The sequence below is a fragment of the Actinoplanes philippinensis genome (assembly GCF_900113015.1).
Taxonomy (GTDB): domain Bacteria; phylum Actinomycetota; class Actinomycetes; order Mycobacteriales; family Micromonosporaceae; genus Actinoplanes; species Actinoplanes philippinensis.
The window spans coordinates 1-57,671 of the sequence record NZ_FONV01000011.1 but is presented as its reverse complement, the minus strand read 5'-3'; the positions used below and the strand labels follow the sequence as shown (position 1 = coordinate 57,671).

Sequence of the window (57,671 nt, the reverse complement as noted above, 5' to 3'; positions counted from 1 at the left end):
AACCCGTCCGGCGAACTGAACACGTCCGGCGCTGTCGGATACGACTCCGATTACCGCACGCTGGACTTCGACGTCACCGAGACGGGCCGGCACACCGTCGAGGTCAACCCGGACACTGACGGCACCGGCACCCTGACCGTGCAGCTGACCGGGTCCGTCACCGCCGTCCTGACTCCCGGCAAGCCGGCCCGGATCACGTTCACCCAGCCCGGCGAGCGCGCGTTCGTCACCTTCCGCGCCGCCGAATCCGAGCAGTTCCGCCTGACGGCACACCCCGGAACCCTGACCACCGCCGAGAACATCCAGCTGAAGGTACGCACCCCGGCCGGCCTCGACGTCGTGGACGCCACCCTGACCACCGCGGAACCCACCGCCACGCTGAGTTTCAGCTCGTCGGCCGGCACGTACACCATCGAGATCGACCCGGAGGGCCTGGACACCGGCACCCTGACCCTCGACCTCAGCCGCCTCCCTTGACCCCACCGTCGATGTAGGCCCGGCGGATACGGCGCTGGGTTGAGGATTGGGTGATGTCGGCGCCGAGAAAGTGGGTCAGCTGGGGGACGTGGAGGGCGTCGGGGTGGGGGTGGGCTCCTTCTCGAGGCCGATCACGTTGCGCTGCATCTCCACGTTGGACTCGCCGGTGCCGCCCAGCTGGATGTCGTCGTAGGCCTTCAGCTCGCGGTTCTCGTCGAAGTAGAGGACCGACAGGCTCAGGGGAGTGGGGTCTTCGTGTTCCAGGCCGCGCAGGCCGGCGCCGCCGGTGGAGCCCTCCACCATGAGACGGGTCGGGACGGCGGGCTGGATGGCGGCGAGCGCCGACGCGGACGGGGCGGGTGAGGCCGGCGCCGACGGGTCGGGTGTGGGCGGGGCGGGCGCCGGGAGCATGGCGACCGAGCGGGCGTGCTGGTGGCCGGCGAGGACCAGCGGGACCAGGCCGGACAGCGGCTGGGCCATGGCCGGGTCGTGGACGAGGGCGATGTCGACCTGTTTGCCGGAGCCGCGGATGGTCTGGGCGAGGTTCTCCCCGGCGGTGGTCAGCAACTCGGGGGCGGCGTCGTCGCCGGCCTCGTTCGTCTCGCTCTTGTCCGGGGTGAACTGGGGGTCGCCGATGCCGGCGATGGTCAGGCCGTCGATCTCGGTGATGCCGTTGTCGAGGACGATCGCGTTGCTCTGAGCGTCCACCGCGTTCTGGATGGCGGTCGAGTCGTGGTTGCCGCGGACGTAGATGTACGGCACCTGGATCGACGGGATCGACGACACATAGCCGGTCTCGGCGCTGCTGCCCCAGTCGACGATGTCGCCGGTGTCGATCACCGCGTCGATCTCGAAGGCCTCCACCACGGTGCGGATCAGGCCCCACGACGCCGGGTTCAGATGGAGGTCGGAGACGTGCAGCAGGCGGGTGGTGTTGCCGGCCGGCTCGTAGACCGGTAGCGCCGAGATCGTCGAGTAGACCCGGCTGACGTTGCCCAGGATGGTTTGCAGTTGCTCCGCATACCGTCCGTAGTTGTCGGCGATCCGCCGGGCGTCACCGACCACCGCGGGCGCGTTGATCAGCAGTCCCTCGTAGCGCGGCTCGCTGATCGAATCCGGTCGTAGGGTGCCGGCGGCCAGACCCAGGCTGCCGCTGGTGACCACCAGCGCGGTCACGCCGGCCGCCGCGGTCCGACGGACGTCGCGGAAGGTCAGCGCGGCCAGCAGCAGGGCGCCGAGCACGGCCAGGCCCATGGTGCGCAGCCCGAGCCGGGACACCCCGGCGACCACCTCCTCGACGGCCCGGTCGCCGGCCGAGCTGATCGCCGACGGGTTGTCGATCAGCGCCTCGGTCCGGCTCTGGTCCAGCGAGCCGAGATCGACCCGCAGGTGGACCGGGCCGCGGTGACTGTCCAGATGGAGCGACCCGAGCGGCGGAATGTTGATCTCGGTGCCGCCGGTGACCGACGGCTCCACCGACATCTGGGCGCTGAACGGGCCCACGTTGAGGTCGGCGCGGGCGAACAGCATCACCCCGACGAGCGCGCCGGCGACCCCGGTCAGCCCGACGGCGGTGGCCACCCGGACCCGGCGCGCCCAGCGATGCCCGAGCACCCTGCGGGTGAGGCCGGTCGTCCGACGGAGCGCCCGGCCGGTCAGATCAGCCGCCCGCCGGGCCGCCCGGACGGTGGACTCGGCCGCAGGCCGCCATCGGTGCCGCCACGAGGGCCGTTCTCGCATCATCGGGGCCTCACCTGCCCTGTCGGGCTCGGGACGAAACAGTCATGGCCGTCAACTCCGGCCGGCGCCGCCATCGGAGAAGACCAGCCGGAGCAGACGATCGTCCTCGGGGCCGGGCCGGCCCGCGTCCTCCTGGTTGGAGGTCCCCACCCAGAACGAGCCGTCCGGCGCGGCGACCACGGCACGCAGCCGGCCGAACTCGCCGGCCAGCAGCTCCTGCGGGCTGCCCAGCACCGTCCCGTTGCCGGTGACGTCGAGGATCGTCAGCCGCTGGCCGAGCAGGCAGGCGGTGGCGATCGTGGTCTCCAGCACGGCCACCCCGGCGCACGACGACGTCTCGGTGGGCCAGGCGGCCAGCGGGCCGGTGAACTTGGCGTCGGTGCTCTTGCCGTCGGCTTTCGGCCAGCCGTAGTTCTTGCCCTTCACCACCACGTTCAGCTCGGCGCTGATCGGCTGGCCGCGCTCGGTCGCATACATCCTCTTGGTCTTGTCCCAGGTGAGGCCCTGCACGTTGCGATGGCCGGAGGTCCAGACCGGGGAGTTCTTGACCGGGTTGCCCGGCGCGGGCCGGCCGGCCGTGGTGATCCGCAGGATCTTGCCGCCGAGGCTCTTGGGATCCTGTGCCTGGGTCCCCTCCGCTGTGCCGTCGCCGGTGCCGGCGTAGAGGAACCCGTCGGGCCCGAAGGCGAGGGCGCCGCCGTTCAGCTCGGGTGAGCGCGGGATGCCGGTGAGGATGGGCTCCAGCTTGCCGTCGCCGGCCAGCTTGCCGATCCGGTTGTCCTGATCGGTGGAGTAGTAGACGAACAGCGTCTTGTCGGTCGCATACGCGGGGGAGACGGCGATGCCGAGCAGGCCGCCGTCGCCGGCGGCGCGGACCTCGTTGAGCCGCCGCAGCTCGGTGACCTCGAGACCGCCGGCCGTCGACTCGGGACCGACCTTGAGGATGCGGGCGGTGTCGCGCTCGGTGACCACCGCCCCGCCGTCGGGCAGGAACGCGAGGCCCCACGGCACCTCGAGGTTTTTCGCCAGCACCGAGATCGCCACCTCGCGTGAGGCGTCGTCGCCACCGGCGGTCGGCGCGGCCGACGGGCGGGGCAGGTTGGGCGGGGAACCGGCCTGGTCCGGCCCGGGTGGCCCGAAGCTGCAGCCCGCGGTCAGCGCCAGCAGAGCCACGGAACTCGCGGCCATCGCACGGCTCCGGCGGAATCGCACGACCCAACCACCCCCTCCGGTCATGCCGACCAGGGTAGCCGCGCGGCCTGACAGAACCGGCTCATTGATCCACGACGGGATGGCCGCTCGCCTCCAGCACCCGGGGCAGATTGTCCCGCGTCACCCCGGTGAGCCGGATGACGTCGCCGTTGTCGAGCAGTGCCGACACCCGGCCGCGCTCGTCCGGCGCGAGCTGGGTGATCCGGGTGAACGGCACCCGGCTGCCGCCGAAGAGGGCACGAACCCGCAGCTCCTCGGGGTAGACGTCGGTGCCGGCCCGCCACGCCCACACCAGGATCGCGATCGGGACCAGGAACAGCGGGCTCAGGGCCCAGGACGAGCCGGCCAGCGGGACCGTGCCGACCAGCGCGATCAACGCGGCGACCAGCACGGCGCCGGACATGCGGACGCGGAGGACGGGACGACTGCTCACGTCTCCCATCCTCGCACCCGTCGCGCCCGGCGGTGGGGCCGGACCCGGCGGACCACCGTCTGTTGACCGTCATCGCTGGATGACCGACGATCCGTTCGTGGGACGACGACACGCCGTGCCGTAACCCGATCCGGGGACCGTCGTTGACCCGGTGCAGTTCCCTGAAGCAGAGGACTCGTCGATGATCGCCGTGCTTCTCGCGGGGGCGATCGGCGCCGCCGGTCTGTGTGCGGGCGCCGTCCTCATCCGCGCCGCGCTCGCCCTGCACCGTGCCGAAAAGGCGTTCGTCTCCTGCCGGGGCGCCGGCCTGGTCGGCATGGGCGCCCTCGTCACCGGGCTCACCGGGCTGGTCCCGTGGTGGGCGCCGGCCAACCCGTCGGCCTGGATCACCGCCGGCCTGGCCGCTGCCGCGGCCTGCTTCGTGGCGGGCACGTCGCTGCTGCCGGGGGCGGCGAGCAATTGGGTGGTACGGCTCCGGCGCGCGTACGACGGGGTCGGGCTCGGTGTGAGCCTGGCCTTCGCGGTCTATCTGATCCCGGCCGCGTCCCGGCGTCCGGAGGCGGTGCCGGCGCTGCTGATCGCGGCCGGCGGTATCGCCGTCATCACCGTGATCGTGCTGCGGGCCAGGCCACGACCGCGGGCCGCGGCCTGGTGCGGGGCCGGCACCTCGCTGGTCATGCTCTGCCTCGCCGTGCTGGCGTTCGGCGCGGAAGGCCCGCCGGCGGCGACGGCCGGGCTGGGCGTGGTGGCGGGGCTGAGCGCCTCGGCGTGGGGCGGCTCGCGCCGTGACCTGCCGCGCCCGCCGCTGGAGCCCCGTCACCCGGACCAGTATCTGGCCAGCTATCCGCTGCTGGCGGTGCCGGCCGCGGTCGGTGTGATCGCCGCGATCTGGCATCTGCTGGCCGTCGAGGAGTTCGGCGCCGAGGCGATCGTTTTCGGTCTCGTCATGGTCAGTGTGCTGGTCGTCCGGGAGCTGCTCGTGGTCCGGGACATCCGCCGGTACGCGGGGCGGCTCCGGGTCACCGAGGCGCACTTCCGGTCGCTGGTGACCGGCGCCACCGACCTGACCCTGGTGCTGGACGAGCGGTTGACAGTGCAGTGGCAGTCACCGGCCGCTGCCCGGCTCTTCGGCCTCCGTGACCAGGAGGTGATCGGCCGCGGGTTCCGCGAGCTGATCCATCCCGAGGACGTGGCGGACGCTCTCGCGGTGATCGGATCGGTGCTCGCCGGCGAACCGGAGGGCGGCCCGCCGGTGCTGGTCAGCGCCCGGATGCGGGACGGCACGGCGATGTGGCGGGAGACCGAGTCGACCATCTCCGACCTGCGCCGTGTCCCGGAGGTGGCGGCGCTCGTCGTACACGTACGCGATGTGGGTGAACGCCGTCATCTGGAACGCACCCTGCACCGCCTCTCCTACCTGGACCAGCTGACCGGCCTCGCGAACCGGCAGGCCTTGATGCGGGACCTGCTCGCCCTGCGCCGGCAACCGGGCCGGCTCGGCACCCTGCTCGTGATCGACCTGCACGGGCTCGCCGAGATCAACGACTCCCGGGGGCGGGAGGTCGGCGACGCCGTGCTGATCGAGGTGGCCCGGCGGCTGCGGGCGCTGATCGGCGGCGAGGACGTCGCGGCCCGGCTCGGCGGCGACGAGTTCGCGGTGCTCACCCCGGACTCGTCGGTTCCGGCGTACGCCCTGGCCACGCGCATCGTCACGAAGCTGGCCGAGCCGTATCCGCTGCCCGGCGCGACAGTGGATCTGCACACCAGCGTGGGTCTGGCCGAGCTGGCCGGCGGCGCCGACTCCGACGAGGTGCTGCGGCACGCCGACCTGGCCCGGCAGCGCGCCTGCCAGATGGGCCGGGACCGGGTCGAGTGGTACGACCCGGACGTCGAGATCCAGCTGCACCGCCGGATGGAGCTGGAGCAGCAGCTGCTCGGCGCCGCCGCCCGCGGTGAGCTGGACCTGGTGTTCCAGCCGGTCGCCGGGCTCGTCGACGGCCGTCCGGCCGGAGTGGAGGCGCTGCTGCGCTGGCGGCATCCGGAGCTGGGCCCGATCCCGCCGAAGGAGGTGCTGCCGATCGCGGCGGCGCTGGGGATGACCGCCGAGCTGGACGAGTGGGTGCTCGAGGAGGCGTGCCGCCGGCTGGCCGGCTGGTCGGTGGGCGAGGAGTTCTGGCTGTCGGTCAACGTCGGCCCGCGGGAGCTGCTGACCGCCCGGTTCCCCGAGCAGGTCGGCGCCACCCTGCGCCGGTACGGCCTGGCCCCGGACCGTCTGGTGGTCGAGGTGGCCGAGAACTGGATCGACGAGGACGTGCCGGCCATCGTCGCGGCCCTGGCCGGGCTGCGGAAACTCGGCGTACGGGCGGCGCTCGACGACTTCGGGTCGGGGCAGACGTCGCTGTCGCACCTGCGGCGGCTGCCGGTGGACATGCTGAAGCTGAGCCCCACCCTGATGTCCGACCGCTCGGTGGTAGACGTGGTGGTCAGTCTCGGCCGGCGGCTGGGCCTCGACATCGTCGCCAAGGGACTGGAGTCGGAGCGTGACATCGCCCGCGCCACCGAGGCGGGCTGCCGTTACGGCCAGGGGTTCGCGCTGGGCCACCCCGGGCCGGCCGAACGCGTCGAGGCCTACCTGGACAGCCACCGCGGCGGCTGATCAGCGGGGCGGGGCGGTGCTCCCGCGCGGCGTGAGGTGCACCCGGCCGGCCTCGACGTTGCCGACGGTCCGGCCGTCGATCGCGTTCAGCAGCTCCAGGGCGGCCTGCGCCCCATACGCCGAGATGTCGCGGCTGAGCGCGGTCAGCGGCGGGTGCACGAGGCTGCACAGCGGCGAGTCGTCCCAGGCGACGATGGACAGGTCACCGGGAACGGAGAGCCCCATCTCCTGGGCGACGGCGAGGCCGGCGACCGCCATCACGTCGTTGTCGTAGATGATCGCGGTGGGCCGGTCGCCGCCGATCAGGAGCCGCCGGGTCGCCCGGCTGCCCTCCTCGCCCGTGTAGTCGGCCGGGATGGTGATCGCGTTGTCCAGCCCGAGAGCGGCGCAGACGTTCTCGAAGGCCTTCGTCCGGTTTTGCGTGTGCAGCAGGTCGGCGACGCCGCTGACCCGGGCGATCTTGTGGTGGCCGAGGGCGACCAGGTAGCGGACCGCCTCGGTGATGGCGCCCGCGTCGTCGGACCAGATCTGCGCGATCGGGCCGGTGTCGCCGGGGCCGCCGATCACCACGGCCGGCAGCTGGAGCTGCTGGAGGACAGGTATGCGGATGTCGTCCTCGCGGATGTCGGTGACGATCACGCCGTCGATGCGGCGCTCGCCCCACCAGCGGCGGTAGACCTCGACCTCCTGCTCGGGCGTCGCCACCACCTGCAGCGTCAACGCATACGAGCGGGCGCCGAGCTCGGCCTCGAAACCGCTGATCAAGCCCATGAACCAGGGCTCGATGCCGAGGATCCGGGCGGGACGGCACAGGGTCAGGCCGACGGCCCGGGCGCGTGCCCCGGAGAGGGCCCGGGCCGCGCTGTTGGCGTTGAACCCGATCTCCTCGGCGATCGACAGGATGCGCTTGCGAGTCGCCTCGGAGACGCCGGGCTGGCCGTTGAGGGCATACGACACGGCGCCCTTGGACACGCCGGCCCGCCGTGCGATGTCGGCGATGGTGGGCCGCTTCACTCAGTCTCCTCTGTCCCCACTGCTGCCGAGCTTATCGGGCGCGGGGCAGTGGCCGCCGGACTCCCTCGACGTTGGACGCTCGCTTGATCGGTTAAGTGTTACGGCACACGGCCAACGATGTAAACCGTCGATTTCCGCCCGTCCGAAAAATCCGGCTTGATACGTACTGGGAGCGCGCCCGTAACCGCCTATTGACACCGTTGAAAGCCGGGCTTACGGTCTCCACAACTTACCCGGTTCAGTGATGCGGATCTCCTTGCGGAGGAAATGACATGGAACAGTTCGGACGCCGCGCTCTGCGTCTGGGCGCCGCCGGCCTCGTGGCCGCGCTGGCGATCACCGGCTGCAGCGGCAAATCGACGGAGAACAGCGGGGGCGGTGACTCGACGATCACCCTGAAGGTCAACTTCTGGGGCGACATGGGTCTGGACCAGCTGAAGACGAAGTACGAGGCGGCCCACCCCAACGTCAAGATCTCGCTGAACACCGGCGAGTATCAGGCGCAGCACCAGGATCTGCAGAAGAAGCTGGTCGCGGGCTCCGGCGCCCCGGACATCTCGGCCGTCGACGAGGGCTTCATCGTCCAGTTCCGCGAGCAGGCCGACCAGTTCGTCAACCTGACCGACAAGGGCGCCGGTGCGCTCGAGTCGAAGTACCTGCCGTGGAAGTGGCAGGCCTCGAAGTCGGCCGCCGGGCAGCAGATCGGCCTCGGCACCGACGTCGGCGGCCTGGCCATGTGCTACCGCACCGACCTGTTCAAGGCGGCCGGCCTGCCCACCGACCGTGCTGAGGTCTCCAAGCTCTGGCCGACGTGGGACGCGTTCCTGCAGACCGGCAAGACCTACACCGACAAGACGAAGAAGAAGTTCATCGACTCGGCCACCAACCTGTTCAACCCGATCCTGTCGCAGCAGCCGGTCGGCTTCTACAGCGAGCAGGAGCAGCTCCAGATGGAAGGCGGGCCCAAGGTCGCCTTCGACGTCGCGATGAAGGCGCTCGACTCCGGCATCTCGGCGAACCTCGCCAGCTTCCAGCCGAACTGGGACCAGGGTTTCAAGCAGGACCAGTTCGCGGTTCTCGCCTGCCCGGCCTGGATGCTCGGGCACATCCAGAAGACCGCGCCCGACCAGGCCGGCAAGTGGGACATCGCCGCGATCCCGGGCGGCGGCGGCAACTGGGGCGGCTCCTGGTGGACCATCCCCAAGCAGGGCAAGAACGTCGACGAGGCGTACAAGTTCGTCGAGTGGCTGATCCAGCCGGAGCAGCAGATCGAGGTCTTCAAGACGGTCGGCAACCTGCCGTCGCAGCCGGCGCTCTACAAGGACCCGGCCGTCCTCGACTACAAGAAGGAATTCTTCACCAACGCGCCGACCGGGCAGATCTTCGCCTCCACCGCGGAGAACCTGAAGCCGCAGTACCTCGGCAAGAAGAACGGCCCGACCCGTCTGGCCGTGGAGAACGTGATCAACCGGGTCGGACAGGGCACGCTCAAGTCCGCTGACGCCTGGGCCGAGGCGGTCAAGGAAGCCGAGAAGGCCGCGAACTCCTGACCCATCCCGAAAAGAACGGCGGGGCGGCCACAGCCGTCCCGCCGTCCGGCCCTGAGGAGTTACCCGTGGCCCTCACCGACGTACGCGTCGCACACACCGAGGAGCCGAAGCACGCGCCGCCGAAGCGGCCGAAGTTCTGGCTCCACCGTTTCGACACCAAGACCTTCCCTTACCTGATGGTCGCGCCGTTCTTCGTGCTCTTCGCGATCTTCGGGCTGTTCCCGCTCCTCTTCAACGCGGTCGTGTCGCTGCGGCACTGGCACCTCATCGACAAGGAGAAGAACGGCTGGGTCGGCCTCGACAACTTCACCAAGCTGGCGAGCGACACCGACTTCTGGGATGCCCTCGTCAACACGTTCGGCATCTTCATCCTCTCCACCGTGCCGCAGCTGCTCATCGCCCTGATGATCGCGAACGTGCTGAACCGCAAGCTGCGGGGCGCGACCTTCTGGCGCATCGGGATCCTTCTGCCGTACGTCACGCCGGTGGCCGCGTCGTCGCTGGTCTTCGCGGTGTTCTTCAGCCGTGACAACGGCCTGGCCAACTGGTTCCTGTCCCTGGTCGGCTTCGGCCAGGAGCAGCCTCTCGACTGGCGCGCGGGCACCTGGAGCAGCTGGATCGCCATCGCCGTCATGGTCAACTGGAAGTGGATCGGCTACAACGCGTTGCTCTACCTGTCGGCGATGCAGGCGATCCCCAAGGACGTCTACGAGGCTGCCGCGGTCGACGGCGCGAGCCCGTGGCGCCAGCTGTGGAAGATCACCGTACCGATGATCCAGCCGGTGGTCCTCTTCACCGTCATCCTCTCCACCATCGGCGGCCTCCAGCTCTTCACCGAGCCGATGCTGTTCGACGAGAACCCGGCGCAGGCCAACGGTGGCTACGACCACCAGTGGCGGACCATCGCGCAGCTGATCTACCGGGTCGGCTGGAGTGACCTCAACCTCGGCTACGCCGCGGCGATGAGCTGGGCACTGTTCCTGATCATCCTGATCGTGGCCGGCATCAACGCCCTGGCCACCCGGCGCCTGGGAGGCGGAAAGTGAGCAGCCGCCTGTTGAGCCGGGCGCCCCAGGACACCCCGGGCACCTGGAAGTCGTACCTCGGGCTGACCGCGATCCTCCTGGTCTCGGCCTTCCCCGTGTACTGGATGTTCGTCATCGCGACCAGCAGCGACGAGGCGGTGATGTCGTCGCCGCCGGCGCTGATCCCGGGCGATCAGCTGATGGTGAACCTGCGTGAGGTCTTCACCATGCAGGACGTCTACTTCACCGCATCGCTGATCAACAGCTTGATCGTGGCCCTCGCGGTGACCGCGTCGACGCTGTTCTTCTGCTCTCTTGCTGGCTTCGCCTTCGCCAAGCTGCGTTTCAAGGGCAACAACGTGCTGATGTTCATCGTCATCCTGACCCTGACGGTGCCCAACCAGCTCGGCGTGGTCGCGCTCTTCATTGTGATGAACGAGCTCGGATGGAACGGCACCCTCCTCGCGGTCATCGCGCCCGGCCTGGTTACCGCGTTCGGCGTCTTCTACATGCGCCAGTTCATCGGGCACGCGATCCCGGACGAACTGGTCGAGGCGGCCCGTATCGACGGCGCCCTGACGCTGCGCATCTACTGGACGGTCGTCGTCCCGGCGATCCGGCCCGCTCTCGCCGTCCTTGGCCTGCTCACCTTCGTGGCGACCTGGAACGACTTCCAGTGGCCATTGATCACGCTGAACGGCACCGACTACCCGACGTCGATGGTGGCCCTCTCCGACCTGGCGAGCGGCAACTACGTCGTCTATCGACGGGTGCTGGCCGGCGCGTTCGTCGCCACCGTCCCGCTGGTCATCCTGTTGCTCGCCGGCGGTCGCCAGCTGGTCCGCGGCATCATGGAGGGCGCGCTCAAGTAGCGACGTCCGATCAACACGATCAAGACGTCAACTCAACGCACCCGATCAACATGCGCAACAGAATCAACACCGTCAACACGTCAATTCAAGATGTGGCGACAACGTGAGGCCCGTCCACCAGCTCACGGTGGGCGGGCCTCACGCTTTCAACCTCGCATGCGGTACGAGCCCGCGGTACGAGCCCGCGGTACGAGCCCGCGGTTCGAGCCCGCGGCACGAAATCGCAGTGCGAGCCACGCAGTCCACCGAAACCATGCGCCTGTTTGCCGGCCCCGGCGGCCCGCACCGGTGGACTCACACCACTCTTTCAGCGAAAACTAAGCCTGCGCGCAGGTGAACTCAGGCGGACCACTGGTCGGCCGGGCAGGGTCCACGGCCGAGCCGCCCCGGCGGCGTCCGGAGAACCCTGAGGAGTTCGATGAAGAAGAAACTGCGCCGTCTCGCGGTCACCGCGGGGGTGACCGTGGCGGTGATCGCGCCGCTGGCCGGGACCGCGGCCGCCGTCGTCGTCACCACCGCCACCAGGCAGGGCAGCCTCACCCAGGCGGGCCCGCTGGCCGAGCACGGGTTCCCGGCCTGGTACCGGGACAGCAACGGGGTGCGGCTGGAGGCCTGCACGACCCTGGACGACCCGCTCTGCTCGACCCTGCCGGACGAGGTGCCGAACCCGGACGCGCCGGTCTCGTACCCGGACAACTTCCCGGGCGAGTTCTTCTACCAGCTCGCCGGCGCCCAGATGACCCTGGCGAACGGCGTGGACTTCGGGCTCGGCATGGACCTGGAGGGCGCCTGGGCGGCCGAGGAGGTCCGCGACGGCGACCAGATGGTGTTCGGCCGGATCCGGATCCGGTTCGACGCGGTGGAGGGCACCCGGTACCGGATCACCCACCCGTACGGCGTGGACGACCTGACCGCCACCGACCGGGGCGTCAACATGACCGAGGACATCGGGACCACGCCCGGCGCGTTCGGGCAGGCCCTGAGCAGCCGGGTCGGCCCGTTCCTGAAGTGGGACCCGTCGATCGCCCCGGCCGCGCCGGCCGGTTACATCGGTGACCCGGGTGTCGAGCACCGGGTGGTCGGCAGCCCGTACGGCACGAACTTCGTGCACGTCGAGCAGCTCGACACGGCCAGCGGCGCGGTCGTCGCCGACCTGGGCACCACCGACCTGTTCAGCGTGCAGGGCCGGTACGCCACCAACTCGGGCGTCGACATCGACCAGGCCACCTACACGGTCGGCTCGGACGGCACCGGCGTGATCGAGGTGTACGCGAGCAGCGAGCCCGGCCAGTCGATCGAGGTGTCGGCGAACGCCGCGCTCGGATTCCGGGCCACCAAGCTGCGCGGCAGCAACGGCCACTACTACGGCCGGTTCCCGGTGACCGGCTCGGTGCCGCCCGGCGCCGAGATCGAGGTGGTCAACTCCAGTGACCGCCCGGTCGCGAAGAAGAAGCGCAAACTCGTCGACGTCGTCCGGGTCACCGACGCCCGGTACGACGCGGACAACGGCACCCTGACCGTCGCCGCCACGTCGAGCGACGCCGACGCCACCCCGCCGCAGCTGTCGGTGACCGGGCTCGGCCCGATCAACGGCCCGTTCACCGGGGTTCTCGCGCCGCCCGCCGCGGTCACCGTCACCTCGTCGAGCGGCGGGTCGACGACCGTCCCGCTGACCGGCTCCGGCCGGGCGTTCGTGCCGGATCTGCCGGTCGCCAACGCGGTCGCGGTCGCCGGCGCGGTGGCCGGGCAGCGGGTCACCCTGGACGGGGCCGGCTCGACCGGCGCGATCGACGCCTACTCGTGGACCCAGACGGGCGGCCCCGCGGTCATCCTGACCGGCGCGGCCACCCCGACCGCCTCGTTCGTCGCCACGCAGGCCGGCACCTACGACTTCCGGCTGATCGTGTCCGGCCCCGGCGGCGCGAGCCTGCCGGTCACCGTGCACATCACGGTCACGGGGGCCGCCCCGGCGGTCGCCAGGGCCGGCGCCGACCAGTCCGTCGTCCGTGGCCGCACGGTCGCCCTGGACGGTTCCGCGTCGACCGGCGCCGAGACCTACCAGTGGCGCCAGGTGTCCGGCCCGGCGGTGACCCTGACCGGCGCGACGAGCGCGAAGCCGACGTTCGCCTACCCGGCCCTGACGTTGCCGGCCGCCCCCGGCCCGAACGCCACCTACGTCTACAACAACGACCCGGTGGTGCTGGAGCTGACCGCGACGAACCCGGCCGGTGCGAGCACCTCACGGGTGACGGTCCGGCCGGTGGCGGAGACGTTCACCGGGCTGACCGTCCGGTACCGCACCGGCAACAACGAGTGGCGCATCTCCGGCACCAGCAACCTGCTGGCCGGGCAGCGGATCACCGCGGTCCTCGGCGGCACTCTGGCCGGCCGGGTCGTCGGCACCCCGGCGACCGTCGACGCGGCGGGCGCGTTCAGCATCCGGGTGACCGGGCCGAACCCGGGCACGATCCGGACGCTGAGCCTGGTCAGCACGACCGGCGGGCAGGTGCTCGGCTTCCCGGTGACCGTGACCAACTGAGAACGGTGCAGCGGGCGACGGGAATCGTTCCCGGGTGGACGCCTCTTGCGCGACGGCGGCACACGTAGCCGTACCGAATGAAGATCAGTAACCCGGCGGCGGGTCTCCCAGCGGAGGCCCGCCGCCTGGTTTTGTCAGTTGTCCGCCGACAGGCGGCGGCGCAGATAGCGGGCGGACGCCGCGGAGACCTGCCCGCAGACCGCCGTGCTGATCAGCGAGCTGCGGTGCCGGACGCGGCCGTCCTCGTTCTCGGTGAGCAGGTGGGCGTGGACCAGGTGGTCGACGCAGGCCAGCAGCTCGGGCATCGGGTATCCGGTGAGCGTCGACAGCTCGCCGACGCTGAGCGGCCCGAGGACCGCGCAGAGCCGCAGGATCTCCCACGACGGGTCCGGCATCCAGCGGGTGCGCTGGCGGGCGATCTGCATGGCCACCGCATGGGACACCTCGGTCGGCTTGAGAGCCACGCTGACCAGGGCGGGGATGCCGCCGGTGAGGTCCGCGAGGTCCGTGACGCCGAGCACGCCGAGATCCTCGTCGGTGAGCGGCTCGAGGCGCAGCACGACGGGCGAGCCGAGGCCGGAGAGCGGGCGTTCGGCGATCTCCGACGGATAGCAGTAGGTGAGCACGATCCGCAGCGCCGGGCAGTGCCGGCCGAGCCAGGACAGCTCGGCGACGCTGGCGGCGTCCAGGTCGGCGGCGTCGTCGATGGCGACGAAAATCGGTTCCGGGCCGTCCAGCGCGGTGCCGATCCGTTCCAGGTCGGGGCGCAGCAGCGGCTGCTCCGGGCCGGCCGCGTCGACCACCGCGAGCACCTCGGCGGGTGCGGCCAGGTCGGTGAGGGCGGTACGCAGCCAGGCGTGCCGCAGCACCCCGACCGACGACGCGCCGTGCCCGATGCCGACCCGGCCGGGCGCGTGCCGTTCCAGCTCGGCGAGGAAGGCGGACTTGCCGGAACCGGACGGGCCGACGATGTGCACGACCGGCGGCGGGTCCGGCTCGACGAGCAGCCGCAGTTCGGTGATCCGGCCCAGGAAACGCTCCCGGGGTGGCTCGGGCAGCGGAAGCGGCGGCGCGGCGGCGGGCGCCGGCAGCTCGACCGGGGTGGTACGGGCCGCGAGCACCTCCCGCTGCAGGCGGACCAGCTCGGCCGACGGCGCCACGCCGAGTTCCTCGTCGAGCAGCTGCCGGCAGCGCTCGAAGATCCGCAGCGCGTCGTCCTGCCGTTCCATCGCGATCGCCGCGGTCATCGCCGCCCGGTATCCCGACTCCAGGAACGGGTTGAGCTCGATCGCCTCCTGGGCCAGCCGCAACGACCGTGCCGGGTCCCCGGCCAGCGTCGCCGCGGCGTGCTGCAGCAGCGCGTTCACGGCCGCGACCTGCACCTCGGTGCGGACCGGCTCGGCCCATTCGGCGTACGGGTCCTCCGGGAACGGCAGCTGCCGGGCCAGGGCGAGGATGTCGGCGTGCACGGCCAGGCGTTCGGGGGAGCCCGGCGTGGGCGCATCCAGCCGCCGGATCAGCGTCCGCAGGTCGGCCAGGTCGAGCGCGGCCCGGCTGGTGTCGAAAAGGTAGCCGCCGCTGCGGGTGACGATGAACCAGTTCGCCGAGGAGCCGTCCGGCTGCAGCCGTCGCCGGATCACCGAGACGTAGTGCTCCAGCGCGGCCACGTGGTTGCCGGGCAGGTCGTCGCCCCACACCGAGTCGGCGAGCGCGTCCTTCGACTGGATCCGGTCGTGCCGCGCGGCCAGCACCGCCAGCACCTGACGGGCGCGGCGGGGCAGCTCTCCGGCGGGCAACGGCTCACCGGAATCGCCGATGACGGTCAGCTGCCCGAGCACGCTGACGCGCATGTGGCCTCCTCGTGGGTTCTTCCGAGGACGTTTCGGCGTACGGCGGCATCGGGTTGAGGCTTTCCACAGGATTACCAAAGCCCCTGCTCCTAGCTTCGCTGCCGACCGATGGACGCGACGTACTAGGGAGTTCGATGACACGGGGAAGCCTGAGCCGACGGGACCTGCTCAAAGGCGCGATCGCCCTCGGCGGTGGCGGCCTGGTCATCGCGGCCGGCGGTGGTGCGGTGATCGCCCAGTCGAGCAGCCTGGCCTCGAAGAACACGCCCACGCCGTACACCAACATGTTCCGCCGGCCGCCGGTGCTGATGCCGTACGAGGAGGGCGTCGACGACCAGGGGCCGTTCCAGAAGTACCGGCTCACCCAGAAGTTCGGGCAGGCCAGCCTGGTGCCCGGCCTGACCACCACGATCGCCGGTTACAACGGGATCTTCCCCGGGCCGACCATCCGGGTCCCCCGGGGCACCCGCTCCGAGGTGCGGATCAAGAACTCGCTGACCGTCAACCGGATCAACGGCCAGCCGTTCAGCACGGTCACCCACCTGCACGGGTCGGCGTCGCTGCCGCAGTACGACGGGTACGCCAACGACCACACCCTCCCGGGCCAGTGCAAGACGTACAAGTACCCGAACTGGCAGCCGGCCCGGACCCTCTGGTACCACGACCACAACCACCGGACCACGGCCGTGAACGCCTACTCCGGGCTGGCCGCGCAGTATCACCTGACCGACCGGTACGAGGCCGCGCAGCTGCCGCAGGGCCAGTACGACGTGCCGATCGTGGTCAGCGACATCGCGTTCAAGTCGGACGGCTCGGTCGCGTTCAGCGACGACGCCAACTCCGGCTTCATGGGTGACGTGATCATGGTGAACGGCGTGCCGTGGCCGAAGATGCGGGTCAAGCCGCGGGTCTACCGGTTCCGGTTCCTGGTGTCGTCGATCTCCCGTTCGTACCGGTTCCGGCTCAGCACCGGCGACCCGTTCTACGTCGTCGGCACCGACGGCGGCATGGTGCCCAAGGTGAACGCGGTCGAGTCGTGGCGGCAGGGCGCCGCCGAGCGGTACGAGGTGCTGATCGACTTCCGGAAGTACAAGGTCGGCCAGAAGATCGAACTGCGGAACCTCAGCAACAAGAACAACGAGGACTTCGGCAACACCGACAAGGTGATGCAGTTCGAGGTGGTCGCCGACTCGGGGGCGCCGGACACGTACGTGATCCCGACGACCCTGGACATCGGGCCGGTACCGTGGACGAACCGGGGCGCGCTCGACCCGATGAAGCTGAAGCCGGAGATGGCGGTGGCCCGCCGGACCGTACGGGTGCAGCGCAAGCACGGCATCTGGACCGTCAACGGGGAGACCTGGGACGACGTCGAGAAGAGCGACTTCAAGCGGGTGCTCGGCAACCCGAAGCCGTACGACGTGGAGATCTGGGATCTGGTGAACGAGTCGGGCGGCTGGTTCCACCCGGTGCACATCCACCTGATCGACGGTCAGCTGTTCTCCCGCAACAACACGTCGGGCAACAAGCCGTACGCCTGGGAGGGCGGTCCGAAGGACGTCTTCTACCTGGGCGAAAACGAGACGGCGTCGGTGCTCATGCAGTTCACCACCGGTGACGGCAACGACGGCGGCCGCTACATGCTGCACTGCCACAACCTGGTGCACGAGGACAGCGACATGATGATCCAGTTCGCGGTCGGCGACATGATGAACAACGACCCGATCCACGCCGACCCGGCGTACCCCGACGACTCGCCCGAGATGCCGGTCGTGTACGCGCCGAGCTACCCGCTGGGCAGCTGATGCGGAGGGTTCTCGCCGGACTGCTGGTGGCCGCCGTGGGTGTCGCGTGGTACGCGTATCCCGCGGCGGAGCCGCCCACCCCGGTCGCGCACGTCGTCACCGGGGACAAGGGTGACGCCCTGGCCAGCACCTCCTTCGACGGCCCGATGGTCCGCCGGCGGGTGGCCATCGCGATCCACCCGGCGCCCGGCGCGGACCGGGCCGCGGTCGCCGCGGAGCTGCGGGCGCTGGCCGCCGACGCGAAGCTCGGCTCGCTGACCGACGCCTCGTTCGCGGTCTTCTCCGAGGACATGCTGCAGTATCTGGTCCCGGAGATGACGTTCGTGCTGGACGAGGGCGCGCGGGTCTACGACGCCGAGGCGTTCATGCGCGACCACCAGCCGGCCAGTGTCGCGTTCTACCTGGTCCAGCCGGTGCTCGTGCACGACCTGACGTTCTGCGTGATCCCGCCCGCCGGGGTGGCGCCGGAGCAGGTGGCGCAGCGGCAGGACGCCGAGGGCGTGCTCGGCGACTCGTTGAACCGCTACGTCACCGACGTGCAGCCGGACGGGGTGACGGTCCACTACTTCGGGGCGGTGCTCGGCGACGATCTGATCACCGCGGTACGGGACTCGATGGGCCGGGCCGCCGGGGTGCCACCCGACCAGGTGCACGTCACGGCGACGCTGACCGGTCCCGGAGTCGACCTGTCGCACGGCGCACCGGATCTGTCGGACGGACCGCACGGACACTGATCTCACGGCAAGGCCCCCCTCTCCGGAGGGGGGCTTTCTGCTTTTCAGGATCTCTTCAGCTCGACCACTGGTGGCTGCCACAACATATGCCGAAATAGCCCACCTAAACGGGCATTCGCACTCTTCGGATGAGGTCCCCCCTTGCGTAGAGTCTGGTCCGCCGCCGCGCTCGGTGCGCTGCTCGCCACCACTGTCATGGTCGTTCCCGCCCAGGCCGCCCCGATCGGCCAGGGCTTCACGATCACCGAGGCCGATCTGTCGTACATCCTCCAGCAGATCAAGATCGCTGAGGCGCACGTCGCCGGCACCACCAGCGAGACCGGTCCCTGCGGAGCCCTCCTGGACCAGCTCGGCAGCCCGCTGCTGTCGATGGGCCTGCGCACGGTCGACGGAACCTGCAACCACCTCACGCCCGGGCAGGAGAGCCACGGCGCGGCCGACCGGGAGTTCCCGCGACTCGTGCCCGCCCAGTACACCGGCGTCTACCAGGGCGCCCGTCCGGTCGACGCGACACCGCGGCAGATCAGCAACATCATCGCCGACCAGACCGCGGCCAACCCCGCGGCGGTCGCGGTCTCCGGCGGCAACACCGACGGCGTCACCCTGTTCATCCCGAACGTCACCACCGACTTCGGGCTGTCCGCGCCGTACAACTCGTGGTTCACGCTCTTCGGGCAGTTCTTCGACCACGGCGTCGACCAGACGGTCAAGGGCAACGACATCGTCATGGTGCCGCTGCGCGCCGACGACCCGCTGGTCGCCGGACCGGACCGGCTCACCGGCACCGCCGACGACCCCCGGCCGGGCGACCCGAAATACGTCCCGCCGGCCATGCGGTTCATGATGCTCACCCGGGCGAAGAACCCGTCGAAGAACACCGACACGCCGTACGTCGACAACTCGCAGACCTACACGTCGCATGCCGCCCACCAGGTGTTCCTCCGCGAGTACGCACCGAACGCCGAAGCCACCGGCAACCTGCTCTCCGGGGCGGCCGGCGGTCTGCCCACCTGGGCCGACGTCAAGCGGCAGGCACGTGAGGCGCTCGGCCTGGAGCTGGGCGACCTGGACGCGCTGAACGTGCCGATGATCCTCGCCGACGCGTACGGCAACTTCGTCCCCGGCCCGGCCCGTGGCCTCCCGCAGTACGTCACCGCGACCGGCCTGGTCGAGGGCGACCTGGTGAATCCGGTGAAGGTGCCCGCGAACGTGGTGTACTTCGACACCCCGTTCCTCACCGACATCGCCCACAACGCCACGCCGTCCAAAACCCTCGTCCCGGACGCCGACACGGTCGCCAGCGCGGACTTCGCGGCGCAGCCGGCCGGCACCTACGACGACGAGATGCTGGCCGCCCACTACATCGCCGGTGACGGCCGGGCCAACGAGAACATCGGGCTCACCGCCGTGCACCAGATCTTCCACTCCGAGCACAACCGGCTGGTCAGCGACATCACGCGGATCATCGGGGGCAACACCGAGTGGACCGGCGAGCGGATCTTCCAGGCCGCCAAGTTCATCAACGAGATGGAGTACCAGCACCTCGTCTTCGAGGAGTTCGCCCGCAAGATCCAGCCAGCGATCAACCCGTTCCAGCCGGCCGCCTTCACCCAGGCCGAGCTCGACCCGGCGATCTACGCCGAGTTCGCGCACGCCGTCTACCGGTTCGGCCACTCGATGCTCGACGAGACCATCCAGCGGCCCAACGCCGGCAACCTCTCGCTGCTCGACGGTTTCCTCAACCCGCCCGCCTTCACCAACGGCGGCACCCTGTCCCCGGAGGCGGCGGCCGGCGAGATCGTCATGGGCATGACCGAGCAGGTCGGCAACGACCTCGACGAGTTCATGACCGACACGCTGCGCAACAACCTGCTGGGGCTCCCGATGGACCTCGGCGCGATCAACATCGCCCGCGGCCGTTCCGAGGGCGTCCCGACGCTGAACAACCTGCGCCGGGCGCTGTACACCAGGAGCAACGACGGCCGGCTGCGGCCATACGTCAGCTGGGTCGACTTCGGTGAGAACCTCAAGCACCCGGAGTCGCTGGTCAACTTCGTGGCGGCGTACGGCAAGCACCCGTCCGTGGCCGGCGCCACCACCGTGGACGCCAAGCGGGCCGCGGCACGCGCCCTGCTCGAGACCCCGGCCGGCGCCGACTTCCTCAACGCCACCGGCGCCTGGACCACGGCCAACTCCGGGCTCGACGACATCGACCTGTGGATCGGCGGGCTCGCCGAGACCACCGAGCCGTTCGGCGGGCTCCTCGGCAGCACCTTCGACTACGTCTTCGAGAGCCAGCTCACCGCCCTGCAGAACGGCGACCGGCTGTACTACCTGGCCCGTACGCCCGGCATGAACCTGCGCAGCCAGCTCGAGGGCAACACGTTCGCCGAGCTGATCAGCCGCAACACCACGGCCGGCGGACTGCGCGCCGACGTCTTCGCCACCGCCGACTGCAAATTCGACATGGCCACGCTCAACGGCACCGCCGAGGGGTACGGCCGGCAGGGCAACCTGGTCGACGACGACCCGGCCAGCGAGTGCGACGAGCGCGCCCTGCTGCTGCGCCTGCCCGACGGGACCATCGCGTACCGGGCTCGCAACAGTGTCGACAAGGCCGGCATGAACGCGCAGTCCGTCTACACCGGAACCGAGAACCGCGACCGGATCCGCGCCGGCAACGACAACGACACCATCTGGGGCGCCGAGGGCGACGACGTGCTCGAAGGCGGCGCCGGCGACGACGTCACGGTCGGCGGCGAGGGCGACGACATCCTCACCGACTCCGGCGGCGCCGACTTCTCGATGGGCGGCCCCGGCAACGACGCCATCGACGCCGGCCCCGGCCTCGACATCATCCTCGGCGGTGACGGCCGCGACTTCACCAACGGCGGCGCCAACGCCAACGAGACCTTCGGCGGCGAGGGCGACGACATGATCATCGCCGGCGACGGCGAGGACAGCGCGCTCGGCGACTCCGGCGACGACTGGATGGAGGGCGGCGACTCACCCGACCTGCTCTCCGGCGACAGCGGCAACCTGTTCTTCCGCGACGACTCCAACAAACCCGGCCACGACGTGCTGATCGGCCAGGGCGGCGACGACGACTACGACATGGAGGGCGGCGACGACATCGGGGTCCAGGGCCCCGGCATCGAGAAGAACGCCGGCGGCTCCGGCTGGGACTGGTCCATCGCCGGCGCCGAGACCGTCGACTCCGACCTCCAACTGCCGCTCCTCGGCCTCGACGGCCTGCAGACCGGCGTCCGCGACCGCTACGACGAGGTGGAATCCCTCTCCGGCGGCAACGGCAACGACATCCTGCGCGGCGACGACACGGTCCCGGCCACCGACGGCGCGATCGGCTGCGACGCCCTCGACGCCACCGGCATCGCCCGCATCCACGGCCTCGACCAGGTGGTCACCGAGCTGCCGATGCCGGCGAGCGGCGTGGTCAACCGGACCGGCCGGCCCTGCGACCTCACCGGCAACGTCTGGGGCGAGGGCAACATCCTGCTCGGCGGCGCCGGCGACGACCTCATCGAGGGCCGTCTCGGCAACGACATCATCGACGGTGATCGCTACCTGACGGTCCGGCTCGCGGTCCGGGGCACCTCGATCACCGCGTCGTCGCTCACCGAGCTCCGCGCCGACGTCTTCGCCGGCAAGATCAACCCCAATGACATCATCGTGGTACGGGAGATCGCGTCCGCACCCACGCCGGGCCGGGACACGGCCGTCTTCGCCGGAGCCCGCGCCGAGTACGCGGTCACCCCGATCTCCGGTGGCGTGCTCGTCTCCGGCCCCGACGGCAACGACATCGTCCGTAACGTCGAGCTGCTGCACTTCGACGACCAGACCGTGGACATCAGCGGGATGTCGGCGTTCCTCGGCGTCAGCGCGTTCGCCGGCGACGGCCGGGCCACCGTCCTGATCACCGTGCCCGACGCCACCGGGGCCGACCCGGTCACCGCCCTCACCCTGGAGCGCACCGGCGCCGGCGAGACCGTCGTGACCACCCTCGACCCGAACACCCGCAGCCTCGTCGTCACCGGCCTCACCAACGGCGCCGGCTACACGTTCCGGCTCCGCGCCGACACCGCCGCCGGTCCGGGCGTCTTCACCGCCCCGTTCGGCCCGGTCACCCCCGCCGCGGCCGTACCGGGCGACGACGGCCCCGCCGAGCCCGGCGACGGCGGCCCGGCCGAGCCCGGCGAGAACGAGGAACCCGCCCCGAACCCCGTCCCCACGACCACCCCTCCGGTCGTCACCCCGACCACTCCGCCGGTGGTCACGCCGACCACTCCGCCGGTGGTCACGCCGACCACTCCGCCGGTGGTCACGCCGACCACTCCGCCGGTGGTCACGCCGACCACGGCCCCGCCCGTCACGCCACCGCGGCCGGTGACTCCGGTCGCCCCGGACGCGCCCGGCATCGGCGCCGCCACCGCCGGCGATGAAAGCGCCCTGGTCCGCTGGACGACCCCGCTCCACGACGGCGGAACCCCGATCTACGGGTACGAGATCCAGGCGCTCGACGCGGAGACCGGCATCGTCGTCGGTGTCGACGTGGCCGACGCCGGAACCACCGAGCTGACCCTGACCGGTCTGACCAACGGTGTGGGCTACGCCTTCTGGGTCCGGGCCGTGAACGCGGCCGGCGCCAGCGCCTTCTCCGGCATCTCCAACACGGTCACGCCGGCTGTCCCGGCCGGCCCTGGTACAGGTAACCCCGGCACCGGCCCGGGAACCGGTAACCCCGGGACCGATCCTGGTACGGGTAACCCTGGTACCGATCCTGGTACCGGCAATCCCGGTACCGGCCCCGGAACCGGTAACCCTGGTACCGGTAACCCCGGCAGCACCGTGCCCGCCACGCCGACCCCGACCGTCTCGGTCACGCCGACCGGATCGCCTGCGCCGACCGGTTCGGTGACACCCCGTCCGACGGGCTCGCCGACCGCGACGCCCAGCCCGACCGGCAGCACCTCGCCCACCCCCGGCGACCCCGGTTCCACACCGGACGCCCGGACCGTGCCCGGCGCCGCCCGCATCGGAACCCCGGCCCCCGCGGCCGCCGCCGTGGTGGTCCGCTGGACGGCTCCCGCCGACAACGGGGGCAGCCCGATCCAGCGCTACGAGATCCAGGTGCTGACCGGCAACGGACGCCAGGTGGGCGACCTGCGGACCGCCCCGGCCGGAGCCGCCGTGCAGACGGTGAACGGGCTGGCCGACGGCACTCTATACCGCTTCCGGGTTCGGGCGGTCAACGCCCTCGGCGCCGGCTCGTGGTCCGCCACCAGCACGACGGTGACGCCCCGGACCGTACCGGGCAAGGTCCGCACCCTGACCGCCAAGCCCGGCGCCAAGGGTGGCAAGCTCACCACGACCGTCCGCTGGACCGCTCCCGCCACCACCGGCGGCTCGAAGATCACCGGCTACCGGATCACCTGGCAGCGCCTGAACGCCAAGGGAACCGCCCGCGGCACGGCCCTCGTGACAACCGTCGCCGCCGGCGCCAGGACGGCAAGCTTCACCGCCCCCGGTGACGTCCCGGCCAACACCCGCTACCGGGTGACGGTCCAGGCCGTCAACGGGGCAGGCGCCGCCCCCGGATCAGCGGTGACCACAACGATCCGCTGACCCCGAAACCGCTGACCCACTGATGCGCTGACCCACGGAAATCAGGTGCCGCCGCCCCGCACGGGACGGCGGCACCTGCTGTTGGGCCTTACGCCTACGCTGACGGCGGGACATGGCTCACGAGAGGCTGGGCGGCGATGGCTAATCCCCGGAAACGTTCCCGTATCCATCCATATCGTCCACCTGTCGAATCTGTCCGGAAATCCTCACCGGCTCCACGCCGAGCGGCCACCGACCCGATCCCGGCCGGCTCCGAAACGGGGATGACAACGCCCGGCCCCCAAGCGGGGAGTACGGCGGCCGGCGTCGATGCGGGCAGAACAGCGCTGGGCTCCGAAGCGGGGAGTGCGGCGGCCGAGATGAGCCTGGAGTGGACGCGGCCGGAAGCGAAGATCACCGCGCGCGAACTGCTGGCCGTCGGATCCGGGCTGCTCCTGCTGCTGTTCCTGATCAAGATCTACGGGGTGGGCCGGTATTCGCTGACCACCACGACGGCCCTGCTCGCCGCGACCCCGGTGCAGGTGGCGCTGGGCACGGTGACGATCTACGCCTACTTCGTGCTTCCCGCGATCGCCCTCGGCACGCTGTGGTTCGGCATCCGGTACCGTGCCCGGCTCCAGCCCGCCCTGTGGCCACTGATCCTGATCATCTCGACCGTGACGGCGCTGGCCTCGCCGTACAAGTATCTGCTGAACGGCCTGGCCGTGGTGCTGGCCGCCCTGTGCGTGGAGTTCGCCCTCGCGCGCCTGCGCCGCCGGTGGTCGGGCTCTGCCGACGAGCGTCTGAGCCGCCGCCATCACACGCTGGCCTCCTGGCAGGGCCTGTCGGTCGTCTATCTGGGCGCCGCCGCGCTGGCCTTCCAGTTCATGCACAGTCTGGACGCCCCGTGGGTGTCGGCTCAGGCGTTCCTGCTGAACGGCTCCGCGGTGACCACCACCCAGAACCTTCAGGACGGCGTCAACCGGCTGGAGGTGGGAACGGAGAGCCGTTTCGTGGGCTATCCGATCGCCGAGACCGACGAGTGGCTGACCGTCCTGCACGCCGACACCCGGTACGTGATGCGGATCCCGCAGTCCGCCGTGGACACCCGCCTGACCTGCCACAACGAGGATGACCAGCTGGCCGGCGACCAGCCTCTGCTGGAGTACCTGAAGGGCAACACCTACAGCTCGCCGAACCTGGACTGCCGTGAGGTCCTGCGCTACCTGGCGGGCAGAGCCCCGCGCAACTGACGGTCCGGCGGGGGCGGTAGGCGGACCACCGCATACGCCCGGCGGCCGCTGTGGAGGCCGGGACTGCCGCCCGCGTCGCGCGGTGGGCCCGGGGCGGTCACGATTTTCGGGGAGTTGCGGACCGTACGAGAAAAGGGCCGGAAGAAAAGGATCTCCCGGCCCTGATCGCGTGGTTTTCTACTCGGGGACGCGGCGGTAGGCGCCGTCACTGGCCGCGGTGGCCATCGAGGCGTAGGCGCGCAGCGCCGCCGACACCGGACGCTGACGGTTGACCGGCGTGTACGGCTTGGGCCGCCGCTCCTGCTCGTGCCGGCGCTGGGCCAGGACGTCGTCGTGCACGTTGAGGGTGATGCTGCGCCCCGGGATGTCGATGGTGATCTCGTCACCGGTCTCGACCAGGGCGATGAGCCCGCCGCCGGCCGCCTCGGGCGAGACGTGGCCGATGGAGAGGCCGGAGGTGCCGCCGGAGAACCGGCCGTCGGTGATCAGCGCGCAGGCTTTGCCCAGGCCGCGGCCCTTGAGGAACGACGTGGGGTAGAGCATCTCCTGCATGCCGGGGCCGCCGCGGGGACCCTCGTAGCGGATGATCACGACGTCGCCCTCGACGACCTCCTTGCCGAGGATGCCGGTGACCGCGTCGTCCTGCGACTCGTAGACGCGGGCCGGGCCGGTGAATTTCCAGATCGACTCGTCGACGCCGGCGGTCTTGACGACGCAGCCGTCGGGCGCGAGGTTGCCGAAGAGGATGGCCAGGCCGCCGTCGACCGTGTACGCGTGCTCGACCGACCGGATGCAGCCCTCGACGGCGTCGGTGTCGAGTTTCGCCCACCTGTTCTGCGTGCTGAACGGCTCGGTGGTGCGGACCCCGCCGGGCGCGGCGTGGAACAGCTCGAGAGCCTCGGGCGACGGCGAGGCGCCCCGGATGTCCCACCTGTCCAGCCAGGAGGACAGGTCGGGGGAGTGCACCGCGCGGACGTTCGTCTTGAGGACGCCGCCCCGGTGCAGCTCACCGAGCAGCGCCGGGATGCCGCCGGCCCGGTGCACGTCCTCCATGTGGTATTTCGGGCTGTTCGGCGCGACCTTCGACAGGCAGGGCACCCGGCGGGAGATCGCGTCGATGTCCGAGACGCTGAAGTCGAGCTCGGCCTCGCGGGCGGCGGCCAGCAGGTGCAGGATCGTGTTGGTCGACCCGCCCATCGCCACGTCCAGCGCGACCGCGTTCTCGAAGGCGTCCCGGCCGGCGATCGCGCGGGGCAGCACCGACTCGTCGTTGTTCTCGTAATACTCCTTGGCGATCTCCACGATCAGCCGGCCGGCCTCGGTGAAGAGCGCCTTGCGGGAGGCGTGGGTGGCGAGCGTCGAGCCGTTGCCGGGCAGCGACAGGCCGATCGCCTCGGTCAGGCAGTTCATCGAGTTGGCGGTGAACATGCCGGAGCACGAGCCGCAGGTCGGGCAGGCGGACCGCTCGATGGTCTCCAACTGGGCGTCGGTCACCTTGTCGTTGGCGGCGGCGCTCATCGCGTCGACCAGGTCGAGCTTCTCGTGGACGATGCCCTCGATGGCGATCGTCTTGCCGGCCTCCATCGGGCCGCCGGAGACGAAGACCGTCGGGATGTTGAGCCGCAGCGCGGCGAGCAGCATGCCCGGCGTGATCTTGTCGCAGTTCGAGATGCAGACCAGCGCGTCGGCGCAGTGCGCGTTCACCATGTACTCGACGGCGTCGGCGATCAGCTCGCGGCTGGGCAGCGAGTAGAGCATGCCGCCGTGGCCCATCGCGATGCCGTCGTCGACGGCGATCGTGTTGAACTCGCGGCCGACGCCACCGGCCTCGGCGATCGACTCGGCGACGAGGCCGCCGAGATCCTTGAGATGCACATGCCCGGGTACGAACTGGGTGTAGCTGTTGGCGATGGCGACGATCGGCTTGCCGAAGTCGTCGTCTGTCATGCCGGTGGCGCGCCACAGGGCGCGGGCACCGGCCATCGTTCGACCGTGGGTCGAGGTCCGGGAGCGCAGCTCAGGCATGCCACCCATAGTGCCACCGTCCGGGCCGCGGACCGTGCCGGACGTCCACAGCGCGGGACGCCGGGGGTGTCGTAATCCGAGAAGATCCGGCACAGTGTGTTCGTGCACTCACCGTCCGGTATGGAGCTGGCGGGCCTCGCGGGCCTGCTCGCCGCCGTCCCGGCGGTCGCCTACCTCGGCCGGTCCGGCCGCCGGCACACCGGCGCGGCCCGGCGGGCCCATCTCCTCCTGGCCGCCGGTGGCGCGGTGGCGACCGCCGCGGCGCTGGCCGGCCTGGTCACGGCGCTGCTGGCGGGTCATGACGGCGCTCCCGGGCACAGCCGCACGCTGGCCACCGCGGTCGCCGTCGGCATGGGCCTGGGCACGCTCACCCTGCTGGCCGGCACCGTGGCGCTGCCCGGTTCGGCCCGCAGCCCGGCCGCGGCGGTCCGGCACGTGCTGGACGGGCTGGTCATCGCGGCCGCCGTCTGGTTCGTCGGATGGGTGCTGATCAGCCGGCCGGCCCGGATCCTGGGCGACGCGACGCCGAACCGGTGCCTCGCCATCCTGCTGCCGGCCGTGCTCCTGGTCCTCGGGCTGGGCCTGACCGCGGTGCTGGCGCTGCACGCCCACCGGCCGCGGCGGCACACCGTCCGGGTGGCGGCCGGGGTGACGGTGGTCGCCGCCGCCGCGAACGTGCTGGCCATCGGGATCTGCCGGGAGCACGACGGGTACACGCTGGCCAGCGGCCTGCTGCTGACGGCCGGGCTGGCGTACGTGGCGTGGGCGGTGCGGGCCGCCGACCGGCCGGTCGAGGTGTCCGGGGACGTGCTGGAGCGCGGCGGGGCGTACGCGGTCGTCCCGATGCTCGCCATGATCGCCGCTCTGGGGTATCACCTGGCCCGGGGCGGCACGATGGACGTGTTCGGCTATCTGGGCTGCACCGTCGAGGGCCTGGCCCTGGTCTCCCGGCAGTACCTGGCGCTCGGCGACGTGCGCCGCTACACGCTGCGGCTGCGGCAGAGCGAGGCCCACTTCCGGGAGCTGGCGCACACCGACCCGCTGACCGGGCTGGCCAACCGGCGGGGCCTGCAACGGGCCCTGCGCGAGTCGGACCGGCCGGCCGCGCTGATCGGCATCGACATGGACGGCTTCAAGACCGTCAACGACCTGCGCGGGCACGACGTCGGCGACCGGGTGCTGGCCGAGGTGGGCGCCCGGCTGCGGCGCAACCTGCTGGCCGGGGACGTGGCGGCCCGGCTCGGCGGCGACGAGTTCGCGGTGCTGATGCACGGCGACGCGGACGAGGCCGTGCTCGCGGCACACCGGCTGCTGGCGGTGCTGGGGGAGCCGTACGAGGTCGACGGCGGCTCGATCTTCCTCTCCGCGAGCCTCGGCGTGGCCGCGACCGGTGAGCTGCTGCACGACGCGGATCTGGCGCTGCGCTACGCCAAACAGCGCGGCAAGAACCGGGTGGAGCGATACCAGCAGGGGTACGACGAGCTGCTGCGCCGCCGCGGCACGCTGACCGGTGAGCTGCGCCATGCCATCGACCGTCACCAGCTGCACCTCGTCTTCCAGCCGGTGGTGGCGCTGCCGTCGATGCGGCCGGTCGGCGCCGAGGCGCTGCTGCGCTGGACCCATCCGGAGCTGGGCCGGGTCGCGCCGGTCGAGTTCATCCCGGTGGCCGAGGAGTCGGGCCTGATCAACCGGATCGGCGCGTGGGTGCTGGAGCAGTCGGTCAAGCAGCTCGCCGAGTGGCGCTCGAAGGGCCACGACGTCTGGCTGTCGGTGAACCTGTCGCCCAAGGAGCTGCACAACTCCGACTACGCCGCCCAGGTCGCCGACGTGCTGGCCGAGTACGGCGTACCCCCGCAGCGCCTGGTGCTGGAGGTGACCGAGCACGCCGTCGCCACCGACATGGAGGAGCTGGTCGGCCGGCTGGCCGAGCTGCGGGAGACCGGTGTGCGGATCGCGCTGGACGACTTCGGCGCCGGGTATTCGTCGCTGACCCAGCTGCGGACCCTCCCGGTGGACATCCTGAAGATCGACCACGCGCTGGTTGCCGAGCCCGAGTCGCGGACCGGGACGGCGGCCCCGCTCGTCGACGTGGTGGTCCGGCTGGGCCACCGGCTCGGCCTGGAGGTGCTGGCCGAGGGGATCGGCACCCCGGCACAGCGGGAGATCGTCGAGGAGGCGGGCTGCCGGCTCGGTCAGGGCTCGCTGTTCGGCTGGGGTGTGCCGGCCGAGCACTTCGAGTCCCGGCTGCTGTCGCTGCGCTCGCCGGCCCCGCGCCCGGCCCCGGCGCCGAGGTCGTCGCCCCCGCAGAACGACGCGCCGGCCCGCAGCCAGGTGGTGCAGCTCGGACCGGGAATGCGGCAGGTCAGAGCGTTGCTGCCGAGCGATCCGGATTTCGTGGCGGCGACGAGTGATCAAAATGTGGGATCAGTTGACTCAGGCCGTGAGATCGGGCAAGGTTAGCCGCATGTGCTTCGCGTCCCGAGTACTTATCTGAGCGCACTCTCTGTTCGAAGAGAGTGCGCTAGGTCCCGTGCATCATGCACGAGGGCCTTTTTTGTTGCTCAAGTACTGGGACCGCTTACCGAAAAGGTCTGACTTGCCATGACTAGACCCACTCCTGAATCCCTCGCACACCGAGCCACTCCGGCCACCGTCGCTGCGGCCGTGAACACCGCTCCCGCCACCGTGGCCCCGGTAGCCACCACCGGCGCCGGCGCGCTCGTCCGGTCGCTCGAGGCGCTCGGGGTCGAGGTCGCGTTCGGCATTCCGGGTGGGGCGATCCTTCCGGCGTACGACCCGCTGTTCGACTCGAAGGTCCGGCACATCCTGGTGCGCCACGAGCAGGGCGCGGGGCACGCCGCCACGGGTTATGCGCAGGCCACCGGCAAGGTCGGCGTCTGCATCGCGACCAGCGGGCCGGGGGCCACCAACCTGGTCACGCCGATCGCCGACGCGTACATGGACTCGGTGCCGATCGTCGCGATCACCGGGCAGGTCGGCCGGCCGTACATCGGCACGGACGCCTTCCAGGAGGCCGACATCCAGGGCATCACCCTGCCGATCACCAAGCACAACTTCCTGGTGCAGAACGCCGAGGAGCTGCCCCGGATCCTGGCCGAGGCGTTCCACCTGGCGCTCACCGGCCGGCCCGGCCCGGTCCTGGTCGACATCCCGAAGGACGTGCTGCAGTCGCAGACCATGTTCCAGTGGCCGCCGACGCTGGACCTGCCCGGCTACCGGCCGACGCTGCACCCGCACGGCAAGCAGATCCGCGAGGCGGCCCGGCTGATCGCCGCGGCCAAGCGCCCGGTGCTGTACGTGGGCGGCGGCGTCCACAAGGCCGGCGCCACCGACGGGCTGCGCAAGCTGGCCGAGCTCACCGGCATCCCGGTGGTCACCACGCTGATGGGCATCGGCGCGTTCCCCGACTCGCACCCGCAGCACCTGGGCATGCCGGGCATGCACGGCACGGTCCCGGCCGTCTACGCGCTGCAGAAGTCGGACCTGCTGGTCACCCTGGGCGCCCGTTTCGACGACCGGGTCACCGGCAAGCTCGACTCGTTCGCGCCGGACGCCAAGGTGGTGCACGCCGACATCGACCCGGCCGAGATCGGCAAGAACCGGCACGCGGACGTCCCGATCGTGGGCGACGCCCGGCACGTGATCGACGAGCTGATCGCGGCGGTCTCCTCGTCCGCGGGCGGCACCGAGCAGTACGCCGCCTGGTGGGCCACCCTGAACGACATCCGGGAGCGCTACCCGCTGGGTTACGACGAGCCGACCGACGGCACGCTGGCCCCGCAGTACGTGATCGAGCGGATCGGCGAGATCGTCGGCCCGGACGCGATCTACTGCGCCGGCGTCGGCCAGCACCAGATGTGGGCGTCGCAGTTCATCAAGTACGAGAAGCCGGGCACCTGGCTCAACTCGGGCGGCGCCGGGACCATGGGTTACGCGGTCCCGGCCGCGATGGGCGCCAAGGTCGCGCAGCCGGGCACCACGGTGTGGGCGATCGACGGCGACGGCTGCTTCCAGATGACCAACCAGGAACTGGCCACCTGCGCGCTGGAGGGCATCCCGATCAAGGTCGCCGTGATCAACAACGGCAACCTGGGCATGGTCCGGCAGTGGCAGACCCTGTTCTACGACGGCCGCTACTCCAACACCGAGCTGGGCACCCACAAGCACCGCATCCCGGACTTCGTGAAGCTGGCCGAGGCGCTCGGCTGCATCGGCCTGCGCTGCGAGTCGAAGGACGACGTCGACAAGGTCATCAAGCAGGCCATGGAGATCAACGACGCCCCGGTGGTCATCGACTTCACGGTCGGCAAGGACGCCATGGTGTGGCCGATGGTCCCGGCCGGCACCAGCAACGACGAGATCATGTTCGCCCGGGACGTGCGTCCCACCTTCGACGAGGACGACCTCTGATGACGAACAAGCACACGCTGAGCGTGCTGGTCGAGAACAAGCCCGGTGTGCTCGCCCGGGTGAGCGGGCTGTTCTCCCGGCGCAGCTTCAACATCGACTCCCTGGCGGTCGGCGAGACGGAGAACCCGGACGTCAGCCGCATCACGATCGTGGTCAACGCGGACTCGTCCCCGTTGGAACAGGTCACCAAGCAGCTCAACAAGCTGGTCAACGTCCTGAAGATCGTGGAGCTGGACCCGTCCCAATCGGTCCAGCGCGAGCTCCTGCTGGTCAAGGTGCGTGCCGATCGGGCGCAGCGCGGCCAGGTGCTCGAGACCGTCGAGCTGTTCCGGGCGAGAGTGATCGACGTCGCTCCGGACACCCTGACGATCGAGGCCACCGGTAATCCCGACAAACTGGATGCGTTGCTGCGCGACCTCGAGCCGTACGGCATCAAGGAGATGGTCCAGTCGGGCCTCGTGGCCATCGGCCGCGGATCCCGGTCCATCACCACGGGCCCGGCGCTCCGCGCCGCCTGACCGTCCAACCGCCCCGCCCGCCGCCCGTAAAAAGGACTAAAGGCGCACCCGGCTACACGAAAGAAGAAGGAAGTATGACCGCGGAAGTGTTCTACGACGGCGACGCCGACCTGTCGATCATCCAGGGCAAGAAGGTCGCCGTGATCGGCTACGGCAGCCAGGGCCACGCGCACTCGCTGTCGCTGCGCGACTCGGGCGTCGAGGTCGTGGTGGGTCTGCAGGAGGGCTCCAAGAGCCGTCCGAAGGCCGAGGAGCAGGGCCTGACCGTCAAGACCCCGGCCGAGGCCTCCGCGTGGGCCGACGTGATCATGGTGCTCGCGCCGGACACCGCGCAGCGCAAGATCTACGCCGAGTCGATCGAGCCGAACCTGACCGCGGGCAAGGCTCTCTTCTTCGGTCACGGCCTGAACATCCGCTTCGAGCTGATCAAGCCGCCGGCCGACGTCACCATCGCCATGGTCGCCCCGAAGGGCCCGGGCCACCTGGTCCGCCGCCAGTACGTGGACGGCAAGGGCGTCCCGGCGCTGATCGCGGTCGAGCAGGACCCGACCGGCGACGGCCAGGCGCTCGCTCTCTCCTACGCGAAGGCGATCGGCGGGACCCGTGCCGGCGTCATCAAGACCACCTTCAAGGAGGAGACCGAGACCGACCTCTTCGGCGAGCAGGCCGTCCTCTGCGGTGGCGCGTCCGCGCTCGTGCAGACCGGCTTCGAGGTGCTGACCGAGGCGGGCTACGCCCCCGAGATCGCCTACTTCGAGTGCCTGCACGAGCTCAAGCTGATCGTCGACCTGATGTACGAGGGCGGCATCGCGCGCCAGCGCTACAGCGTCTCGGACACCGCCGAGTTCGGTGACTACGTCTCCGGCCCGCGCGTGATCAACGCGTCGGTCAAGGAGGAGATGAAGAAGATCCTCGCCGACATCCAGTCCGGCGAGTTCACCCGTCGCCTGATCGCCGACGACGACGCCGGCGCGCCGGAGCTCAAGAAGTTCCGCGAGGAGGCCGCCAAGCACCCGATCGAGATCACCGGTGCGAAGCTGCGCGCGATGATGAGCTGGGTGGACCGGCCCATCACCGAGACCGCCTGATCTGGAAAAAGGCCTCTAATATCGAGGTCCATGAGTCCAGTAGTGCTCGTCACCGAGGAACTGGCAGCGGCCGCACTTGACGTGCTGGCCGAGGACTTCGAGGTCAGAGAGATCGACGGAACGAATCGGGCAGCGCTCCTCGGGGCGCTGCCCGATGCACATGCGGTGATCGTCCGCAGCGCGACGAGGATCGACGCGCCCGCCCTGGAGGTGGCACACCGGCTGAAGGTGGTCGCCCGCGCCGGTGTCGGCCTCGACAACGTCGACGTGCCGGCCGCCACCGCCCGCGGGGTGCTCGTCGTCAACGCGCCCACCAGCAACATCGTCTCGGCCGCCGAGCAGGCGGTGGCGCTGCTGCTCGCCGTGGCCCGGCACACCGCGGCGGCGAGCGCCGCGCTCAAGGCCGGCGCGTGGCGGCGCTCGGCGTACACCGGGGTCGAGGTTCAGGGCAAGACCGTCGGGGTGGTCGGCCTGGGGCGGATCGGCGTCCTGTTCGCGCAGCGCATGGCAGCCTTCGGGGTACGGCTGATCGCGTACGACCCCTACGTCCAGCCGGCTCGCGCGGCCCAGCTCGGCGTGCACCTCGCCGGACTGGACGAGCTCCTGCGGGAGAGCGACTTCATCTCGGTGCACCTTCCCCGTACCCCCGAGACCGTGGGGTTGATCGGGGAGAAGGAACTGAACCTGGTCAAACCCGGGGTGCGGATCGTCAACGCGGCCCGCGGCGGCCTGGTCGACGAACGGGCGCTGGCCGACGCGCTCGCCGACGGGCGGGTGGCCGGCGCCGGGCTGGACGTCTTCGAGACCGAGCCGCTCACCTCGTCGCCGCTGTTCGCCCTGGACAACGTGGTGGTCACCCCGCACCTGGGCGCGTCGACGGTGGAGGCCCAGGACAAGGCGGGCCTGGCGGTGGCGCGCAGCGTCCGGCTGGCGCTGCGCGGCGAGTTCGTGCCGGACGCGGTGAACGTACGGGCCGGCGGGCCGGTCGACGAGGACGTGCGCCCGCTGCTGCCGCTCGCCGAGAAACTGGGCCGGGTGCTCACCGCCGTCGCCGGACGCCTCCCCGAGCGGGTGACCGTCGAGGTGCGCGGCGCCGCGGCCGGCCACGACGTCTCGGTGCTGGAGCTGGCCGTGCTGAAGGGGTTGTTCGCGCCGGTGGTGAGCGAGCCGGTGACCTACGTGAACGCGCCCCGCCTCGCCGCCGACCGCGGGGTCACCGTGCAGACGTCGGCCGTCGAGGAGGCCGGCGACCTGCTCCGGGTGCGCGGCGCGCTGCCGGACGGCCGGGAGGTGAGCGTCGCCGGAGCCCTCGGGGCCGCCGCCAAGCTCGTCGAGGTGGACGGCTTCGACCTGGACCTGCCGCCGGACGGGGTGCTGGTGTTCTTCACCTACACGGACCGGCCGGGCGTGGTCGGCACGCTCGGGGCGGCCCTCGGCGAAGCGGAGATCAACATCGCCGCCATGCAGGTGGCCCGGCGGGAGGCCGGTGGCGAGGCGCTGATGGCGCTGACCGTCGACTCCGCCGTCTCACCCGAGCTGCTCACCGGCGTGGCCGCGGTGATCGGCGCCTCCCGCGCGGCCGTGGTGGACCTGCGCGCCGACTAGGGTCCGTTTCGGCCGCATTCCGAAACGGACCCTAGAACGCCCGGTAGACCGAGCCGTCCTGCAGATCGAGCAGGTCGAGGTGGAACTGCGCGGCGTACTTCTCGATCATCTCGAGCACCACGTCCGCGCAGTTCTCGTCGAGTCTCATGTGGATGTGGTCGGCTGCGGCGTGCAGCGGGGCGCTCGCCCACGGCGACCCGGCCTCCGCGGCACCCGGCCCGCGATCCGGGTAATGGCTGGTCACGGCGTCGTAGAAGGCGACCACGCGAGGGTCGGCGGCGCGCTGTGGATGATCACCGCTGAAGCAGCGCGCGTTCGCGGCCCGGACCGCGTCCTGATCCGCCGTCTGGCCCATGGCCCACACCACAAGGTCGAAACTCACCGGCGCATGGTGCCACCCACGGCCCCCGCCGTCGCGAACCGGTCGCCCGACACGCAGGAGAGCCACGCCGTGCCGGAACGAAGTGGTTGACGACACGCGGGGCCGGTGCCTTGCGCGTCATAAGTCCGTCTCGCTAGCGTTGTTCCCCAAGCCGCACGTCTCGTACGGGCCTGTCTTCGGGTGATGGTGTCTGTCTTCGGGGCGAGCGGTGCGTATCCCGGCGGGATTTCTCGTCGCTACAGCCCCCGTGACCGTTTGCCGCGGTCCGGGGGCTGTTCGCCGTTCATCGGCTGATCGCCCGTTCAACTGGTGGGACTGCCGTACCGGTGATCGGGACGGGCGAGTAGCCTGGCCAGGGTTCATCAGAATCGTTGGGGGAGTTGACGTGGGCGTGGCGCGGATCGCGGTTGTCGGCGGTGACGGCATCGGTACCGAGGTGACCGCTGAGGCCCGCAAGGTCATCGACGCCGTCCTCCCCGGAGTCGCCTACAACGAGTATGACCTGGGCGCCCGCCTCTACAACCGCACCGGTGAGGTGCTGCCGCAGTCCGTGCAGGACGAGCTGGCCGGCCACGACGCGATCCTGCTGGGCGCCATCGGCGACCCGAGCGTCCCGCCGGGCGTCCTGGAGCGCGGCCTGCTGCTCAAGCTGCGTTTCGACTTCGACCAGTATGTGAACCTGCGCCCGTCGAAGCTGTGGCCCGGCACCGCCAGCCCGCTGGCCGGTGTGAAGCCCGGCGAGATCGACCTGGTCGTGGTTCGCGAGGGCACCGAGGGCCTCTACGTCGGCGCCGGCGGCGTGCTGCACAAGAACACGCCCGCCGAGATCGCCACCGAGGAGAGCCTCAACACGCGGCACGGCGTCGAGCGGGTCATCCGTGACGCGTTCGCCCGCGCCCAGCGCCGCGATCGCCGCCACGTCACCCTGGTGCACAAGACCAACGTGCTGACCCACGCCGGCAACCTGTGGTCGCGGGCGTTCGCCGCCGCCGCCTCGGAGCACCCCGACGTCACCACCGAGTATCAGCACGTCGACGCGGCCAGCATGTTCCTCGTGACGAACCCGCAGCGGTATGACGTCGTGGTGACCGACAACCTCTTCGGTGACATCCTCACCGACATCGCCGCGGCCGTGACCGGCGGTATCGGCATGGCGGCCAGCGGCTCCGTCAACCCGGAGCGCATCTACCCGTCGACGTTCGAGCCCGTGCACGGCTCCGCGCCGGACATCGCCGGCAAGGGCATCGCCGACCCGGCGGCCGCCATCCTGTCCGCGGCCCTGCTGCTGGAGCACCTGGGCAAGCTCGACGAGGCCCGGCGAGTAACCGAGGCGGTCGCGGCCGAGGTCGCGTCCCGGGCTCCGGGCGCGCCGCTGCGTACCGCCGAAGTCGGCGACCGGGTCGCCGCAGCCGTCTGACCGGCCGGTCTCGTCACTCAGCCCTACGGGGCTGCTCACCCACGGTCATTATTTTTTAACGACCGTTCGGGGTAAATTCATGGGGCACTACGGGTGCCCACGCATGCTTCCAAACTTCTGCGCAGAAAGCAGGTCCACCTGTTATGAGCGGTGGTGACCACCTCGATTTCGAGATCCGTCCGAACCCGGCACCCGTCAGCGACGCGGACCGCGCCGCACTGCTGGCCAACCCCGGTTTCGGCCGCATCTTCACCGACCACATGGTCACGGTGCGCTACGCCGACGGCAAGGGCTGGTATGAGCCGCGCGTCGAGGCCCGTGGGCCGATCCCGATGGACCCGGCGAGTGCCGTCCTGCACTACGCGCAGGAGATCTTCGAGGGTCTGAAGGCGTACACGACACCCGACGGTGGTGTCGCGATGTTCCGCCCGGATGCGAACGCGAACCGGTTCAACCAGTCCGCGGCCCGGATGGCGATGCCGGCCCTGCCGGTCGACACGTTCCTCCAGTCCCTCCACGAGATCATCAAGATCGACCGCAACTGGATCCCCGAGGACCCGGAGGGCAGCCTCTACCTGCGCCCCTTCGCCTACGCGAGCGAGGTGTTCCTCGGCGTCCGCCCGGCCAACGAGTACCTCTACCTGGTCATCGCGTCCCCGGTCGGTCCCTACTTCTCCGGCGGCGTCAAACCGGTCAGCATCTGGGTGACGCCCGACTTCACCCGCGCGGCGCCCGGGGGCACCGGCGCGGCCAAGTGCGGCGGCAACTACGCCGCGGGTCTCTCCGCCCAGGCCGAGGCGTCCGAGCACGGCTGCGACCAGGTCGTCTACCTCGACGCGGTGGAACGCAAGTACATCGACGAGCTCGGCGGCATGAACGTCTTCCTCGTCCTCGACGACGGCAGCCTGATCACCCCGCCGCTCACCGGCACGATCCTGCCCGGCATCACCCGCGACTCGGTGATCAAGCTGGCCGAGCGTGCCGGCCGCAAGGTCGAGGAGCGCCCGATCAGCCTGGAGGAGTGGCGTGAGGGCGCGGCGTCCGGCCGGGTCCGCGAGGCCTTCGCCTGCGGCACCGCAGCCGTGATCACCCCGATCGGCACGATCAAGAGCGAGGGCGGCGACTTCACCGTCGCCGACGGCGGGTCCGGCGAGGTCACCATGGCCATCCGCAAGGAGCTGGTCGACATCCAGCGGGGCCGCGCCGAGGACCCCTTCGGCTGGGTCCACCGAGTCCTTTAAACCCTTTGGTGGTACGGGTGGGAGCGCCCACAAACGCACCCACCCGTCCCGGGCCCACCATGCTGGGTGCTGCGGCCCATTTCGGCTGTAGCACGCGCAGGGCATTTCGTCCCTCGGCGCTCAGGGGCCGGCTCTCATTTGCCGAAGGGGTCACCCAGGTCCTCAAGCCGCGCTGCGGTGGCCGACTTCCAGATCCAATAGTCGAGCTGGTGCTGATCTCTGCAGGTGGCGATCGTCGCGCGCTCGGGGTCCGACATCAGAACATTACGTGCGTCAAGAAATCCGAGGAGTGCGTAGGCCGTACCCTCGGCGTACTGAGCGCGTGCCCATTCGCTCCTGTACCAAGGGCTCGGATAGGGGTAGTCCATCGGAAATGGGGGCATGGGTCCTCCGGCGGCTCGCGGATATGGCTGGTGAGCTTCGCGACCTCAACTGCCCAGCGAGCCGTCCAGATCCTCAACCCGTGCTGCTGTCGCCGCCCGACGGATCCATCGGTCGAGTTGCTCGAGATCGACGCAGTCGGTGATCGTCTTGCGTGCCTTGTCGGCCACCGTGACACCGCGTGCGTCGAGAATCGTGAGGATGTCCTGAGCCTTGGCCTCGGCCCTGCCCTCTTGCTTGCCGTCAGCGAAGTTTCGCTTGGCGAACTCGCTCTGGAACGGGTAGTCCGTGGTGGTCATGTAATCCTCCAACAGCTTGCGCGCAGCAGCGGGAAGCACCGAGAGCACGAAGTCATGGTATAGAAACGCTCGCTCGGTTTCGATGACATCGAGTGCCGAGAGAAACGCCTCGAACCGCGGGATGGGATCCGATCGAGTTGCGTGGGCGAGGATGGACAGCACCGCCAATTCGGGCACTCGCCGGGCGGATTTCACGTCAGTGACGACGGGGGTCTGGGCGGGGCCCAACGCCAGCGGATGGATGGCTGACGGCGAAAGGCTGATGGTGATCGGCTCGGCTGCCCAGTCAGCCACCTTTTGATGGGTGCAGACGATCAACAGATCGACTGGGCAGCCCAATCGGGCGTGCAGTGTCGTGACGTAGACCGGCCAACTTCGCCGTTTCTTCTTGTCGACGCGTCTCTGCACCTCGACGACGACCGCGAAGACGATCTCGCCCATGCGGGTCAGGGTGACGACGGCGTCGGCTCTGTACTCGGTGGGAGCTACGTCGGTCAGGTCGGCTGAGGCCAAGTGGGCCTCGTCGTAGGCGGGGAGGCTGTCGTGTAACGGTCCGTCGAGGAGTTCCGCAGCCAGGGAAGGCCGGCTGCGGAACATGTCGATCAGGACCTCGTGTACCTGCGAGGGCATGGCCCTTAACCTACACCTAGTTGCTCCTCGAAGGGTAGTCGCTGGACGAGATAGTCGTACCCCTAGATGTCGGTAAGCATGTGGGACCGCAGGGAGCGCAGCTCGTCGTCGGTCACGCCGATCTCCTTGGCGTAGGCCTCGACCGAGCCGTGCAGGGCGCGCAGATCGTCGAGGAAGAGCAGCATCGCCTCGGCGGGGGAGTCGAACATGTGCTCGTTGCCCTTGACCGCTTCCGGGTTGGCCCGCAGCAGGTACTCGGTGAGCGGCCGCATCGCCGCCGTGGTCAGGGCGTAGTCGGCGGCGATGTCCTCGTCGGACACGCCGAGCAGGGACAGTGTCAGCGCGCACACCGTGCCGGTCCGGTCCTTGCCGGCCATGCAGTGCACCACGACCGGGGCGGCGTCGGCGTTCGCGATGACCCGCAGCGAGCCGGCGATGCCCTCGCGGCCGTCCTCGGCGAAGTTCAGGTAGCGGTCGGCCAGCCAACGCTCGTGCACGGTGTCCGTGGAGTGCTCGATCTCCTCCCAGTCGACGTGCCGGATCACCAGGTTGCGGTAGTCGACGCCGTGCTCCTCGGGGACCCGGCCGAATTTCTGCACCTCGAACTCGCGGCGCAGGTCGATGACGGTGCGGATGCCGAGGGCGGCGAACGCCTCGCCGTCGGCCTCGCGCATCCGGTGCAGGGAGTCGGCCCGGAACAGCCGCCGCCAGCGGACCCGCCGCCCGTCGAGGCCGGCGTAACCGCCGACGTCCCGGAAGTTGTAGGCCTTCGTGAACGGGAGACTTCGTGAATACGATTCGGCGACCACGGTCCCAACCTAACCGGCGCCGGCGACCGCTCGACGGGTCGAATTCGTCACTCCCGTCGTCTCAGCCAGTGGATTTCGGTCTCATGTCGTGGCAGCCCGTGGCATGCTTCGGATCGTGACCCGCTCCGTGCTGATTATTCGCACCTAGCGCGCCGGCTGACTCTCCGCCGACGCGCAGACCTCCCGCATCCGCGGGGGGTCTTTTTGTTGTGCTCGGCGGGTGACCGATCGAAAGGACTTTCCCCGATGGACTACCAGGTGTTCGACACGACGCTGCGGGACGGCGGGCAGCGTGAGGGAATCAGCTACACGGTCGCCGACAAGCTCGCGGTCGCGCGCCTGCTGGACGAGTTCGGCGTGGGTTTCATCGAGGGCGGCTGGCCGGGCGCCATGCCCAAGGACACCGAGTTCTTCGAACGGGCGAAGACCGAGCTGGACCTGAAACACGCGGTGCTCGTCGCGTTCGGCGCGACCCGCAAGGCGGGCGTCGACGTGGCCGAGGATCCGCAGGTCAAGGCGCTGCTCGACGCGGAGACCCCGGTGGTCTGCGTGGTCGCGAAATCGGACATCCGGCACGTGGAGCGGGCGCTGCGCACCACCGGCGAGGAGAACCTGGACATGGTCCGGGACACGGTCCGGCACCTGGTGGCGAACGGGCGGCGCGCGTTCGTCGACTGTGAGCACTTCTTCGACGGCTTCCGCCACGACCCGGAGTACACGGCGAGCGTCGTGAAGGCGGCGTTCGAGGCCGGTGCCGAGCGGGTCGTCATGTGCGACACCAACGGCGGCATGCTCCCGTCGATGGTCACGAAGGCGATCGAGCAGGTCGTGGCGATGACCGGGGTGAGCGCCGACCGGCTCGGCATCCACTGCCAGAACGACACCGCCTGCGCTGTGGCGAACACGGTCGCCGCCGTCGAGGCGGGCGTCCGGCACTTCCAGTGCACGGCCAACGGCTACGGCGAGCGTCCCGGCAACGCCGATCTGTTCGCCGTCGTCAGCAACCTGCAACTCAAGCTCGGGCTGAAGGTCCTACCGGACGGATGCCTGGAGAAGGCGACGCGGGTCTCCACCGCGCTCGCCGAGATCGCCAACATCGCCCCCGACACCCACCAGGCCTATGTCGGGGCCGCGGCGTTCGCCCACAAGGCGGGCCTGCACGCGAGTGCGATCAAGGTGGATCCGCTGCTCTACAACCACATCGACCCCTCAGTGGTGGGCAACGACATGCGGATCCTGGTGACGGAGATGGCCGGCCGGGCCAGCATCGAGCTCAAGAGCCGTGAGCTCGGACTGGACCTGGCCGGCCACCCGGACACCCTGACGAAGGTGACCCGGAAGGTCAAGGACCTGGAGGCGACCGGCTGGTCGTTCGAGGCCGCTGACGCCTCGTTCGAGCTGCTCGTCCGCAGCGAGCTGCCCGGCGCGGACCTGGCCCGGCCGTTCACCCTGGAGTCGTACCGGGTGCTGGTCGAGCACCGCGAGGACGGCACGGTGATCTCCGAGGCGACCGTGAAGGTACGGGTCCGCGGCGAGCGGGTGATCGCCACGGCCGAGGGCAACGGTCCGGTGAACGCCCTGGACGAGGCGCTGCGTACCGCGCTGACCGGCCACTACCCGCACCTCAGGTCGTTCGAGCTGACCGACTACAAGGTGCGGATCCTGGAGGGCAGCCACGGTACGAACGCCGTGACCCGGGTGCTGCTGGAGACCAGCGACCACAATCGCGAGTGGACCACCGTCGGCGTGCACGAGAACATCGTCGAGGCCAGCTGGACCGCCCTGGTCGACGCGCTCACGTACGGCCTGGCCCGCACGTCAGCTCCCGCTTCCTGACCGCTGTTCCCGGGCGGCGGCCTTGATCAGGTCGATCGCCGCCGCCTGGGGCATCGGGTCGAGGCGGCTCCCGTCGCGGAGCCGGAGGGCCACCTCGCCGGCGGCGGCCTCCCGGGCGCCGATCACCGCGAGGTACGGGACCTTGCGGTGATCCCGGATGCGCGCGCCGACCGAGCCGTCGTGCACCACCTCCACCCGCAGGTCGGCCGCCGAGTCCGCGAACGAGCGGGCGGCCGCGTCCTGGTCGGCGCCGATCGGCAGGACCGCCAGCTGGACCGGTGCGTACCAGACCGGGAACGCCCCCTCGTGCACCTCGATCAGGTGCCCGAACAGCCGCTCCATCGAGCCGGCCAGGCTGCGGTGCACCATCACCGGCCGGCTCCGTCCGCCGCTCGCGTCCACGTACTCCAGCTCGAACCGCTCCGGCTGGTGGTAGTCGATCTGCACGGTCGCGAGGGTCCACTCCCGGCCGGACGGGTCGGCGACCTGCACGTCGATCTTCGGCCCGTAGAACGCGGCCTCCCCCTCGACCGCCACGTACTCCACCCCGGCGTCGGCCAGCGCCCCGCGCAGCAGAGCCTCGGCCCGCGCCCACGAGTCGTCGTTCCCGCCGTACTTCTTCCCCGGGCCGCGCAGCGACAGCTGGAAGGAGACCGGGCCCATGCCGAGCGCCGCGTGCACCTGCCGCATCAGCGCCAGCACCCCGGCCACCTCGGCGCCGGCCTGCTCCTCGGCGCAGAAGAGGTGCGCGTCGTTGAGCAGCATCTGCCGGACCCGGGACAGGCCGCCGACCACGCCGGACCGCTCCGCCCGGTACATCGGTCCCAGTTCGGCGATCCGCAACGGCAGTTCCCGGTACGACCGCCCGCGCGACTTGAAGATCAGGGCGTGATGCGGGCACAGGCTAGGCCGCAGCACCAGCTCGTCGTCGCCGACACGCATCGGCGGGAACATGTCGTCGGCGAAGTTGCGCCAATGACCGGACAGCTCGTACATCCGGCGTTTGCCCAGGGCCGGTGAGTACACGTGCCGGTATCCGGCGCGCCGCTCCAGGTCGTACAGATAGGACTCCACCTCGTGGCGCGCGGCGGCGCCGTCGGGCAGCCAGAACGGCAGGCCCGCGCCGATCAGCGGGTCGGAGTCGAAGAGGTTCAGCTCGCGGCCGAGCCGGCGGTGATCGATGGACATCGTGGGTCTCCTTCACACGGGGACCCCGGACGACAAAGCCCCGGGCATGTCGCCCGGGGCCGGTCGTCGCTCGTCAGCGCAGCATCGACTCGTCGCCGGGATCTCCCGGCGTCGTCGTCATCGCGCTGCGTCTCATGCCGGCGATGTTACGAGGAGGTGGGACGGGCGGCCAACCAGTTTTCCGAGAGCAGCTGGAAGAGGTAGTGGTCCTGCCAGTCCCCGGCGATCTTCAGATACCTGGGCGCCATCCCGAAGCGGACGAAGCCGTTGCGTTCGAGGACGCGCTGTGACCGTACGTTATGAAGAAGTGTGCCCGCCTCGAGCCGATGCAGACCGTAAGTGAGGAACGCCGCCTCGGCCACCGCCGCGACAGCGGCGCTCGCGACACCCCGGCCGACCACCGACGCGTCCAGCCAGTAGCCCAGGTTGGCCGACTGGAAGGCGCCGTGCACCACGTTCGACAGGTTGACCCGGCCGACGATCCGGCCGCCCTGGACGATCGCGTGCGGCAGCGCATTGCCGGCTCGCAGCGAGTCGGAGATGATCTGCCACTGGCCCTCGGTGGTGTAGTAGCTCTCCTCGCGCAGCGGATCCCACGGCGCCAGATGCTCCCGGTTGGCTTGCAGCAGCGCCGCCATCTCCGCGGCGTCGGCGGGACTGATCAGCCGGATGCCTATGTCACTCATGAGGCGGGAAGGGTCAGCCAGGCGATCACCGCGCGGTGATCGGAGTCCTTCACACTGTGCACCCGGACATCTTTCACCCCGATCCGGTCATCGGCCAACACGTGGTCGATGGTGACCGGCGGGATCGGATCTCCGTCGAACGGGCCCCACGTGGGGATCCAGCCCTTCCCGACCGTGTCCGCGGCATCGTGGTAACCGGTGTCGATCAAGTCGCGCAGCTGTTTGTGATCGAGCGTGGCGTTGAAGTCGCCCATCAGAATCTTGGGCACACCACCCTCGGCCGGCACCTGAGCGGCCAGGTCGGCGGACCAGCCGGGGACCATGTCCCGGGTCGCCGGGGCGAGCGGGTGCACCGACTCGACGTAAACCGTCCCGGCACCCGGCACCTGCACCACCGCATGCGCCTGCTGGAACTCTCCATCGTTACGGTCGGCCGACTGATCGGCGAAGTCGTAGCGGGAATACAGACCGGAGCCGCTCGCACCCCACTCCGGCGCCAGCTGGTTGAACGGCAGCAACCTGTCCAACCCGGCCGCGGTGAGCGCCTGCTGCGCTTTCTCGGTGAACTCCTGCACAGCCAGGACGTCCACCTGGTTCTCCCGCACCAGCCGCACGATCTCCGCGGCGTCAGCGCCGCCGAACAGCATGTTCGAGGTCATCACCCGCAGCTCGACGCCGGTCGACGGGCCCTTGTCGCCGTCCGGGATCACCCGCGGCACCGTCGCCAGCGCGAAGCCCAGTGCGATCACGGCGGCCACCGCGGCGGCGGCCCACCGGCGGGTGGCCAGCGCGGCGAGAACGGAGACCAACGACCAGACCGCGACGTACGGCGTGAAGGCCAGCAACTGCACCCAGAAGCCGGCCGACCACCCGAGCGTCCGCGCCACCAGCCAGATCGCCACCGGGACCAGGGACACCCAGACCAGACCGGTCCACACCATGCGTCGGCGCCCGGCCGGGCGGGTGACGGGCGGCGCCTCGGTGATCGTCATGGCGGCGACGGTATCCGCAGGTCGCCACCCCCGACCGGAGAACGCGGCTCACGTCACATCATCGACGGTGGTCGCCGGGCGAGTGGGCCGCCCAGATCCTCCACCCGGTCGGCGGTCGCCGCCCGCCTGATCCAGCGATAGATCTGAGCGGGGTCGCGGCAACTCCGGATGGTGTCGCGGGCGTCGCCGGAGATCTCCACGCCACGAGCCTTGAGGACATGGAAGAGGGCCCCGGTCATGCCGGAGATGCGGCCCTCGGCGCGGCCCTCGGCCTCCGCCCGGGCGGCCATGCGCCGCAGCAGATCCCGCGGAAGGTTGTACCCGATACGCGTCATGCCGACAGCGTACGCCTAGCTGAACCATGACAGGTAGGCGTACGACAGGGTGTGCGGTCGTGTGATCGCACACCCTGTCCGTCGTCAGATCGCCGAGTCGACGACCTCGCCGAACTCGGCGAGCTCCTCCCGGATCACCGCGCCGTCACCCTCGACCACCAGGGTCAGGGCGTCCACGTGCAGATGCTCGGCGGACGCCTTCGACACCTGCTCGACGGTCGCCTCCAGGTACTCCCGGCGCAGCGTCTCGTAGTAGTCGTCCGGCAGGCCGTGCACCACCAGCGTGCTCAGCGCGCCGGCGATCGCGCCCGGCGTCTGCATCTCCACCGACAGCTGGCCGGCCCGCCACGAACGCGCCACCTCCAGCTCCTCCTCGGTGATGCCTTCCGCCTGGGTGCGGGCGATCTCGCCGAGCGTGTCCCGGATCGCCGGGGCGGTCACCGCGGTCTGCACCCCGGCGGCCACCTCGAACCGGCCCCAGCGGCGGGTCATCGCGTACGACCCACGGATCCCGTACGTGTACCCCTTCACCTCGCGGATCAGGTGGTTGAGCCGGGACGTGAACGCGCCGCCCAGCACCGTCGCCGCCAGCATCATCGGCACGTAGTCCGGGGTGGCCCGCTCCGGCGCCCGGTGGCCGAGCCGCAGCGTCGACTGCACCGAGTCCGGCCGGTCCACCAGGATCGTGCGCCGCCGGGCCGGCAGTGCCACCCCGAGCGGCCCCTCCTGCCCCAGCGGCTCGCCCGAGGTGTCCTCGAAGGCCGCCTCGGCCAGCGCCGCCAGGTCCAGCGCGTCCAGATCGCCGGCCACCAGCAGCACCCCCGGCCGCCGCAGCCAGGCCTCGTGGAAGGCGAGCACGTCCTCCACGGTCACCGCGGCCACCGACGCGGGGTCGCCGTGCAGCGGACGGCTGAACCGCCCGTCGGCGCCGAACAGGTCGGCCCGTAGCGTGGCGTCGGCGCGGGGGCCGGGCTGCGCCCAGTCCATCCGCAGCGCCGTGACCTCGTCGTCGCGCACCCGCAGCACGTCGGCGGGGTCCAGCTTCGGCGTACGGGCAGCCTCCGCGGCCAGGCGCACGGCGTCGGCCAGCAGCGGGCCCGGCGCCGACACGCCGACCCGGAACGTGTCCCAGTCGACCCCGGGGGAGAGCTCCGCGCCGAGGCTCTCCAGCGCCAGCGCGTACGCCGCCGAGTCCCGCTTGCGGGTGCCCTCCTCCAGCGACTTGGCCAGGACGGTGGCCGTGCCCTCCCGGCCGTCGGTCTCCCGGGCCGCGCCCGCGTCGAGCAGCAGCAGCGCGCTGGCCAGGATCTGGCCCGGCATGTGCGCGGCGATGACCGTGCCGCCGTGTGCGGTGACCCGGCGGATCGCCGGGAACGCGTACGGCCGGGCCGCTCCGGTGCCCGGGCGGGTGGTGACGAGGCTCATGACGGCTCCCCGGGAACGTAGGTGAGGGTGACGCGGGACTCGGGACGCAGCACGTGCTTCGCCGCCTCGGTGACGTCCTCGGCCGTCACCGCCAGCCACTTCGGCAGCCGGTCGGCGGCGGTCGCCGGGTCGCCGAACTGGGTCGCGTACCGCCCCAGCAGGTCGGCCCGCCCATACACCGTGGAGACGCCGCGCCACCAGGAGGTGGTCAGCAGCGCCTTCGCCCGGTTCAGCTCGTCGGCGGTCACCGGCTCGTCGATCAGGCTCTGCACCACCTCGGCCAGGCCGTCCTCCAGGGTCTGGAGGTCGACGCCGTCCTTCGCGGTGGCCGTGATGATCAGCGGGGCGGGCGCGTGCGCCAGATCCACCCCGTAGGCGCCGATGTAGTCGGGCTGGGCGATCCGCGCGCCGTCGGCGAGCCGCTGGTAGAGCCGGCTGCCCCGGCCGTTGCCGAGGATCGTCGACAGCACCGTGACCGCGTCGTACCCGGCCGTGCCGAACGGGTACGTCCGGTGCGACAGGTAGATCCGCGGGGCCGGCACCTTCGCGGTGACCTCCTCGCGTACCGCCTTGTCGGCCGGGCCGGGCAGGCTGCCGTCCGGCGCGGCCGGGATGTCCGGAACCGTGGCGATCGCGCCGAAGTACTTCTCGGCCAGCGCGAACACCTCGGCGGCCGTGGTGTCGCCGACGACCGTCAGGACCGCGTTGTTCGGCGCGTAGTACTGCTGGTGGAACGCCTTGAACGTGTCCAGCGCCGCGGAGTTCAGATCCTCCATCGACCCGATCGTGGAGTGGTGGTACGGGTGGCCCTCCGGGTACAGCAGCGGCAGCAGACGCAGCCACGCGTCACCGTAGGGCACGTTCTCGTACCGCTGGCGCCGCTCGTTCTTGACCACCTCGCGCTGGTTGTCCAGCGTCTCCTGGGTGAGCGCCGGGACCAGGCCGCCCATCCGGTCGGCCTCCAGCCAGAGCGCCAGCTCCAGATGCTCGGACGGCATCGTCTCGAAGTAGTTCGTCCGGTCCGGGTTGGTGGTCGCGTTCAGGGAGCCGCCGTTGCCCTGGACCAGCTTCATGTGCTCGGTCTTCTTCACGTGCTGCGAACCCTCGAACATCAGGTGCTCGAAGAGGTGCGCGAACCCGGTCTGGCCGGGCGGCTCGTGCCGGGAGCCGACGTCATACCAGAGGTTGACGCAGACGACGGGCGCCGTCCGGTCCTCGCTGACGACGACGCGCAGACCGTTCGCGAGCTGCGTGGTTTCGATGGGCCACGGATACCCGGTCGTGGCGACCGGTGCGGATGGTGACGTCACCCGACCAATCTTGCCCTGTCCGCCACTATTCCGGCTTTACTACGTGGCGCGCGATCATGGCCGGGTGCGATGCTGGGCGGCGTGCTTGAGGACGTACGGGTGAACGACCGCCTGACCATCCCGGCGGCCGAGCTCTCGTGGCGCTTCTCCCGCGCGAGCGGCCCCGGTGGCCAGGGCGTCAACACCACCGATTCGAGGGTCGAGCTGTCGTGGGACGTGCTCGGCTCCGACCTGCTGCCCCCGATGCTCAAGGAGCGCGCCGCCGAACGGCTCGGCGCCCGGCTGGTGCAGGGTGTGATCACTGTCATCGCCGCCGAGCACCGGTCGCAGCTGCGCAACCGGGAGGCCGCCGCCGACCGCCTGGCCGGTCTGATCGCCGGCGCCGTCGCCGCGCCGCCCCGGGCCCGCCGCGCCACCAAGCCGACCCGTGGCTCGGTCGAGCGCCGCATCGCCGACAAGAAGCGCCGCGCTCAGACCAAGCGCGACCGCCGCGGCGACATGGACTGACCGGCGACGAATCGGCGCTGGTCGGCCGGCGATCGGTCACCGCTGGTTGAAGGGCGCGACCGCCTCGCGATTCTGTGCCGCGGCGTCCGCGCCGAGCAGGGCCTCACAGACGCGGATGAGACGGCTGCGCAGACCGGCGGCCCGCCGCGCCAGCTCGCGCTGGCGCGCCACGTACTCCGCCTTGCCCTCCGGGGTTTCGATCTTGACCGGGGGAAAGCCGTAGGAGGTGAGGTCGTAGGGGCTGGCCTGCATGTCGAGCAGGCGGATCTCGCCGGCCAGGGCGAAGCAGTCGAGGGCGAGAGCGCCGGGCACGGCGGGACCGAGTTTCTGCGCCCACTTGTGCACATCCATCGCGGCGTGCAGGCAGCCGGGCTGGTCCAGGTCGACCTGGGTGGCCCGGGTGGGCTGCAGCCGGTTGAGCCCGACCGCCTCGGGGGTGAAGAAGCGGAACGCGTCGTAGTGGGTGCAGCGGATGGTGTGCTGCTCGACCACCTCGTCGGTGCCGGCCTGGCCCAGGCGCAGCGGCAGCTCGTGCCGGTGCTCGGCGTCGCGGTAGACCATCGCCCACTCGTGCAGGCCGAAGCAGCCGGAGAAGACCGGCCGGGACGCGGTCGCGGTGAGCAGGCCGTGGATGTAGCGCACGCTCTCGGCGCGGGCGTGCATGAACGCGTCCTGATCGAGGGTGACGACACCGTCGGGATAGGACATGTAGAACTTCCAGCCGGCGTGCTCGGCCAGACCGTCGGGCGCCGGTGACAGGCCGGTGCCGACGCCGGGATGCCAGCGGCGCATCAGCGACGGCCTGGTCCCGTAGTAGTCGTAGAGGAAATCCTCGATGGCGTGCTTCTCGCCCGTCGCACGACGGGCGCGGTGGCCCGCGGTCATCTGGTCGGCGCGCTCGGAGTGCGCCCGGGCGAGGGGAATCCAGGTGACCGAGGGCAGCGTGGTGGTGAGTGCCCTCACCTGCTTGATCCCCATCGCACCAATGTATCTAGCCGAAGCGATCAACACGATCACCGTTTGGCGCGAATGAGTTCCGCCACGGAATCTGGCATGAGAGACGTACGCCGATGTGTAGTAGATGTACTACATAGTTGATAGTGTGATGGACATGTTGGGAACCTTGGTCGACACGCCGGTGATGGAGGTCAGCGACCTCCGCATGCATTACGGCGACAGGGAGGTGCTGTCCGGCGTCGACTTCTCGGCGGCGCCGGGCGAGGTGGTCGTGCTGCTCGGGCCGAACGGCGCGGGTAAGACGACCACGATCGAGATCCTGGAGGGCTTCCGGATGCGGTCCGGCGGTCACGCCCGGGTGCTCGGCGTCGATCCGGCCGACGGTGACGAGGCCTGGCGGGCACGGCTCGGCGTGGTCCTGCAGTCGTGGCGTGACCACAGCAAGTGGCGGGTCCGCGAGCTGCTGGAGCATCTCGGGTCCTACTACGAGGCGTATTCCACTCCGGACAAGAAGCGGCCCTGGGCGGTCGGCGAGCTGCTCGAGGTGGTCGGCCTGTCCGGGGCGGCCGACACGGTGACCGGCAAGCTCTCCGGTGGCCAGCGCCGCCGGCTCGACGTGGCGATCGGCATCGTGGGGCGGCCCGACCTGCTCTTCCTCGACGAGCCGACGGTCGGGTTCGACCCGGAGGCGCGGCGTGACTTCCACGATCTGATCCATCGGATGACCGATGTGGACTCGACGACGGTGCTGCTGACCACCCACGACCTGGACGAGGCGGAGCGGCTGGCCGACCGGATCCTGATCCTGGCCGCCGGTCGGATCGTGGCGAGCGGCTCGGCCGACGAGCTGTCCCGGCAGGTGGCCGGCGCGTCGGAGGTCCGCTGGACGCGGGACGGGCGCCGGTTCGTGCACGCGGCGGCCGACGCCACCGGGTTCGTCCGCGAGCTGTTCCGGGAGCACGGCGAGGCGATCGCCGACCTGGAGGTGCGCCGGGCCAGCCTGGAGGAGACGTATATGAAGCTGGTCCGGGAGGCGGAGGGATCATGAGGCGACGGCTGCTGGTGGCGGGTCTGCGGCGCGGCGGGATCGAGCTGCGGCAGACCGTGACGAACGCCGCCGACATCATCGGTTATCTCTTCCCGGTCGCGATCCTGATCGTGGTGCTCTGGCTGATCGGTGACGCCGAGGTGCCCGGCTCGTCGACCTCGCTCAGCTCCTACAGCCTGGTCAGCTCGATGGCCATGCTGCTGGTGATCGGCGGGGTGGCGTCCACCGCGCAGTACCTCACGATGGACCGGGAGGACGGCACCCTGCTGCGGGCCAAGGCCACGCCTAACGGGATGGCCGGCTACCTGATCGGCAAGGTCGTCCTGGTGTCCGGGGTGATGGTGATCAGCTGTCTCGCGGCGCTGATTCCGGGGGCCCTCCTGGTCGAGGGGCTGCGGTTCGACGGTGGCACGATACTGATCCTGCTCTGGCTCGTACCATTGGCGCTCCTTGCTCTTCTGCCCGTCGGCGCCGTTCTCGGTGCGCTCTTCGAGACCATCCGCGGCGCCGCCATGCTGATGCTTCCGGTGACCGCCCTGACCGGCGTCTCCGGGATCTTCTATCCGCTGTCCGTGCTGCCCGGCTGGGTGCAGGGTGTCGCGCAGGTCTTCCCGATGTACTGGCTAGGGTTGGGCCTGCGTTCGGCGTTCCTGCCCGGTGAGCCGGGGCGGCCGTGGCAGACCGCCGGTGTCCTGGCGGCCTGGGCCGTGGTGGGACTCGTGCTGGCGCCGGGCATCCTTCGGCGGATGGCGCGCCGGGAGTCCGGCTCGCTGGTGGCGGCCCGCCGTGAGCGGGCGCTGACCCGAACCATGTGAGGGAGCCATGGCCAGCGAGGTCACCTACAACCGGATCGCTATGTTGCGTGCCGAGCGCGGCATCTCGCGGCGGCATCTCGCCGACGCTCTCGGGGTGCATTACCAGACCGTGGGCTACCTGGAGCGCGGCGAGTTCAGCCCCAGCCTGCACCTGGCTCTGCGCATCTGCGCCTACTTCGAGGTGCCGGTCGAGGTGGTGTTCGCGCTGGAGCCCTTCCCGCGGCTCGGGGCGGAGTCGCGACCGGCGTAGATTTTGAGACGCCAGCACCGCTAGAGATGGGATTATCCCGTGCGCTTCGCCCGTTTTGTCCACCCTGGTGGAGTCTCCTTCGGCGTCGTCGAGGGCGACAGCTCCTCGGGGCTGACAGTGGCCGAGATCGACAGCATCCCCTTCAACGAGGTGCGCTTCACCGGTCAGCGGTGGGCGCTGCCCGACGTGCGGCTGCTCGCCCCGATCTTCTCCAGCAAGGTGATCGGGATCGGCCGCAACTACGCCGACCACGCCGCCGAGATGGGCAACGAGGTGCCCAAGGAGCCGCTGATCTTCATCAAGCCCTCGACCTCGGTGATCGGGCCGAACGACGCGATCCGCATCCCGGCCGTCACCGAGCACGTCGAGGAGGAGGCCGAGCTCGCCGTCGTGATCGGCGCGAGCGGCGCCCGCCGCGTCGACCGGGCCGGCGCCGAGAAGGCGATCTTCGGTTACACCTGCGGCAACGACGTCACCGCCCGTGACCTGCAGCGCAAGGACCCGCAGTGGACCCGGGCCAAGGGCTTCGACTCGTTCTGCCCGATCGGCCCGTGGATCGTCACCGGGCTCGACGTCAGCGACATCGAGGTGCGCTGCGAGGTCGGCCGCGATCCGGAGAACCTGGAGGTGCGCCAGATCGGGCGGACCAAGGACATGGTGTTCGACATCCCGAGCCTCATCTCGTACGTGTCGCACGTCATGACGCTGCTGCCCGGCGACATCATCCTGACCGGCACGCCCGCCGGGGTCAGCCGGATCACCCCCGGCGACACCGTGTCGGTCAGCATCCAGGGCATCGGCGAGCTGCGTAACCCGGTCGTCTCACTCGACTGACCGCGCGATCCCGCTTCTCGCTATCCCGTCCAGGATCAGGGCCAGGCCGTAGTCGAACGCGGTCTGGCCCTCGTCGTCGAATCCGCCGGCGTTCCAGAGGGCCGTCATCGCCGGATAAGCCTCGACGTCGAACCAGTTCTCCCAGAAGTCCCCGTGCTCCTGCCACCACGACGCGGTGGACTGTCCGCTGGCCCGGCTCAGCCGCCGGTCCTCGCCGGCCTCGCGGGCGAAGGCGTAGACGTACGCCGTCACCGCCAGCGCCGCCCGGTTGACCGCCGCGGCCGGCACGCCCGCCAGCGCCATCGTGGCGATCAGGAACTCGCGCTCGGCCATCGTCCCCGGCCCGAGCGGCGGCCGGACCAGCGACACCTCGGTCAGCCAGGGGTGCGCCAGATACATCTCCCGGGTGCGCGCGGCGAAGAGCGCCACCCGCTCCCGCCAGCCTTTGCCGGAGGCGGTCAGCTCCCGGGCCAGCAGCACGTCGTCGACCATCAGCGCGATCAGGTCGGCGCGGGACGGCACATAGGTGTAGAGCGTCATCGTGGCCACGCCGAGATCGGCCGCGACCCGCGCCATCGAAGCCGCCTCCAGCCCGTCCGCGTCGGCGATCCGGATCGCGGCGGCCAGCACGGCGTCCACGCTGAGCCGCGGCGGGCGCCCGGCCGCCCTCTTCGCGGGCCGGCTGCGGCGCCAGAGCAGTGGGTAGTTCTCCATGATTCCGTATACCCTACGGGAAAGACTTTCCGTAGGGAGTACGAGAATGCGTATCCTGGTGACCGGCGCCACCGCCAACATCGGCCGCATGGTCGTCGACGAGCTGCTGGAACTCGGCGCGACCCGGATCCGTGCCTTCACCGTCGACCCGGTCAAGGCCGCGCTCCCACCCGCCGTCGAGGTGGTGACCGGCTTCTTCAACCGCCCCGACCGGGTCGCCGCGGCCCTCGACGGCGTCGACCGGATGTATCTGGCGCCACACATTCCCACCGTCACGGCTGTCTGCCGCGCCGCCGCCGACGCCGGCGTGCGCCACATCGTCGACCTCGCCGGCGTGAAGGGCCTGCACTGGCAGGCGATCGAAGACGCGGTCGAGGCGTGCGGAGTCCCGTTCACCCACCTGGAGCCCGGCGAGTTCATGGCCAACACCACCGGCTGGGCGCCGCAGATCAGAGCCGGCGACGAGGTGCGCGACGCGTGGGGCGACGCGGCCGGCGCGCCGATCGCCCAGGAGGACATCGCCGCGATCGCCGCCCGCGTGCTCCTCTCCGACGATCACTTCGGCCGCTCGTACGAGCTGACCGGTCCGGAAACGATCAGCCGCCGCCAACAGGTCGCCACGATCGCCGCGGAACTCGGCCGCCCGCTCACCTTCGTCGAATTGCCCGCCGACGAGGCGGCCGCCCACTACCGCTCGCTGATGGGCGAGTTCGGCGACTGGTACCTGACCGGCCTCGCCCAACTCGCCGAACACCCGCAGCCCGCCCTGCCGACCGTCGAAGCCCTGCTCAACAGGCCTGCGATGAGCTACGGCGAGTGGGTGCGCCGTCACGCGGATCTATTTAGGTAACCCGATTTGGCGGCCCGGTAGGCCTCAGGTAAAGTTCTCCACGGCGCGGCAAGCCGGGCCAAATGGGGTATGGGGTAATTGGCAGCCCGGCTGATTCTGGTTCAGCTAGTCTAGGTTCGAGTCCTGGTACCCCAGCGCAGCCCTCCTCTCGGGGAGGGCAGTGCTGGAAGCAGTCAGCACGTTCTGGTCCCGTCGTCTAGCGGCCTAGGACGCCGCCCTCTCAAGGCGGTAGCGAGGGTTCGAATCCCTTCGGGACTACATCGAGAACGGCCCGCATCGATTGGTGCGGGTCGTTTTGCTTTCGGTTCAACCATGCGGTGGTACGCGCCACGCCTCCCCGACCGCAATTCCTGCCGTGCCGTGGCTCCCGCGCGATGTGGGCGACACTTCCGGCCGTCCCGCGCCCGCCGGGCATATGCGATGGTCACCACCCTCCGCCTCTCGCCCATCTCGCCTCTCGCCGATCTCGCCTTTCGCCGATCTCGCCTCTGGCCGGCCTTGCCACCTCGCCGACTTCGCATCTGTGCCGGGCTGGCCACCTTGCCGGTCCGGCCACCTCGCTGGCCTCGCAGCCTGAGGGCTCGCCGGTCTCGCAGCGTTAGGGTCTCGCCGGTCTTGCGGCGTTGCAGCCTCGCGGCGTTGCGGCCCTCATCTCCTCGCCGCCGGCCCAATGTGGTCGCCTCGCCGGGTCGCGGGGGTTTGATCAGTGCCGGTAATGACGGCACCGACGGTTGTGGCTGGGCTGCCTTGTGGCGGCGGGTTGGCTGGTGACGGCGTTGGCCGGGACGGGCCGGTGGTTGTTGAGGCGCCTCTCGGCGGTCGGACTGCAGGTGCGGCGACCCCCGGGCGGTTGGCCGTCGTTGTGGTGGATTCCGGCGTTCGGATCGGTGGTGTTGGGAGGGTCCGCGGGGGACGTTCAGTGGTGCTGGTCACCCCGGCTGAGGTGGGTGGATACTCGATTTCGGCTGCGGGCGGAGTGCTGATAGAGTTCAGTCCGCCGCCGCAAACGGGCGGTGAACGGCAAGTTCTGGTCCCGTCGTCTAGCGGCCTAGGACGCCGCCCTCTCAAGGCGGTAGCGAGGGTTCGAATCCCTTCGGGACTACCAGAAAGATCGGCCCGCATCGGTAGCGATGCGGGCCGATCTGCGTTCCGGGGTTGTCTGCAGTTCGTTCGGCTGTTCGCGGGTGCTGTCCGACGATGCCTGCGACAGCACCCACGAACAGCCGCCTTCAATGACTGTTCTGCTGGGCGGAGATTTCCGGGAACGTCGACGATCAGGGCGGCGATACTTCGCCGATGGGCGAGTTCGATGGGCGAGTTCGATGGGCGAGTTCGATGGGCGAGTTCGATGGGCGAGTTCGATGGGCGGATCGGATGAGCGGATCGGATGGGTGGGGCCGGTGAACGAGTCACATGAGTGGGTCCGACGGGCGAGTCTGATGAACGCGACCTATGGACCGATCGGATGAGTGGGACCGATGAGTGAGATCACGGTTCGTAGAGTCGACTTCGGATGGTTCGTCCGGCCGTCTTCTGAGACAGGGATTGGTGCCCACCGGGTGGAGCCGGTCCTTGGCTATCTGATCGATCATCCGGGCGGGAGGCTGCTGGTCGATACCGGTATGGGCATCCATCCGGAGGTGGATCGGCACTATCGGCCCCACCGGGTTCCGCTGGGGGAGGCGCTCGCCGCGACCGGTACCCCGATCGGCGACATCCGATATGTGGTCAACTGTCATCTGCACTTCGACCACTGTGGAGGGAATCCGGAGCTGGCCGGGCGGCCGGTCTTCGTGCAACGGACCGAGCTGACGTTGGCCAGGACCGTCGAGTGGCACACCCTTCCGGAACTGGTCGACCACTCGGGCGCCCGCTATGAAGAGCTGGACGGCGCGGCCGAGGTTCTGCCCGGGGTTCGGATCGTGCCGACGCCGGGTCACACCGACGGCCATCAGTCCGTGGTGGTGACCACGGCCGACGGCATGGTGATCGTGGCGGGGCAGAGTCATGACCACGCCACCGCGTTCACCTCGGACGCCCTCGCCCACCGCGCCGGCATCGGCACGCCACCATCCTGGATCGAGACGCTGCTGGCCCTCGACCCCCGCCGCGTCGTCTTCGCTCACGACAACGCCGTCTGGACTCCCTGACGCTCACGCCGGCACCCCGGTTGAGCCCGGCCGCCGCTGTCAACGTTCGCCGGCCGGGCCGTTCTGCCGGCCGGGCTGTTCTGCCGGCCGGGCTGTTCTGCCGGCCGGGCTGTTCTGCCGGCCGGGCTGTTCTGCCGGCCGGGCTGTTCTGCCGGCCCCGGCTGTTCTGCCGGCCCCGGCTGTTCTGCCGGCCCCGGCTGTTCTGCCGGCCCCGGCTGTCCTGCCCTGCCGGTATTTGCTGAGGCGGGTGTCCGAAGGCGCGGCGCGGTCGGAGCCGGCAGGCTCCCAGGGCTGCTTCGAGCCGGCGGGACGGCACGGGAACCAGGCGGCTCGCCCGGGGTCAGCCAGGTTCGAGCCGGCGGGACGGCACGGGAACCAGGCGGCTCGCCCGGGGTCAGCCAGGTTCGAGCCGGCGGGACGGCACGGGAACCAGGCGGGGTTCAGACGGTGGTGGGCTCGCCCGGGGTCAGCCAGGTCAGGGTGCCTGGAGGGAAAGCGGCTTCGATCTCGGGGCGGCCCTCGTGAAAGTGTGACCAGCCCTCGTAGTGGACCGGCACGACGCGGCGCGGGCGGATCAGGGTGACCAGGCGGGCCGCGTCCCGGCCGGTCATCGTGTAGCGCAACGGACCGGTCAGGCCGAACTGCACGCTGCCCAGGTGCAGGACGGCGGTGTCCACGGTGAGACGGGAGGCGACCTGGCGTACCCCGGAGAAGAGGACCGTGTCGCCGGAGATCCAGATCACCGAGGTCGCGCCGGGTGGGCGTAGGGCGAAGCCGATCGCCTCGCCGACCAGGGCGCGGCTCAACGGCGGGCCGTGCCGGGCGGGGGTGGCGGTCACCTCGACGTCGCCGATCGTGGCGGTACGCCACGGCGCCAGGCCGACCGCGTTGCCGCCCAGCCGTCGCGCGCCGCTGACCGTGGTGAGGACCACCGGGGCGGACGGCAGCAGTGCCCGGCCGGTGTCGTCCAGGTTGTCGCTGTGATGGTCGTGCGTGAGCAGCACCGCGTCGACCGGGCCGAGGGACTCGGCGGGCACCGCGGGGCCGGCCGTCTTGACCGAGGACGTGCCGAAGCCGAACGAGTACCGCCGGCCCGGCTCGTCGAAGGTCGGATCGGTGAGCAGGCGTACGCCGCCGATCTCGATGAGCGTCGTGGGGCCGCCGATGTGTGTGATCTTCATCGGGCGTGCCGCAATGCCCACTCCAGGACCTCGTCCGCGATCTGCTCCCACCCCTTCTGGGCGGGCAGCAGGTGGGCGTACCCCTGATATTCGCGGATCTCGGTCACGGTGTTCGACTTGTAGTGCTTGTGGTTGGACCGCTGCACCTCGGGCGGCATGATGTGGTCCTCGGAGCCGGAGACGAAGAGCAGCGGCGCCCGCTCGTCGTTGTGGTAATCGACCCAGGTGTCCTGGTGGCCGGGCTGGAAGTTGGCGAGCACGCTGCCCCACAGGATGCCGCCGTTGGCCGGGATCGCGTACCGCTCGTAGAGCGCCCGGGACTCCTCGGGGGTGAACGTGTTGGTGAACGCGTACGTCCACTGCTCCAGCGTCAGCGGCACCGCCTTGTGCCGGTTGGCCGGGGTCCTCAGCACCGGGAAGGTGGACTTGACCTGGGACAGCGGGACCACCCGGACACCTTCGGTCGGGGCCGAGTTGAGGGCGACGCCGGCCGCGCCGTACCCGTGGTCGAGGAGGATCTGGGTGAACGCGCCGCCCGCCGAGTGACCGATGATGATCGGCGGCTCGGGCAGCGCCCGGATCTGCTCCTCCAGATGCTCGATGATCTGCGGCACCGTCACGTTCACGATCGGGGCAGGGTCGGCGTTGAGCGCCTCGACCTCCACCTCGAATCCGGGGTAGCCGGGTGCGATCACGTGGTGGCCCTTGGCCTCGTAGTGTGCCTTCCGGTTCTCCCAACTGCGCGGTGTCACCCAGAACCCATGCACAAGCACGATCGGTCTCATGAGCCGATCCTCGTGGGAGCGCGTCCACTGTCGAATCACGTGCGGCACGTAGTCGGCCGTGCACGCGCTGCCGAAACCGGGTCTAGACGAGTAAGTCCTAACTCACGCTAGGGATGACGGCGGCGGTGTACGGGCGACTACCGGGCGGTTGGCCCGTACATCTGTGTGGTTGGCCGGCGTAAAGGTGAAGGGTGTCGATG

At 70.4% G+C, this 57,671-nt stretch carries 44 protein-coding genes and 3 tRNA genes (1 of these 47 running past the window's edge); 28 read left to right on the top strand and 19 right to left on the bottom strand.

Features of this window, described 5'->3' with window-relative positions; genetic code table 11:
- Window positions 1-477, top strand: partial view of a hypothetical protein gene (locus BM290_RS28500; RefSeq protein ID WP_143133993.1) — the end only. The gene continues 609 nt to the left of window position 1, outside the view; the window shows 477 of its 1,086 coding nt (coding positions 610-1,086); its start codon lies beyond the left edge, outside the window; it ends in the stop codon at window positions 475-477.
- Between the two features lie 75 nt (window positions 478-552).
- On the opposite strand, the gene BM290_RS28495 is transcribed toward BM290_RS28500, so the two are convergent.
- The 3 genes from BM290_RS28495 to BM290_RS28485 form a co-directional block, all read right to left on the bottom strand.
- The gene (locus BM290_RS28495; protein WP_239143770.1) at window positions 553-2,220 is read right to left on the bottom strand and encodes a metallophosphoesterase family protein; all 1,668 of its coding nucleotides are present in this window, start codon (window positions 2,218-2,220) and stop codon (window positions 553-555) included.
- A gap of 48 nt (window positions 2,221-2,268) precedes the next feature.
- Entirely contained in the window at window positions 2,269-3,405 is a 1,137-nt protein-coding gene (locus tag BM290_RS28490) for a PQQ-dependent sugar dehydrogenase (protein WP_239143771.1), read from the bottom strand.
- Window positions 3,406-3,490: 85 nt separating this feature from the next.
- Window positions 3,491-3,871, bottom strand: a complete 381-nt coding sequence (locus tag BM290_RS28485) for a PH domain-containing protein (RefSeq protein ID WP_093618991.1) — start codon at window positions 3,869-3,871, stop codon at window positions 3,491-3,493.
- A 172-nt stretch (window positions 3,872-4,043) separates the two neighbouring features.
- On the opposite strand from BM290_RS28485, the gene BM290_RS28480 reads away from it, so the two are divergent.
- The gene (locus tag BM290_RS28480) at window positions 4,044-6,518 is read left to right on the top strand and encodes a putative bifunctional diguanylate cyclase/phosphodiesterase (RefSeq protein ID WP_093618990.1); all 2,475 of its coding nucleotides are present in this window, start codon (window positions 4,044-4,046) and stop codon (window positions 6,516-6,518) included.
- Here the strand turns inward: BM290_RS28480 and BM290_RS28475 are convergent, their stop codons facing one another.
- Window positions 6,519-7,532, bottom strand: coding sequence for a LacI family DNA-binding transcriptional regulator (locus BM290_RS28475; RefSeq protein ID WP_093618989.1), 1,014 nt, complete (start codon window positions 7,530-7,532; stop codon window positions 6,519-6,521).
- A 272-nt stretch (window positions 7,533-7,804) separates the two neighbouring features.
- Between BM290_RS28475 and BM290_RS28470 the strand changes: the two genes are divergently transcribed.
- The 4 genes from BM290_RS28470 (at window position 7,805) to BM290_RS28455 (ending at window position 13,518) form a co-directional block, all read left to right on the top strand.
- Complete coding sequence (locus tag BM290_RS28470; RefSeq protein ID WP_093618988.1) at window positions 7,805-9,082, top strand: ABC transporter substrate-binding protein; 1,278 nt, start codon at window positions 7,805-7,807, stop codon at window positions 9,080-9,082.
- 65 nt (window positions 9,083-9,147) lie between these two features.
- Window positions 9,148-10,128, top strand: coding sequence for a carbohydrate ABC transporter permease (locus BM290_RS28465; protein ID WP_239143773.1), 981 nt, complete (start codon window positions 9,148-9,150; stop codon window positions 10,126-10,128).
- 11 nt (window positions 10,129-10,139) lie between these two features.
- On the top strand, window positions 10,140-10,979 hold the full coding sequence (locus tag BM290_RS28460) for a carbohydrate ABC transporter permease (RefSeq protein ID WP_373871088.1): 840 nt from the start codon (window positions 10,140-10,142) through the stop codon (window positions 10,977-10,979).
- 418 nt (window positions 10,980-11,397) lie between these two features.
- Complete coding sequence (locus BM290_RS28455) at window positions 11,398-13,518, top strand: PKD domain-containing protein (protein WP_093618986.1); 2,121 nt, start codon at window positions 11,398-11,400, stop codon at window positions 13,516-13,518.
- 134 nt (window positions 13,519-13,652) lie between these two features.
- On the opposite strand, the gene BM290_RS28450 is transcribed toward BM290_RS28455, so the two are convergent.
- Window positions 13,653-15,368, bottom strand: a complete 1,716-nt coding sequence (locus BM290_RS28450) for an AfsR/SARP family transcriptional regulator (protein ID WP_093618985.1) — start codon at window positions 15,366-15,368, stop codon at window positions 13,653-13,655.
- Window positions 15,369-15,502: 134 nt separating this feature from the next.
- Between BM290_RS28450 and BM290_RS28445 the strand changes: the two genes are divergently transcribed.
- The 4 genes from BM290_RS28445 to BM290_RS28430 all read left to right on the top strand — a co-directional run bounded on the left by BM290_RS28445 (window position 15,503) and on the right by BM290_RS28430 (window position 24,782).
- Window positions 15,503-17,173 (top strand): multicopper oxidase family protein, encoded by a 1,671-nt coding sequence (locus BM290_RS28445; RefSeq protein ID WP_093618984.1) that lies wholly within the window; start codon window positions 15,503-15,505, stop codon window positions 17,171-17,173.
- Window positions 17,173-17,907: a hypothetical protein gene (locus tag BM290_RS28440; protein WP_093618983.1), complete on the top strand. Its 735-nt coding sequence runs from the start codon at window positions 17,173-17,175 to the stop codon at window positions 17,905-17,907. Before BM290_RS28445 ends, BM290_RS28440 begins: the two co-directional genes overlap by 1 nt.
- A gap of 141 nt (window positions 17,908-18,048) precedes the next feature.
- On the top strand, window positions 18,049-23,550 hold the full coding sequence (locus BM290_RS28435; RefSeq protein ID WP_143133992.1) for a peroxidase family protein: 5,502 nt from the start codon (window positions 18,049-18,051) through the stop codon (window positions 23,548-23,550).
- A 359-nt stretch (window positions 23,551-23,909) separates the two neighbouring features.
- Entirely contained in the window at window positions 23,910-24,782 is an 873-nt protein-coding gene (locus tag BM290_RS28430; protein WP_093618981.1) for a hypothetical protein, read from the top strand.
- A 177-nt stretch (window positions 24,783-24,959) separates the two neighbouring features.
- Here the strand turns inward: BM290_RS28430 and ilvD are convergent, their stop codons facing one another.
- On the bottom strand, window positions 24,960-26,807 hold the full coding sequence (ilvD, locus tag BM290_RS28425) for a dihydroxy-acid dehydratase (protein ID WP_093618980.1): 1,848 nt from the start codon (window positions 26,805-26,807) through the stop codon (window positions 24,960-24,962).
- A gap of 102 nt (window positions 26,808-26,909) precedes the next feature.
- Here ilvD and BM290_RS28420 point away from each other — a divergent pair, with 102 nt between their 5' ends.
- The 5 genes from BM290_RS28420 to serA all read left to right on the top strand — a co-directional run bounded on the left by BM290_RS28420 (window position 26,910) and on the right by serA (window position 34,449).
- On the top strand, window positions 26,910-29,267 hold the full coding sequence (locus BM290_RS28420) for a putative bifunctional diguanylate cyclase/phosphodiesterase (RefSeq protein ID WP_373871089.1): 2,358 nt from the start codon (window positions 26,910-26,912) through the stop codon (window positions 29,265-29,267).
- Between the two features lie 141 nt (window positions 29,268-29,408).
- The gene (locus BM290_RS28415) at window positions 29,409-31,238 is read left to right on the top strand and encodes an acetolactate synthase large subunit (RefSeq protein ID WP_093618978.1); all 1,830 of its coding nucleotides are present in this window, start codon (window positions 29,409-29,411) and stop codon (window positions 31,236-31,238) included.
- Window positions 31,238-31,756 carry an acetolactate synthase small subunit gene (ilvN, locus tag BM290_RS28410; protein WP_093618977.1) on the top strand — a complete coding sequence of 173 codons (519 nt, stop codon included), beginning with the start codon at window positions 31,238-31,240 and terminating at the stop codon, window positions 31,754-31,756. Before BM290_RS28415 ends, ilvN begins: the two co-directional genes overlap by 1 nt.
- A 74-nt stretch (window positions 31,757-31,830) precedes the next feature.
- Window positions 31,831-32,844, top strand: a complete 1,014-nt coding sequence (gene ilvC, locus BM290_RS28405) for a ketol-acid reductoisomerase (RefSeq protein ID WP_093618976.1) — start codon at window positions 31,831-31,833, stop codon at window positions 32,842-32,844.
- A gap of 30 nt (window positions 32,845-32,874) precedes the next feature.
- Entirely contained in the window at window positions 32,875-34,449 is a 1,575-nt protein-coding gene (serA, locus tag BM290_RS28400; RefSeq protein WP_093618975.1) for a phosphoglycerate dehydrogenase, read from the top strand.
- 31 nt (window positions 34,450-34,480) lie between these two features.
- Here the strand turns inward: serA and BM290_RS28395 are convergent, their stop codons facing one another.
- Window positions 34,481-34,831 carry a hypothetical protein gene (locus BM290_RS28395; protein WP_093618974.1) on the bottom strand — a complete coding sequence of 117 codons (351 nt, stop codon included), beginning with the start codon at window positions 34,829-34,831 and terminating at the stop codon, window positions 34,481-34,483.
- 391 nt (window positions 34,832-35,222) lie between these two features.
- Here BM290_RS28395 and BM290_RS28390 point away from each other — a divergent pair, with 391 nt between their 5' ends.
- Both BM290_RS28390 and BM290_RS28385 read left to right on the top strand, forming a co-directional pair.
- Window positions 35,223-36,248, top strand: a complete 1,026-nt coding sequence (locus tag BM290_RS28390) for a 3-isopropylmalate dehydrogenase (RefSeq protein ID WP_177319963.1) — start codon at window positions 35,223-35,225, stop codon at window positions 36,246-36,248.
- 143 nt (window positions 36,249-36,391) lie between these two features.
- Complete coding sequence (locus BM290_RS28385) at window positions 36,392-37,489, top strand: branched-chain amino acid aminotransferase (RefSeq protein WP_093618972.1); 1,098 nt, start codon at window positions 36,392-36,394, stop codon at window positions 37,487-37,489.
- Window positions 37,490-37,917: 428 nt separating this feature from the next.
- Here the strand turns inward: BM290_RS28385 and BM290_RS28380 are convergent, their stop codons facing one another.
- Together BM290_RS28380 and BM290_RS28375 are read right to left on the bottom strand one after the other, a co-directional pair.
- The gene (locus BM290_RS28380) at window positions 37,918-38,799 is read right to left on the bottom strand and encodes a hypothetical protein (protein WP_093618971.1); all 882 of its coding nucleotides are present in this window, start codon (window positions 38,797-38,799) and stop codon (window positions 37,918-37,920) included.
- 62 nt (window positions 38,800-38,861) lie between these two features.
- Window positions 38,862-39,608, bottom strand: coding sequence for a tyrosine-protein phosphatase (locus tag BM290_RS28375; protein ID WP_093618970.1), 747 nt, complete (start codon window positions 39,606-39,608; stop codon window positions 38,862-38,864).
- Window positions 39,609-39,854: 246 nt separating this feature from the next.
- Between BM290_RS28375 and cimA the strand changes: the two genes are divergently transcribed.
- Entirely contained in the window at window positions 39,855-41,444 is a 1,590-nt protein-coding gene (cimA, locus tag BM290_RS28370) for a citramalate synthase (RefSeq protein ID WP_093618969.1), read from the top strand.
- On the opposite strand, the gene thrS is transcribed toward cimA, so the two are convergent.
- The 6 genes from thrS to BM290_RS28340 form a co-directional block, all read right to left on the bottom strand.
- Window positions 41,427-42,632 carry a threonine--tRNA ligase gene (thrS, locus tag BM290_RS28365; protein ID WP_093618968.1) on the bottom strand — a complete coding sequence of 402 codons (1,206 nt, stop codon included), beginning with the start codon at window positions 42,630-42,632 and terminating at the stop codon, window positions 41,427-41,429. The genes cimA and thrS overlap by 18 nt on opposite strands.
- 146 nt (window positions 42,633-42,778) lie before the next feature.
- Window positions 42,779-43,318 (bottom strand): GNAT family N-acetyltransferase, encoded by a 540-nt coding sequence (locus BM290_RS28360; RefSeq protein ID WP_093618967.1) that lies wholly within the window; start codon window positions 43,316-43,318, stop codon window positions 42,779-42,781.
- Window positions 43,315-44,310, bottom strand: a complete 996-nt coding sequence (locus BM290_RS28355; protein ID WP_093618966.1) for an endonuclease/exonuclease/phosphatase family protein — start codon at window positions 44,308-44,310, stop codon at window positions 43,315-43,317. The genes BM290_RS28360 and BM290_RS28355 overlap by 4 nt, the downstream gene beginning before the upstream one ends.
- A 53-nt stretch (window positions 44,311-44,363) precedes the next feature.
- Window positions 44,364-44,645, bottom strand: a complete 282-nt coding sequence (locus BM290_RS28350) for a hypothetical protein (RefSeq protein WP_093618965.1) — start codon at window positions 44,643-44,645, stop codon at window positions 44,364-44,366.
- 84 nt (window positions 44,646-44,729) lie between these two features.
- Complete coding sequence (locus BM290_RS28345; protein WP_093618964.1) at window positions 44,730-46,070, bottom strand: M16 family metallopeptidase; 1,341 nt, start codon at window positions 46,068-46,070, stop codon at window positions 44,730-44,732.
- Complete coding sequence (locus tag BM290_RS28340; RefSeq protein ID WP_093618963.1) at window positions 46,067-47,380, bottom strand: M16 family metallopeptidase; 1,314 nt, start codon at window positions 47,378-47,380, stop codon at window positions 46,067-46,069. Before BM290_RS28340 ends, BM290_RS28345 begins: the two co-directional genes overlap by 4 nt.
- A gap of 69 nt (window positions 47,381-47,449) precedes the next feature.
- Between BM290_RS28340 and arfB the strand changes: the two genes are divergently transcribed.
- Window positions 47,450-47,887, top strand: a complete 438-nt coding sequence (arfB, locus tag BM290_RS28335; RefSeq protein ID WP_093618962.1) for an alternative ribosome rescue aminoacyl-tRNA hydrolase ArfB — start codon at window positions 47,450-47,452, stop codon at window positions 47,885-47,887.
- Between the two features lie 36 nt (window positions 47,888-47,923).
- On the opposite strand, the gene BM290_RS28330 is transcribed toward arfB, so the two are convergent.
- A complete protein-coding gene (locus BM290_RS28330) occupies window positions 47,924-48,865 on the bottom strand; it encodes a 3-methyladenine DNA glycosylase (RefSeq protein WP_093618961.1) in 942 nt (313 codons plus the stop codon).
- A gap of 133 nt (window positions 48,866-48,998) precedes the next feature.
- Between BM290_RS28330 and BM290_RS28325 the strand changes: the two genes are divergently transcribed.
- The 4 genes from BM290_RS28325 to BM290_RS28310 are packed head-to-tail and all read left to right on the top strand — an operon-like array spanning window position 48,999 to window position 51,791.
- Window positions 48,999-49,892: an ABC transporter ATP-binding protein gene (locus BM290_RS28325; protein WP_093619333.1), complete on the top strand. Its 894-nt coding sequence runs from the start codon at window positions 48,999-49,001 to the stop codon at window positions 49,890-49,892.
- Window positions 49,889-50,707 carry an ABC transporter permease gene (locus BM290_RS28320; RefSeq protein WP_093618960.1) on the top strand — a complete coding sequence of 273 codons (819 nt, stop codon included), beginning with the start codon at window positions 49,889-49,891 and terminating at the stop codon, window positions 50,705-50,707. Before BM290_RS28325 ends, BM290_RS28320 begins: the two co-directional genes overlap by 4 nt.
- Window positions 50,708-50,714: 7 nt before the next feature.
- A complete protein-coding gene (locus tag BM290_RS28315) occupies window positions 50,715-50,957 on the top strand; it encodes a helix-turn-helix transcriptional regulator (protein ID WP_093618959.1) in 243 nt (80 codons plus the stop codon).
- 39 nt (window positions 50,958-50,996) lie between these two features.
- Window positions 50,997-51,791, top strand: coding sequence for a fumarylacetoacetate hydrolase family protein (locus BM290_RS28310; protein ID WP_093618958.1), 795 nt, complete (start codon window positions 50,997-50,999; stop codon window positions 51,789-51,791).
- On the opposite strand, the gene BM290_RS28305 is transcribed toward BM290_RS28310, so the two are convergent.
- Window positions 51,780-52,505, bottom strand: coding sequence for a TetR/AcrR family transcriptional regulator C-terminal domain-containing protein (locus BM290_RS28305; protein WP_093618957.1), 726 nt, complete (start codon window positions 52,503-52,505; stop codon window positions 51,780-51,782). The genes BM290_RS28310 and BM290_RS28305 overlap by 12 nt on opposite strands.
- Window positions 52,506-52,551: 46 nt before the next feature.
- Between BM290_RS28305 and BM290_RS28300 the strand changes: the two genes are divergently transcribed.
- From BM290_RS28300 to BM290_RS28280, 5 genes are all read left to right on the top strand, one after another.
- Complete coding sequence (locus tag BM290_RS28300; RefSeq protein WP_093618956.1) at window positions 52,552-53,355, top strand: NAD(P)H-binding protein; 804 nt, start codon at window positions 52,552-52,554, stop codon at window positions 53,353-53,355.
- A gap of 63 nt (window positions 53,356-53,418) precedes the next feature.
- Window positions 53,419-53,490: transfer RNA gene (locus tag BM290_RS28295), tRNA-Gln, on the top strand.
- Between the two features lie 50 nt (window positions 53,491-53,540).
- Window positions 53,541-53,613 (top strand) — tRNA-Glu (locus tag BM290_RS28290).
- A gap of 771 nt (window positions 53,614-54,384) precedes the next feature.
- Window positions 54,385-54,460, top strand: a tRNA-Glu gene (locus BM290_RS28285).
- Window positions 54,461-54,833: 373 nt separating this feature from the next.
- Window positions 54,834-55,505 carry an N-acyl homoserine lactonase family protein gene (locus tag BM290_RS28280; protein WP_093618955.1) on the top strand — a complete coding sequence of 224 codons (672 nt, stop codon included), beginning with the start codon at window positions 54,834-54,836 and terminating at the stop codon, window positions 55,503-55,505.
- A gap of 440 nt (window positions 55,506-55,945) precedes the next feature.
- Here BM290_RS28280 and BM290_RS28275 read toward each other — a convergent pair whose 3' ends face one another.
- A complete protein-coding gene (locus tag BM290_RS28275) occupies window positions 55,946-56,686 on the bottom strand; it encodes an MBL fold metallo-hydrolase (protein ID WP_093618954.1) in 741 nt (246 codons plus the stop codon).
- Window positions 56,683-57,471 carry an alpha/beta hydrolase gene (locus tag BM290_RS28270; RefSeq protein WP_093618953.1) on the bottom strand — a complete coding sequence of 263 codons (789 nt, stop codon included), beginning with the start codon at window positions 57,469-57,471 and terminating at the stop codon, window positions 56,683-56,685. Before BM290_RS28270 ends, BM290_RS28275 begins: the two co-directional genes overlap by 4 nt.
- Window positions 57,472-57,671: the final 200 nt, after the last annotated feature.

Coding starts and splice junctions, on each gene's coding strand:
- BM290_RS28495 (WP_239143770.1), bottom strand. CDS start 2,220: ATGATGCGAGAACGGCCCTCGTGGCGGCACCGATGGCGGCCTGCGGCC.
- BM290_RS28490 (WP_239143771.1), bottom strand. CDS start 3,405: ATGGCCGCGAGTTCCGTGGCTCTGCTGGCGCTGACCGCGGGCTGCAGC.
- BM290_RS28485 (WP_093618991.1), bottom strand. CDS start 3,871: ATGGGAGACGTGAGCAGTCGTCCCGTCCTCCGCGTCCGCATGTCCGGC.
- BM290_RS28480 (WP_093618990.1), top strand. CDS start 4,044: ATGATCGCCGTGCTTCTCGCGGGGGCGATCGGCGCCGCCGGTCTGTGT.
- BM290_RS28470 (WP_093618988.1), top strand. CDS start 7,805: ATGGAACAGTTCGGACGCCGCGCTCTGCGTCTGGGCGCCGCCGGCCTC.
- BM290_RS28455 (WP_093618986.1), top strand. CDS start 11,398: ATGAAGAAGAAACTGCGCCGTCTCGCGGTCACCGCGGGGGTGACCGTG.
- BM290_RS28450 (WP_093618985.1), bottom strand. CDS start 15,368: ATGCGCGTCAGCGTGCTCGGGCAGCTGACCGTCATCGGCGATTCCGGT.
- BM290_RS28445 (WP_093618984.1), top strand. CDS start 15,503: ATGACACGGGGAAGCCTGAGCCGACGGGACCTGCTCAAAGGCGCGATC.
- BM290_RS28440 (WP_093618983.1), top strand. CDS start 17,173: ATGCGGAGGGTTCTCGCCGGACTGCTGGTGGCCGCCGTGGGTGTCGCG.
- BM290_RS28430 (WP_093618981.1), top strand. CDS start 23,910: ATGAGCCTGGAGTGGACGCGGCCGGAAGCGAAGATCACCGCGCGCGAA.
- ilvD (WP_093618980.1), bottom strand. CDS start 26,807: ATGCCTGAGCTGCGCTCCCGGACCTCGACCCACGGTCGAACGATGGCC.
- BM290_RS28415 (WP_093618978.1), top strand. CDS start 29,409: ATGACTAGACCCACTCCTGAATCCCTCGCACACCGAGCCACTCCGGCC.
- ilvN (WP_093618977.1), top strand. CDS start 31,238: ATGACGAACAAGCACACGCTGAGCGTGCTGGTCGAGAACAAGCCCGGT.
- ilvC (WP_093618976.1), top strand. CDS start 31,831: ATGACCGCGGAAGTGTTCTACGACGGCGACGCCGACCTGTCGATCATC.
- serA (WP_093618975.1), top strand. CDS start 32,875: ATGAGTCCAGTAGTGCTCGTCACCGAGGAACTGGCAGCGGCCGCACTT.
- BM290_RS28385 (WP_093618972.1), top strand. CDS start 36,392: ATGAGCGGTGGTGACCACCTCGATTTCGAGATCCGTCCGAACCCGGCA.
- BM290_RS28380 (WP_093618971.1), bottom strand. CDS start 38,799: ATGCCCTCGCAGGTACACGAGGTCCTGATCGACATGTTCCGCAGCCGG.
- cimA (WP_093618969.1), top strand. CDS start 39,855: ATGGACTACCAGGTGTTCGACACGACGCTGCGGGACGGCGGGCAGCGT.
- thrS (WP_093618968.1), bottom strand. CDS start 42,632: ATGTCCATCGATCACCGCCGGCTCGGCCGCGAGCTGAACCTCTTCGAC.
- BM290_RS28360 (WP_093618967.1), bottom strand. CDS start 43,318: ATGAGTGACATAGGCATCCGGCTGATCAGTCCCGCCGACGCCGCGGAG.
- BM290_RS28355 (WP_093618966.1), bottom strand. CDS start 44,310: ATGACGATCACCGAGGCGCCGCCCGTCACCCGCCCGGCCGGGCGCCGA.
- BM290_RS28350 (WP_093618965.1), bottom strand. CDS start 44,645: ATGACGCGTATCGGGTACAACCTTCCGCGGGATCTGCTGCGGCGCATG.
- BM290_RS28345 (WP_093618964.1), bottom strand. CDS start 46,070: ATGAGCCTCGTCACCACCCGCCCGGGCACCGGAGCGGCCCGGCCGTAC.
- arfB (WP_093618962.1), top strand. CDS start 47,450: ATGCTGGGCGGCGTGCTTGAGGACGTACGGGTGAACGACCGCCTGACC.
- BM290_RS28330 (WP_093618961.1), bottom strand. CDS start 48,865: ATGGGGATCAAGCAGGTGAGGGCACTCACCACCACGCTGCCCTCGGTC.
- BM290_RS28325 (WP_093619333.1), top strand. CDS start 48,999: ATGTTGGGAACCTTGGTCGACACGCCGGTGATGGAGGTCAGCGACCTC.
- BM290_RS28320 (WP_093618960.1), top strand. CDS start 49,889: ATGAGGCGACGGCTGCTGGTGGCGGGTCTGCGGCGCGGCGGGATCGAG.
- BM290_RS28315 (WP_093618959.1), top strand. CDS start 50,715: ATGGCCAGCGAGGTCACCTACAACCGGATCGCTATGTTGCGTGCCGAG.
- BM290_RS28305 (WP_093618957.1), bottom strand. CDS start 52,505: ATGGAGAACTACCCACTGCTCTGGCGCCGCAGCCGGCCCGCGAAGAGG.
- BM290_RS28300 (WP_093618956.1), top strand. CDS start 52,552: ATGCGTATCCTGGTGACCGGCGCCACCGCCAACATCGGCCGCATGGTC.
- BM290_RS28280 (WP_093618955.1), top strand. CDS start 54,834: ATGAGTGAGATCACGGTTCGTAGAGTCGACTTCGGATGGTTCGTCCGG.
- BM290_RS28275 (WP_093618954.1), bottom strand. CDS start 56,686: ATGAAGATCACACACATCGGCGGCCCCACGACGCTCATCGAGATCGGC.
- BM290_RS28270 (WP_093618953.1), bottom strand. CDS start 57,471: ATGAGACCGATCGTGCTTGTGCATGGGTTCTGGGTGACACCGCGCAGT.